The 57,671-nt window shown below is 35.0% G+C and carries 49 protein-coding genes, 2 tRNA genes, 2 rRNA genes and 1 pseudogene (1 of these 54 running past the window's edge); 22 read left to right on the top strand and 32 right to left on the bottom strand.

Going from position 1 to position 57,671, the window contains the following annotated elements; genetic code table 11:
* The 12 genes and pseudogenes from CVULP_RS00265 to CVULP_RS00215 all read right to left on the bottom strand — a co-directional run.
* Positions 1 to 1,949 (bottom strand): 23S ribosomal RNA (locus CVULP_RS00265) (it extends 1,093 nt beyond the left edge of the window).
* 543 nt (positions 1,950 to 2,492) lie between these two features.
* Entirely contained in the window at positions 2,493 to 3,692 is a 1,200-nt protein-coding gene (metK, locus tag CVULP_RS00260; protein WP_099462252.1) for a methionine adenosyltransferase, read from the bottom strand.
* 166 nt (positions 3,693 to 3,858) lie between these two features.
* Entirely contained in the window at positions 3,859 to 4,494 is a 636-nt protein-coding gene (locus CVULP_RS00255) for a LysE/ArgO family amino acid transporter (protein ID WP_099462250.1), read from the bottom strand.
* A 697-nt stretch (positions 4,495 to 5,191) separates the two neighbouring features.
* Positions 5,192 to 5,268 (bottom strand) — tRNA-Ile (locus tag CVULP_RS00250).
* 7 nt (positions 5,269 to 5,275) lie between these two features.
* Positions 5,276 to 5,351: transfer RNA gene (locus CVULP_RS00245), tRNA-Ala, on the bottom strand.
* Between the two features lie 112 nt (positions 5,352 to 5,463).
* Positions 5,464 to 6,976: ribosomal RNA gene (locus CVULP_RS00240) — 16S ribosomal RNA — on the bottom strand.
* Positions 6,977 to 7,349: 373 nt separating this feature from the next.
* Positions 7,350 to 7,937, bottom strand: coding sequence for a methyl-accepting chemotaxis protein (locus tag CVULP_RS08790; RefSeq protein WP_252196060.1), 588 nt, complete (start codon positions 7,935 to 7,937; stop codon positions 7,350 to 7,352).
* Between the two features lie 510 nt (positions 7,938 to 8,447).
* Positions 8,448 to 8,990: pseudogene (locus tag CVULP_RS08785) on the bottom strand (MCP four helix bundle domain-containing protein); the annotation flags it as partial.
* A 94-nt stretch (positions 8,991 to 9,084) separates the two neighbouring features.
* Positions 9,085 to 9,825 carry a pilus assembly FimT family protein gene (locus CVULP_RS00230; RefSeq protein WP_099507407.1) on the bottom strand — a complete coding sequence of 247 codons (741 nt, stop codon included), beginning with the start codon at positions 9,823 to 9,825 and terminating at the stop codon, positions 9,085 to 9,087.
* Complete coding sequence (locus CVULP_RS00225; RefSeq protein WP_180753049.1) at positions 9,809 to 11,026, bottom strand: glycosyltransferase family protein; 1,218 nt, start codon at positions 11,024 to 11,026, stop codon at positions 9,809 to 9,811. The genes CVULP_RS00230 and CVULP_RS00225 overlap by 17 nt, the downstream gene beginning before the upstream one ends.
* 39 nt (positions 11,027 to 11,065) lie before the next feature.
* Positions 11,066 to 11,629, bottom strand: a complete 564-nt coding sequence (locus CVULP_RS00220) for a hypothetical protein (RefSeq protein ID WP_099507409.1) — start codon at positions 11,627 to 11,629, stop codon at positions 11,066 to 11,068.
* A gap of 134 nt (positions 11,630 to 11,763) precedes the next feature.
* Positions 11,764 to 12,495 (bottom strand): hypothetical protein, encoded by a 732-nt coding sequence (locus CVULP_RS00215; protein WP_099507859.1) that lies wholly within the window; start codon positions 12,493 to 12,495, stop codon positions 11,764 to 11,766.
* Positions 12,496 to 12,622: 127 nt separating this feature from the next.
* On the opposite strand from CVULP_RS00215, the gene CVULP_RS00210 reads away from it, so the two are divergent.
* The 3 genes from CVULP_RS00210 to CVULP_RS00200 are packed head-to-tail and all read left to right on the top strand — an operon-like array spanning position 12,623 to position 14,874.
* Positions 12,623 to 13,468 (top strand): TerC family protein, encoded by an 846-nt coding sequence (locus CVULP_RS00210; RefSeq protein WP_099507861.1) that lies wholly within the window; start codon positions 12,623 to 12,625, stop codon positions 13,466 to 13,468.
* Positions 13,468 to 13,677: an alkylphosphonate utilization protein gene (locus CVULP_RS00205; RefSeq protein WP_099460873.1), complete on the top strand. Its 210-nt coding sequence runs from the start codon at positions 13,468 to 13,470 to the stop codon at positions 13,675 to 13,677. Before CVULP_RS00210 ends, CVULP_RS00205 begins: the two co-directional genes overlap by 1 nt.
* A gap of 9 nt (positions 13,678 to 13,686) precedes the next feature.
* A complete protein-coding gene (locus tag CVULP_RS00200) occupies positions 13,687 to 14,874 on the top strand; it encodes a metallophosphoesterase family protein (RefSeq protein ID WP_099507864.1) in 1,188 nt (395 codons plus the stop codon).
* A 9-nt stretch (positions 14,875 to 14,883) separates the two neighbouring features.
* Here the strand turns inward: CVULP_RS00200 and dnaE are convergent, their stop codons facing one another.
* On the bottom strand, positions 14,884 to 18,477 hold the full coding sequence (gene dnaE / locus CVULP_RS00195) for a DNA polymerase III subunit alpha (protein ID WP_099460871.1): 3,594 nt from the start codon (positions 18,475 to 18,477) through the stop codon (positions 14,884 to 14,886).
* Positions 18,478 to 18,601: 124 nt separating this feature from the next.
* Between dnaE and CVULP_RS00190 the strand changes: the two genes are divergently transcribed.
* A complete protein-coding gene (locus CVULP_RS00190) occupies positions 18,602 to 18,835 on the top strand; it encodes a SelT/SelW/SelH family (seleno)protein (protein WP_257874417.1) in 234 nt (77 codons plus the stop codon).
* 37 nt (positions 18,836 to 18,872) lie between these two features.
* On the opposite strand, the gene CVULP_RS00185 is transcribed toward CVULP_RS00190, so the two are convergent.
* From CVULP_RS00185 to moaC, 5 genes are all read right to left on the bottom strand, one after another.
* Positions 18,873 to 19,442, bottom strand: coding sequence for a DJ-1 family glyoxalase III (locus tag CVULP_RS00185; RefSeq protein ID WP_099507866.1), 570 nt, complete (start codon positions 19,440 to 19,442; stop codon positions 18,873 to 18,875).
* Positions 19,443 to 19,491: 49 nt separating this feature from the next.
* Positions 19,492 to 21,225, bottom strand: coding sequence for a methyl-accepting chemotaxis protein (locus CVULP_RS00180; protein WP_265415671.1), 1,734 nt, complete (start codon positions 21,223 to 21,225; stop codon positions 19,492 to 19,494).
* Positions 21,226 to 21,286: 61 nt separating this feature from the next.
* On the bottom strand, positions 21,287 to 22,417 hold the full coding sequence (locus CVULP_RS00175; RefSeq protein WP_099507157.1) for a hypothetical protein: 1,131 nt from the start codon (positions 22,415 to 22,417) through the stop codon (positions 21,287 to 21,289).
* Between the two features lie 8 nt (positions 22,418 to 22,425).
* A complete protein-coding gene (locus CVULP_RS00170; RefSeq protein WP_099507158.1) occupies positions 22,426 to 22,689 on the bottom strand; it encodes an HP0495 family protein in 264 nt (87 codons plus the stop codon).
* Positions 22,667 to 23,140, bottom strand: coding sequence for a cyclic pyranopterin monophosphate synthase MoaC (moaC, locus tag CVULP_RS00165; RefSeq protein ID WP_099461634.1), 474 nt, complete (start codon positions 23,138 to 23,140; stop codon positions 22,667 to 22,669). Before moaC ends, CVULP_RS00170 begins: the two co-directional genes overlap by 23 nt.
* Positions 23,141 to 23,226: 86 nt before the next feature.
* Between moaC and CVULP_RS00160 the strand changes: the two genes are divergently transcribed.
* Complete coding sequence (locus CVULP_RS00160; protein WP_141085321.1) at positions 23,227 to 23,370, top strand: highly acidic protein; 144 nt, start codon at positions 23,227 to 23,229, stop codon at positions 23,368 to 23,370.
* A complete protein-coding gene (locus CVULP_RS00155; protein WP_099507159.1) occupies positions 23,370 to 24,659 on the top strand; it encodes an MFS transporter in 1,290 nt (429 codons plus the stop codon). Before CVULP_RS00160 ends, CVULP_RS00155 begins: the two co-directional genes overlap by 1 nt.
* Here the strand turns inward: CVULP_RS00155 and cheQ are convergent.
* The 4 genes from cheQ to rpmI form a co-directional block, all read right to left on the bottom strand.
* Positions 24,656 to 25,135 carry a cheVAW transcriptional regulator CheQ gene (gene cheQ / locus CVULP_RS00150; protein WP_099507160.1) on the bottom strand — a complete coding sequence of 160 codons (480 nt, stop codon included), beginning with the start codon at positions 25,133 to 25,135 and terminating at the stop codon, positions 24,656 to 24,658. The genes CVULP_RS00155 and cheQ overlap by 4 nt on opposite strands.
* 15 nt (positions 25,136 to 25,150) lie before the next feature.
* Positions 25,151 to 26,005, bottom strand: a complete 855-nt coding sequence (locus tag CVULP_RS00145; RefSeq protein ID WP_099507161.1) for an HDOD domain-containing protein — start codon at positions 26,003 to 26,005, stop codon at positions 25,151 to 25,153.
* A 97-nt stretch (positions 26,006 to 26,102) separates the two neighbouring features.
* Positions 26,103 to 26,456: a 50S ribosomal protein L20 gene (gene rplT / locus CVULP_RS00140; protein WP_004276008.1), complete on the bottom strand. Its 354-nt coding sequence runs from the start codon at positions 26,454 to 26,456 to the stop codon at positions 26,103 to 26,105.
* Between the two features lie 83 nt (positions 26,457 to 26,539).
* A complete protein-coding gene (rpmI, locus tag CVULP_RS00135; protein WP_099507162.1) occupies positions 26,540 to 26,731 on the bottom strand; it encodes a 50S ribosomal protein L35 in 192 nt (63 codons plus the stop codon).
* A 142-nt stretch (positions 26,732 to 26,873) separates the two neighbouring features.
* On the opposite strand from rpmI, the gene CVULP_RS00130 reads away from it, so the two are divergent.
* The 4 genes from CVULP_RS00130 to CVULP_RS00115 all read left to right on the top strand — a co-directional run bounded on the left by CVULP_RS00130 (position 26,874) and on the right by CVULP_RS00115 (position 30,718).
* The gene (locus CVULP_RS00130) at positions 26,874 to 28,019 is read left to right on the top strand and encodes a hypothetical protein (protein WP_099507163.1); all 1,146 of its coding nucleotides are present in this window, start codon (positions 26,874 to 26,876) and stop codon (positions 28,017 to 28,019) included.
* Positions 28,020 to 28,094: 75 nt separating this feature from the next.
* Complete coding sequence (locus CVULP_RS00125) at positions 28,095 to 28,481, top strand: bacteriohemerythrin (RefSeq protein WP_180753025.1); 387 nt, start codon at positions 28,095 to 28,097, stop codon at positions 28,479 to 28,481.
* A 74-nt stretch (positions 28,482 to 28,555) separates the two neighbouring features.
* A complete protein-coding gene (locus CVULP_RS00120) occupies positions 28,556 to 29,737 on the top strand; it encodes a NifS family cysteine desulfurase (protein WP_099461628.1) in 1,182 nt (393 codons plus the stop codon).
* A gap of 9 nt (positions 29,738 to 29,746) precedes the next feature.
* A complete protein-coding gene (locus CVULP_RS00115; RefSeq protein ID WP_099461627.1) occupies positions 29,747 to 30,718 on the top strand; it encodes an iron-sulfur cluster assembly scaffold protein in 972 nt (323 codons plus the stop codon).
* 17 nt (positions 30,719 to 30,735) lie between these two features.
* Here CVULP_RS00115 and CVULP_RS00110 read toward each other — a convergent pair whose 3' ends face one another.
* The 3 genes from CVULP_RS00110 to galU all read right to left on the bottom strand — a co-directional run bounded on the left by CVULP_RS00110 (position 30,736) and on the right by galU (position 33,288).
* Positions 30,736 to 31,173 (bottom strand): Dps family protein, encoded by a 438-nt coding sequence (locus CVULP_RS00110; protein ID WP_099507164.1) that lies wholly within the window; start codon positions 31,171 to 31,173, stop codon positions 30,736 to 30,738.
* Between the two features lie 76 nt (positions 31,174 to 31,249).
* Complete coding sequence (locus tag CVULP_RS00105) at positions 31,250 to 32,470, bottom strand: glucose-6-phosphate isomerase (RefSeq protein ID WP_099507165.1); 1,221 nt, start codon at positions 32,468 to 32,470, stop codon at positions 31,250 to 31,252.
* On the bottom strand, positions 32,464 to 33,288 hold the full coding sequence (gene galU / locus CVULP_RS00100; protein ID WP_099461624.1) for a UTP--glucose-1-phosphate uridylyltransferase GalU: 825 nt from the start codon (positions 33,286 to 33,288) through the stop codon (positions 32,464 to 32,466). Before galU ends, CVULP_RS00105 begins: the two co-directional genes overlap by 7 nt.
* A gap of 144 nt (positions 33,289 to 33,432) precedes the next feature.
* Here galU and CVULP_RS00095 point away from each other — a divergent pair, with 144 nt between their 5' ends.
* The 12 genes from CVULP_RS00095 (at position 33,433) to CVULP_RS00040 (ending at position 47,499) form a co-directional block, all read left to right on the top strand.
* Positions 33,433 to 35,250 (top strand): SLOG cluster 4 domain-containing protein, encoded by a 1,818-nt coding sequence (locus CVULP_RS00095; protein ID WP_099507166.1) that lies wholly within the window; start codon positions 33,433 to 33,435, stop codon positions 35,248 to 35,250.
* Between the two features lies 1 nt (position 35,251).
* Positions 35,252 to 36,883 carry a polysaccharide deacetylase family protein gene (locus CVULP_RS00090; RefSeq protein WP_099507167.1) on the top strand — a complete coding sequence of 544 codons (1,632 nt, stop codon included), beginning with the start codon at positions 35,252 to 35,254 and terminating at the stop codon, positions 36,881 to 36,883.
* Positions 36,870 to 39,065, top strand: a complete 2,196-nt coding sequence (locus CVULP_RS00085) for a glycosyltransferase family A protein (protein WP_099507168.1) — start codon at positions 36,870 to 36,872, stop codon at positions 39,063 to 39,065. The genes CVULP_RS00090 and CVULP_RS00085 overlap by 14 nt, the downstream gene beginning before the upstream one ends.
* Before the next feature lie 91 nt (positions 39,066 to 39,156).
* Positions 39,157 to 39,576: a MerR family transcriptional regulator gene (locus CVULP_RS00080; protein ID WP_099507169.1), complete on the top strand. Its 420-nt coding sequence runs from the start codon at positions 39,157 to 39,159 to the stop codon at positions 39,574 to 39,576.
* 237 nt (positions 39,577 to 39,813) lie between these two features.
* A complete protein-coding gene (locus CVULP_RS00075; RefSeq protein WP_099507170.1) occupies positions 39,814 to 40,080 on the top strand; it encodes a DNA adenine methylase in 267 nt (88 codons plus the stop codon).
* A 105-nt stretch (positions 40,081 to 40,185) separates the two neighbouring features.
* Positions 40,186 to 41,577 (top strand): hypothetical protein, encoded by a 1,392-nt coding sequence (locus CVULP_RS00070; RefSeq protein ID WP_099507171.1) that lies wholly within the window; start codon positions 40,186 to 40,188, stop codon positions 41,575 to 41,577.
* The gene (locus CVULP_RS00065; RefSeq protein WP_099507172.1) at positions 41,574 to 42,494 is read left to right on the top strand and encodes a Dam family site-specific DNA-(adenine-N6)-methyltransferase; all 921 of its coding nucleotides are present in this window, start codon (positions 41,574 to 41,576) and stop codon (positions 42,492 to 42,494) included. Before CVULP_RS00070 ends, CVULP_RS00065 begins: the two co-directional genes overlap by 4 nt.
* On the top strand, positions 42,475 to 43,533 hold the full coding sequence (locus CVULP_RS00060) for a DNA adenine methylase (RefSeq protein WP_099507173.1): 1,059 nt from the start codon (positions 42,475 to 42,477) through the stop codon (positions 43,531 to 43,533). The genes CVULP_RS00065 and CVULP_RS00060 overlap by 20 nt, the downstream gene beginning before the upstream one ends.
* Before the next feature lie 165 nt (positions 43,534 to 43,698).
* The gene (locus CVULP_RS00055) at positions 43,699 to 44,283 is read left to right on the top strand and encodes a sugar O-acetyltransferase (RefSeq protein ID WP_099507174.1); all 585 of its coding nucleotides are present in this window, start codon (positions 43,699 to 43,701) and stop codon (positions 44,281 to 44,283) included.
* 121 nt (positions 44,284 to 44,404) lie between these two features.
* Positions 44,405 to 44,746 carry a TIGR04076 family protein gene (locus CVULP_RS00050; RefSeq protein WP_099507175.1) on the top strand — a complete coding sequence of 114 codons (342 nt, stop codon included), beginning with the start codon at positions 44,405 to 44,407 and terminating at the stop codon, positions 44,744 to 44,746.
* A gap of 169 nt (positions 44,747 to 44,915) precedes the next feature.
* A complete protein-coding gene (locus CVULP_RS00045) occupies positions 44,916 to 45,161 on the top strand; it encodes a hypothetical protein (RefSeq protein WP_099507176.1) in 246 nt (81 codons plus the stop codon).
* A gap of 526 nt (positions 45,162 to 45,687) precedes the next feature.
* Positions 45,688 to 47,499 carry a PhoX family protein gene (locus CVULP_RS00040; RefSeq protein WP_099507178.1) on the top strand — a complete coding sequence of 604 codons (1,812 nt, stop codon included), beginning with the start codon at positions 45,688 to 45,690 and terminating at the stop codon, positions 47,497 to 47,499.
* 30 nt (positions 47,500 to 47,529) lie between these two features.
* Here the strand turns inward: CVULP_RS00040 and CVULP_RS00035 are convergent, their stop codons facing one another.
* The 7 genes from CVULP_RS00035 to dnaA all read right to left on the bottom strand — a co-directional run bounded on the left by CVULP_RS00035 (position 47,530) and on the right by dnaA (position 57,671).
* Positions 47,530 to 48,300 carry an FkbM family methyltransferase gene (locus CVULP_RS00035; protein ID WP_213355865.1) on the bottom strand — a complete coding sequence of 257 codons (771 nt, stop codon included), beginning with the start codon at positions 48,298 to 48,300 and terminating at the stop codon, positions 47,530 to 47,532.
* Between the two features lie 10 nt (positions 48,301 to 48,310).
* Positions 48,311 to 49,333: a GTPase ObgE gene (obgE, locus tag CVULP_RS00030; RefSeq protein WP_099507291.1), complete on the bottom strand. Its 1,023-nt coding sequence runs from the start codon at positions 49,331 to 49,333 to the stop codon at positions 48,311 to 48,313.
* Positions 49,324 to 49,716, bottom strand: a complete 393-nt coding sequence (gene queF, locus CVULP_RS00025; RefSeq protein ID WP_099507290.1) for a preQ(1) synthase — start codon at positions 49,714 to 49,716, stop codon at positions 49,324 to 49,326. Before queF ends, obgE begins: the two co-directional genes overlap by 10 nt.
* Positions 49,717 to 49,806: 90 nt before the next feature.
* Positions 49,807 to 52,680 (bottom strand): autotransporter domain-containing protein, encoded by a 2,874-nt coding sequence (locus tag CVULP_RS00020; protein WP_265415670.1) that lies wholly within the window; start codon positions 52,678 to 52,680, stop codon positions 49,807 to 49,809.
* 144 nt (positions 52,681 to 52,824) lie between these two features.
* Positions 52,825 to 55,137: a DNA topoisomerase (ATP-hydrolyzing) subunit B gene (gene gyrB / locus CVULP_RS00015; protein WP_099507715.1), complete on the bottom strand. Its 2,313-nt coding sequence runs from the start codon at positions 55,135 to 55,137 to the stop codon at positions 52,825 to 52,827.
* Positions 55,138 to 55,146: 9 nt separating this feature from the next.
* On the bottom strand, positions 55,147 to 56,214 hold the full coding sequence (dnaN, locus tag CVULP_RS00010) for a DNA polymerase III subunit beta (RefSeq protein WP_099461494.1): 1,068 nt from the start codon (positions 56,212 to 56,214) through the stop codon (positions 55,147 to 55,149).
* A 137-nt stretch (positions 56,215 to 56,351) separates the two neighbouring features.
* Entirely contained in the window at positions 56,352 to 57,671 is a 1,320-nt protein-coding gene (dnaA, locus tag CVULP_RS00005; RefSeq protein WP_099507714.1) for a chromosomal replication initiator protein DnaA, read from the bottom strand.

Here is a 57,671-nt window from a genome sequence, read left to right as displayed (position 1 = left end):
GCTGTGTTTTTGGTAAACAGTCGGGAGGGACTCTTTGTTGTAACCTTCTTTGCTTTCGGAGTAAATCCTAATACAAAGGGAGGCACACCTTATACCGAAGATACGGTGCTATTTTGCAGAGTTCCTTAAAGAGAGTTCTTCCACGCGCCTTAGAATACTCATCCCACCCACCTGTGTCGGTTTACGGTACGGGCAACATTAGCTAAACTTAGAAACTTTTCTTGGCTCGACGGCATCAGGGGTTCTTCTCGCTGTCCGAAGACTTTGAAAAGCCTTTCAGTTCTCGGTGTATTCTTACACGGATTTGCCTGTGTAAGCACCTACGACCTTAGACTAGCACTTCCATCCGCTAGCCCCCTTAGCCCTAAGCGTCCTTCCATCGCACACTAATGTTGGTATAGGAATATTAACCTATTTGCCATCGCTTACCCCTTTCGGACTCAGCTTAGGACCCGACTAACCCTACGATGACGAGCATCGCGTAGGAAACCTTGGGTTTACGGCGTTAATGATTCTCACATTAATTATCGCTACTCATGCCTGCATGCTCACTTCTATTCGCTCCAGCACTCCTTGTCGGTATACCTTCGACGCAAATAGAACGCTCTCCTACCACTTGCACACAACTTAAATGACTTAACTTTTAATCTAAGAATATTTTGACTAAATTCACTAAGTTTATTTCTATTCTTACTCTATATAAATCAGTAAAAATATAACTTAGTTTCTATATTCTAAACTTAAATAATCTAAGTTGTGTGCAAGTCTAAAGCTTCGGTACTTACTTTAGCCCCGTTATATTTTCCGCGCAAAATCACTAGACCAGTGAGCTATTACGCTTTCTTTAAAGGATGGCTGCTTCTAAGCCAACCTCCTGGTTGTTTAAGTAACTTCACATCGTTTTCCACTTAAGTAAGATTTGGGGACCTTAGCTGTTAGTCTGGGTTGTTTCCCTCTTGACGACGGATTTTATCACTCGCCGCCTGACTGCTGTGATTACATATAAGGTATTCGGAGTTTGATAGGGTTTGGTACATTGGTGTATGCCCTAGCCCATTCAGTGCTCTACCCCCTTATATTACGACACAACGCTATACCTAAATATATTTCGGAGAGAACCAGCTATCACGAAGTTTGATTGGCCTTTCACCCCTATCCACAAGTCATCCCATAGCTTTTCAACGCTAGCGGGTTCGGTCCTCCACTAGTTCTTACACTAGCTTCAACCTGCTCATGGATAGATCACTTCGTTTCGGGTCTGCAGCATCTGACTTAGCGCCCTATTCAGACTCGCTTTCGCTACGGCTTCGCGTTAGCTTAACCTTGCCAGACACCACAACTCGCAGGCTCATTATGCAAAAGGCAGTCCATCACCCTGGATTGCTCCATAGGGCTCTGAATGATTGTAAGCAAATGGTTTCAGGTTCTATTTCACTCGGCTCACCGCCGTTCTTTTCACCTTTCCCTCACGGTACTTGTTCGCTATCGATCTGGTAGGAGTATTTAGGGTTGGATAGTGGTCTACCCAGCTTCAGACAGGATTTCTCGTGTCCCGCCCTACTCAGGATACTGCTAGCTAAGGTTAGGTTTTTGCATACGGGACTATCACCCTCTATGGCTACACTTTCCAGAGTGTTCTGCTAACCTTTCCTCTTGCACATTGCAGTCCTACAACCCCCAGTGCAAGCACTGGGTTTGCCCTCTTACGCTTTCGCTCGCCGCTACTGACGCAATCTCTTTTGATTTCTTTTCCTGAGGGTACTAAGATGTTTCAATTCCCCTCGTTCGCTCCATTATGGTAATGTATATCTCTATACATTGGGTTGCCCCATTCGGAAATCTAGGCATCAAAGCTTCTTGACAGCTCCACCTAGCTTATCGCAGTCTAGTACGTCCTTCATCGCCTCTACCAGTCAAGGCATCCACCATTCGCTCTTAGTAGCTTACCTTTTTTCAACCTTCTTTAGCGTCAAGGCAAAGCCTTGACTAAGAAGCAAACTAAAGGCCTACCCCGCCAAGCCTAATGTAAAATTAAGCTAAGTAGATAAGGCTAACTTCCTTCTTATTAAACTAAATCAGGTTTTAAACATAATCAACTGATTGTGTTAATTCTAAAACGCATCACTTCCTTGTTAAAGTTTAATGATAAAAGAGCTATATAAATTTTTGATGATTTATATAAAGACGGAAAGTGTTTAATCTTTAGTTTCATATTGAAAAATAAAGTCAATGATGTGAAGCTAAAGTCGTGTATTAAACTTTGAATTTCTTCTATCCTTTAACAAGTTCAGTAAAATTGTTTTTATTAAAACTTGCTTGTGACTCTTAACAATGATAAGTTAAAGAACACCTTTCTAAAAGGAGTTAAAATATTTATTTAGACTTTTTTTTAGAAAGTGAAAGTTGAAATTATACATAAAGAAACTTAAGGGAAGATGAAATGTGGGGAAGTTTTATGAAAAAATATTAAGCCCCCAAAGGGGCTTAATATTCTAAAATAAATTTTTAAATTTGTCTAAAGCATCTAATTTTTCCCAAGGATAGTCTTTCTGCCCTACCTGTCCTCTTGCGGCAACATCAGCGTATAAAAATGTGCTTTCGCTTGGCTTATCAAGAGCAAATTTATCTCTAATCCAATTAGGAGTTAGTGCAAAATTTTCCATTACAAATTCGCTTAATTTATTATCATCAACACTACCCAAATTTGTCCCCATGCAATCCACACTTACAGAAGTTGGCTTCGCCACACCTATAGCGTAACTTAATTGCACTATACATTTTTTTGCAAGTTTTGCAGCAACAATGTTTTTAGCTAACCATCTAGCCGCATAAAGTCCGCTTCTATCAACTTTAGTGTAGTCTTTACTAGACTGCGCTCCCCCACCTATAGGCGAGTAGCCGCCAAAACTATCTACGATAAGTTTGCGTCCTGTTAAGCCACTATCGTGTAAGGAGCTGTGATTGACATATTTACCCGTTGGATTAATTAAAATTCTCGTTGTTTCAGGACAAAAAAGCTCTTTAGGTAACTTTGTTTCCAAAATAAGCTTCATCACTAAAGCTCTCAATTCCTCTATTTTCATACTTTCCACACAAGGAGCAGAAACTACTATGGTATGAATTTTTTGCGGAGCACAATTTTCAAAATTTGCTTTCGTGCCATAATCAATAGTAACCTGCGTTTTTATATCTACTCCAAGCTCGTGCGGATTAGCCTTAGCATAAGCATAAACTTTATCGCAAAGCATTCTAGCATAACTAATCGCCGCTGGCATATACTCCTCTGCTTCACAACTTGCAAAGCCAAACATTATGCCCTGATCTCCGGCACCTGTTTCGCCGTCCTCTTGATCGACCCCTTGATTAATGTCTGGGCTTTGCTCGTTTAAAAATACCATAACATCGACTTCATCAGGGTGCAAACATTGCTCTTTGCTAAAATGTCCAGCCCCATCATAGCCTATTTTTTTCAAAACATCTTTGACCAAATTATCGTAATCAGTCTTACTAAGCTTGTGATTTGACTTAACTTCGCCTCCTATCACAACCTTATTTCCTGCGACAAAAACCTCACTCGCCACTCTTGAATTTTTGTCATTTTTCAAGAGTATATCCACTATTGTATCAGCGATTATATCAGCACACTTGTCAGGATGACCTGCACTTACGACTTCTGAAGTGAATAGATACATAAAAGTCCTTTCGTAAAAAATGAAAGGGCATTATACAAAATTTAAGTTACAATAACTCAATTCTTACATTTTAAACTTATATATAGTAGGCATCTTAGTCACGGACGAGATATCCATAAAAAGTTCGAGCTTCAAATTTGATATACGCATTAAATTTGCACATTATTTAGGATATGTGAGATAAATTTTCCAAAATATACAAGCTTAAAGAATACGCAACCACACACATTATAAAACATACAAACAAATCAATTATTTTAATAATATTTGGTTTTCGATCTATATAAAAACTCAAAAATTTAGCCCCATAACCCAAAGAAAAAAACCATAAAAACGAAGCGCTTAAAGCTCCTAACGCAAAAAGAATTTTTTCATTAAAAGAAAAATTTAAAGCTGCACTACCTACCAAAAAAACAGTGTCCAAATAAACATGGGGATTAGCAAGGGTAACAAGTAGAGTCAAAATTATCACTTTTTTTAATGAAGGAAGCTTTTCTTTTGCTAATTGTATTTTCATAGGACTTACAAAAATAGCTTTTAAGGATAAAAAAGCATAATATAGAGCAAAACACGCACCGCAAAAGGCTAAAATAAGGGCTAAAATTTTATTTTTCGCAAAAATTTCTCCTACGCCAAAAATACCTACACTCATCAAAATCACATCACACAAAAAACAAATGGAACAAACAATGAAAATATAGTGATTTGATAAAGCTTGTTTTAAAATAAAAGCATTTTGTGCCCCTATAGCTGCAATGAGGGATAAAGAAAGCAAAAAACCCTTAAAAAATACACTTGCCATAGTTCTGTCCTAAAAATTTACACACATTTTTGAGAAAATCTTTTATATCATCATATAAAGTTTTCAATCATAACACATATTTTAAAATGAGAATTAAATTTAAAAGGCTTGTTTAAAATTACTTTATAATGTTAATAAATTTAGCAAAAATCTTGCATAAAATCGCATAAGATGAGATCTTTTTTCATCAGCACATTTGGTAAAATAAGTTTGTTATCTTTATAGTTAATATTGCTTTAGGTTCAGCACCCATTATATTCAATCAATTCATCGCAAAACTCTTCTTTACCGTTTTTGATACCATTAGAAAAGTTATTGTAACACTAAATATTCTAAACTCCCCATTCGCTTGTATGGTTCTAATTCCATTAACTTTACCACTTTTATATGGTGTTTCAACACCAAAATCTCACTCATATCAATCAATATTCTATCCTTATCACTCCTACGCTCAACCCCTACTGCATTTGCGACACAAACTAAACTCAAACCCACGAAAAAATCCTTTTAAAAAAGGCAAATCGACTTATTTTAATCCCTTAAACTCCTCTATTCTAAATTTAGAATAGCATTTAAATATACAAAAAAACAAATCAGCAAAGAAAATAAAGAATAAATGATAAAAGCAACTAAAGATAAAAACACCAAAGAAAAATAAAAAGAACAGATTACCCTCAACATCTTATCCAAATCTTTATGGTGGGCCTAACAAGACTTGAACTTGTGACCTCACCCTTATCAGGGGTGCACTCTAACCAGCTGAGCTATAGGCCCTTTATAATGGTGGAGAATAGCGGGATCGAACCGCTGACCTCCTGCGTGCAAAGCAGGCGCTCTCCCAGCTGAGCTAATTCCCCAAAATTAGCTTATCAATCTTTAAAATCTAAACAAGGACAATTGAATAAGTTAGCTTTGTGAGAAAGCTACTTTTATACTCTATCCTAACGAAAGGATAAAGTTGTACTCTAGAAAGGAGGTGATCCAACCGCAGGTTCTCCTACGGTTACCTTGTTACGACTTCACCCCAGTCGCTGATTCCACTGTGGGGGATAACTAGTTTAGTATTTCCACTTCGAGTGAAATCAACTCCCATGGTGTGACGGGCGGTGAGTACAAGACCCGGGAACGTATTCACCGCAACATGGCTGATTTGCGATTACTAGCGATTCCGGCTTCATGCTCTCGAGTTGCAGAGAACAATCCGAACTGGGACATATTTTATAGATTTGCTCCACCTCGCGGTATTGCGTCTCATTGTATATGCCATTGTAGCACGTGTGTCGCCCTAGGCGTAAGGGCCATGATGACTTGACGTCGTCCCCACCTTCCTCCTCCTTACGAAGGCAGTCTCCTTAGAGTGCTCGACCGAATCGTTAGCAACTAAGGACGAGGGTTGCGCTCGTTGCGGGACTTAACCCAACATCTCACGACACGAGCTGACGACAGCCGTGCAGCACCTGTCTCAACATTCTAGCAAGCTAGCACTTCCGTATCTCTACAGAATTTGTTGGATATCAAGCCTAGGTAAGGTTCTTCGCGTATCTTCGAATTAAACCACATGCTCCACCGCTTGTGCGGGTCCCCGTCTATTCCTTTGAGTTTTAATCTTGCGACCGTACTCCCCAGGCGGTATGCTTAATGCGTTAGCTGCATTACTGAGATGACTAGCACCCCAACAACTAGCATACATCGTTTAGGGCGTGGACTACCAGGGTATCTAATCCTGTTTGCTCCCCACGCTTTCGCGCCTTAGCGTCAGTTGAGTTCCAGCAGATCGCCTTCGCAATGGGTATTCTTGGTGATATCTACGGATTTTACCCCTACACCACCAATTCCATCTGCCTCTCCCTCACTCTAGACTATCAGTTTCCCAAGCAGTTTAATGGTTAAGCCATTAGATTTCACAAGAGACTTGATAATCCGCCTACGCGCCCTTTACGCCCAGTGATTCCGAGTAACGCTTGCACCCTCCGTATTACCGCGGCTGCTGGCACGGAGTTAGCCGGTGCTTATTCCTTTGGTACCGTCAAAATTCTTCCCAAAGAAAAGGAGTTTACGCTCCGAAAAGTGTCATCCTCCACGCGGCGTTGCTGCGTCAGGGTTTCCCCCATTGCGCAATATTCCCTACTGCTGCCTCCCGTAGGAGTCTGGACCGTGTCTCAGTTCCAGTGTGACTGATCATCCTCTCAGACCAGTTAAGCGTCATAGCCTTGGTAAGCCTTTACCTTACCAACTAGCTGATACTATATAGTCTCATCCTACACCGAAAAACTTTCCCTATCTAACTTATGTTAAATAGGAGTATGGGGTATTAGCACTCATTTCTAAGTGTTGTCCCCCAGTGTAGGGCAGATTAACTATACCTTACTCACCCGTGCGCCACTAATCCACTTCTAGCAAGCTAAAAGCTTCATCGTTCGACTTGCATGTATTAGGCACGCCGCCAGCGTTCACTCTGAGCCAGGATCAAACTCTCCATATTAATTTCTTTAATATAGGCAAAGCCTCATTAAGAGAAGTAAGACTAAAGATAAGATTGTCCTAAAACAATCATCTATGCTTAAGGTTTGCCCTTAGTATCTTTAGTTTAATCATATGAAGTTTTAATCTAAAACTTTTAATGTTTATTTCACTTTATTTATAAAGTGTGGCTCAATCGTCACTTATTTAGATTTCAAAGATTGACTATAAGATTTGAATAACAATATTGATGTTAAAGAACAGAACTTTTTAGGTTTTTAATAAGGCTTAAAGCTGAGATTAAAAACAAAAAGAAATGAAATTATAGTAAAGAAAGCTTAAGGGGAGGTTAAAGTTAAAAGATATAGAGACCCTTTTCGAGTCTCTATGTTAATTTATAATTTGAAAATTTGAATTTCTTTTTGGAGATTACCGCTAAGGTCCTTAAGTTCCATCATAGAATTTCTACTTTCTCCAACCACTTTTTGCGTTTGCTCTGAAATGTTTGCAACAAAATTAATTTTTTCTTCAATCTCATTCATCAAATTTACCTGTTCTGCAACTTCTTTATTGACCTCTTGTGCTTTGATAAGACTATCATTTGCTTGATTAAAAATAATCTCTACACTATCTCTAACACCCTCACTTAAAGCTTTACCTTGAGAAATAAGAGGGATAGATTCTTCAATAGCACCCACAGTAGCTAAAGTTTCTTCTTGAATTTTTTTATTTATCATTGCAATTTGCTCTGTTGCTGAGCCTGTTTTTTCTGCAAGTTTGCGGATTTCATCAGCTACGACAGCAAAGCCACGCCCTACTTCACCTGCTCTTGCTGCTTCTATGGCGGCATTAAGAGCGAGTAGATTAGTTTGTTCAGTTATCTCGCTAATTAATTCTGTGCTTGTGCCTATGTTTTTGGCGTGTTCATCAAGCAGGTTGATTTGTTGAGAAATTTTAGAAGAATTGTCTGCGATGAATTCCATTTGTGAAGCGGTATCTTCGGCAGATTTTTTATTATTTTCACAAATTTCTGTTGTATCTTTCGAATTTTGCTCTGTTTCTAAAGCAATTTGAGAGACATTTTGCGTTTTTTGACTAACCTCTTTAATCTTTTGTGCTGATTCTCTTGAGGTTTTGCCTTGAATAATTACGGATTTTTCAGTTTCGACAAAATGCTCTACCGCTAAATCCACTTTCTCATTTAATTTTTTTGAAGTATAAAGCATTTGCTTAACTATATTTCTTAATTGTTCTTGCATTTTTCCCACTGCATAAAGTATGCTTTCATTATAATTTGTATTGATTTTTTGGGTTAAATTTCCATTGGCTACCTCTTTAATGATATGATTAACCTCATCTGGCTCACCTCCAACCGACTTTTTAATATAAGAAACAATAAAATAAGCAATCAATAAAGCAAATACTAAAGCAACACCGACAATGCTTAACATAATAATTCCAAAAGAGCCTGTTGCTTTAAGCGATTCGCTAGTTAATTTTTGACTTGAAGCCTCTTCATAATCGATTAATTTATTAATCTGTGCCAACCACAAAATAAATTTAGCTCTAGCCTCATCGAGCAAAAGCTCTGCGGCGACCGCTTTATTATCCTTTGCAACAACTTGATTAATAATATCTTCGTAAAGCTTTTTTGTGGCAGCATTAGTCTTAGCAATATCTTCATACATAGCCTTTTCATTAGCATCGCCGACTTGATTTAAAATATTTATCAAAACCTTATCTGCCCTATCATAATCCTCCTCAAGCTTTCTAATTTCTGCTAGAGTTCGCTCTAAATCTGCCTTATCATTATCGATTAAAAGCACATCACGCACCAAAATCGACCTATCATGCACACTTCCCCTATAATTTATCGCTTGACGCGAAATTAGGGCATTTCTATCTGTTGTCATTCTCAAAGCATCGTCTAAAAAATCGACCTTAGCCATAGAAAAAAATGCAACCAGCAACATAATAACAATAATGAAAGAAAAACTTAAATAAAGTTTAGCCGAAATGCCTAAATTTTTTAACATTTTTGTCCTCTCTTAATAAAATAATTTTTTTGATAATTTTTATTACTTAATAAAACGAAATTATAATCTATAAAGCTTATTGTTTTATTAAAAATCATATTTTACCACATTTAACCAATTTATTTTTAAAAAAAACAAATTGCGTGTTAAAATCGCTAAATTTAGGGATATAAGCATAACCACTTAGCGTGTCTATAACAATGCAAATTTGCTTTTTATGCTTGGAACTAAGGCGTAAAATACAAGTGGGAGAATTTTTAGCAAGACTTTTGTCAAAGGCATTTTTTGCACTTCTTAAAGGAGAATAAAGTCGTCCAAATTCATCAAAAATAATACGCGTAGTCCCACTACAAGCACCCTTAAATTCAACCTTTTCTATGCCAAATCTTCTTTCTATATTAAACCTCGCACTCGCTTTTTCATCGTCTTTATGAATCACCCCACTTTGTCCTGAATTCATCAATTTCGTAGGATTTACAATATCGACGGCAATTTCTCTATCTAAATTCACATTTGTTTTGCCCAAATTTGCATTACCATCGCCATTTTTATCTAAAAAAATTGTATAAGTTTGCTCGTAATTTGTCGCTGCGGAATTGATAAAATAAAGCTGCCACCTGCTTTTATACCACTCTCTTTTAGCGTGGTTTAGCTCATTTGTCCTAAAAGAGTTTTGCATAAGGGCTAAATTTCTCGTGTATAAAATATCATTTAAAATACTTCTTGCACCCTCGCTTAATTTATCCTGCCTTAAATTTAAACCTATGAAACCTATCATTATCCCTAAAATTACCATCACAAGCACAAGCTCAAGCAAACTAAAGGCTTTTTTCACGCTCAAAACTTTTAATTTGATAAATTTTTTGATGTTTGCCAAAAGAGAATTTGATGATTTGAGACTTAGGGTCTAAATTCTCGCCCTTTTTCAAAGCCTTAAGATAATAAAAATCGCTATTTTTAATGCCATAAAATTCCAATCTTTTTTGAAGTGCGGGTGCAACCCTTAAAGCATTAATACCCTCTTTTTTAAGCTCAAGGCTTAATTCCTTTGCTAAATGATAATTGTAAGCAAAATGCTTTTTTGGCTCATCGATGATATAATATAAAAGTTGATTTGCCACGATGATAAAATAACAAAAAAGCAAAAAAATCCCAGCACATTCGATGAAGATTTTATATTTTAGTCTAAATTTGGGTAGTCTTACTCTGTAACTTTGCATTAGGGTTTTAATAAGCAAAGGAGTGCAAATCACACAAAATGGCAAAAAATCCTCCAAATAAAGCTTCTGCCTTAAAGAAAGCAAAGAGCAAAAAAGAAAAGTCGTAGTCATTAAAAACCACAACAAACTTTTATCCTTTTTGAAGGCAAGGCGGTAAATCACATAAAAAAAATACACAAAAACTAAAGGCGAAAAACACGCCGCAAAAATCCCTAAAGTATCTAAAAAATAGCCTTTAGGTCGTCCTCCTGTGTCAAAACCATAATAAAAAACACTCAAAATAAAAAGTATTAAAGCAAGAGTGGATAAAAAGGCATTTTTCCTATAAATTCCAAAAAAGAAAAAGGTAAGAAAAAGGATAGAAAAGGACTTATCGACAAATAAAACAGATACAAAAAGCGGATAAAAAAGCCATTTTTTCTCATATTCATACGCACAGAGTAAGGCTAAAGAAAGCAAGATAACAAAGGAGGCTTCATTGACAAGCAAGGCACTTGCCACGGTGCCGGGAAGTAAGATGAAAAGCAAAAGGGAAAATATGCTATCGCTCATTTTTTTCGTGCATTTTAAAGCAAGTAAAAAAAGCAAAATGCAACTTAAAAAATGAAAAAATAAAAATACGAAACGCAAACCAAAATCATTTTGCCCAAATAAAAGCGTCCCAAAATGTGTAAAATAATAAAGCAAATTTGAAGTGTTAAAATAGATTTCTGCCTCATCTTCGCTAATGCTTAAAGTCGAAATTCCATAAAGCAAAGCAGCTAAATCGACAAAAAGTATCAAAAAAACAAATTTAAAATCTAAAATTCTTCTCATCATTTTAGATTTTATAAAATTTAAGCTTAATCAAAAGCCTTAAGCGTTTAATTCCGTTTTAATTTTTTCACACTCTTTAAGCTCATTTTGAAGTTTTATTGAGCCAAAGAGCATTAAATTTAAATAAAAAAGTGGAAAAAATGCACCCCTAAGGATAAAAAATCCAAACTTAAAAATCCAAACAATCCAAATGGTATTATCGGCATACATTCTATTCTCTTCCAATTTTTCTCTTACTCCAGCGGCAGTATTTTCAAACTCCAATTTTTTTTGAGTTCTTTCTGCAAATCCAGCAAAAGCCCAAATAAAACAAGCGATAAGATAATGCTCAACTGAAAATGAAATACCTTCCGCAAAAGGAGATAGCAAAACTATACAACCTATCGCTAAAATCACGCTCCAAATGATTTTTTTTAGTGTGATTTGGCTCAATTCTTTTTTAAGCTCCACAATATAGTTTTCCACCATAGTCAAATGACAAGGCTTACAAATAGGCTTATTATCCACTTTAAAAGCACTTGTAATACACTCATTACAAAGCCCTATATTACAATTTTGGCAAGCACCAACAGCGACTTTTTCATTATGATTAAAACAATTCATAGTAATCCTTAAAATAAATTTAAGTGATTTTACAAAAAAAAAAAAAAAACAAATTGCAAATCAAAATATTGTGAAAATAATAAAAATAAAAGAAGTAAAGGCAAAAAATATTTGCCTTTAAAAGTGTGGCAAATTTACAAAGCCTCTTTCTTTTTGATTTCTTTAAATTTAATCCAAGCAATAAGCTCAACAATGTTTGCGACAATTATAAAAATAATGCCCAAAATAGGAATAAAAAGTGTAAAAATCGCAACCGCACGGCATATAAAAGCGTATAAAAAGAATTTCTCATTTGTAACTTCAGCCAAGTCTCTATAATAAAAATAGCTAAACACCAAACCGCCAAGGCATATCAACGCACCAAACACAATAAAAGCTACCATTCCAAAGCTAAATCCACTGCGGCTGTCTAAGCCCATAATAAAACCTCCAGCAACGGAAAATCCCACAATCATTCCTCCCAACAAAACCAACCCCCAAGAAATCCAAAAATTTCTAAGCAAAGGCGCTTTAGACATTCTACCAAGCGATAAAAGTGCTAAAATCATAAATACACTTCCAATAATCCCAAAAATCCAGCCTACAACAGGTATAACACCAAGAAAAATTCCAGCCACATAAATATAAGCTTTTGTTTTGATAGAACTAATACTATCGCCCCCCTGCATAATATTTCCAATACTTATGGAATTTTTTGTGATAAATATAGACTTCGCATTTGTCCCGTCAATCTCAAAATCCACTTCGGCATTGATAACATCACTCATCGTTTTACTGCCTAAATTTCTTACATCTTGAACAGAAAAGCTATAACGATTACCATCATTTGCACCAATAAGACCATCAGCGAGTATTTTACCCTGCATTTTGACTCCTTAAATTTAAAATAAAGTCGTATTCTATTTTTTTTTTTTTTTTGTATTTTTGCTGAATTTAAGCCTTAATTTGTTTTAAAATTATAAAATTATGCCTTTTAATGGATTAAGGATTAGAATGTTTGAATGGATTTTCAGCCCTGATGCTTGGGTAACGCTCATCACCTTAAGTGCGCTTGAGATTGTGCTTGGTGTAGATAATATCATCTTTTTAGCAATTTTAGTAAGCAAACTTCCGCCAGAGCATAGAGATAAGGGGCGAATTTTGGGGCTTGGCTTTGCGATGGTTACGCGAATTTTGCTTTTACTTTCGCTATTTTGGGTGATGAAACTAATAACACCTTTATTTTCTCTTTATGTGGGCGATGTAACGGCTTTAAGCGAAGAGGCTAAAAATGCAGCCCTTTTTAGCTTAAGCTTTTTTGCCTTCTTTAGTGGTGGTATAGCAGGTTTTGAGGGACTTAAATACTGGGGAGAAATTTCTGGTAGGGATTTGGTTTTATTTTTTGGGGGCTTGTTTTTGATTGTCAAGTCCATAAAAGAAATTAAGGAAGAAATTTTAAGTGAGCATAGTGATGATGATAAACCTCATATTAAAATAAGCTCCAAACTCTGGGTTGTTGTGGCTGAAATCGCTGTGATTGACATTGTCTTTTCGCTTGATAGTGTGATTACTGCGGTAGGGATTGCACAAGACATTGAGATTATGATTATAGCGGTGATTATAGCGGTTTTAGTAATGCTTTTTGCTTCTAAGCCCATTGCAGACTTTGTGGAAAAATACCCTAGCATTAAAATTTTAGCCTTAGCTTTTTTGATTATGATAGGCGTGGTTTTAGTAGCTGAAAGTTTAGAACTTCACTTTGGTAAGGCTTACATTTATGTGGCTATGGTCTTTGCTCTTGGGACAGAAATTCTCAATATCATCGCCGCAAAGAAAAAAAATAAAAGAAAGGAGAAATAATGGCAAAGGATTCAAATGGCACAGAGCTTAATGCTGGAGATAGCGTAAGTGTGATTAAGGATTTAAAAGTCAAGGGTGCTAGCACGACTCTAAAGCGTGGCACAACGATTAAAAATATCAAACTGACAAATAAGGACGGCGAAATCGAAGCTAAGGTCGATAAATTTGGCACTTTAGTGTTAAAGACTGAATTTTTAAAGAAAATTTAGGATTTTTTTTTGCGTATTTTACTCATTTTAAGAGGAAATTATCACGCAGGGCAAGAGGAATTTATCCTACAAAATGAGCTAAAAGACTATACTCTTGATATGAATGAGTTAAGATTTTTAAGTGCTAGGAGTAAAAATACGCTTGATGGCTTAAAAAGTCTTAATTATAAAAATGATAATGAACTTAACCGCATTTTGCTTTATTTTTTAAAAATAAGAATGCAAAAAGGCGAATTTTGTGTGATTAATGCTTATAATGAGGCTTTAAAGCCCTTTAAAGATTTAGCACAAATTTACCGCTATAAGCTTTTTGTGATTGATTTTAGCGATGTTTCGCTTGAAATTTGTAAGCAAAAAAATGCCCTTGAAGCACAAAAAACAGGCTTTTTAACCCCGACAAAATTACTTGAAAAAACACACAATTTACTTAAAAAAATTCCCAAAAAATACGCCGTTTTAAAGCCAAATGAGTGGAAAAATTGCCTATATCAAATGCCTAATTTAAGCGCATATAAAAAAATTCATCACATCGGCGATGTGCAGGGCTGTTATAGTGTGCTTAAAAAATATTTAAAAGAATTAAAAGACGATGAATACTACATTTTTTTAGGCGATTATATAGACAGAGGTATTGAAAATGGTAAGGTTTTGAAATTTTTACTTAAAATTTGTGAGAAAGAAAATGTTTGTTTGCTGGAGGGAAATCACGAAAAACATTTGATAAAATGGGCAAATGGAGAACTTGTAAATTATAAAGAATTTAGCGAAAACACCCTAAAAGATTTTCGTAAAGAAAAACTTACTCCAAAGGACGCTAGGAATTTTTACCCACATTTAAAAGAATGTTTGTGGTATCAATACGGCTCAAAAAAAATCTTTTGCTCACACGCTGGCATTACACTTTTGCCTAAAAAAAGTGAAAATTTAAGCTTTGTGCCAAGTAATGATTTTATTTACGGCGTGGGTGATTATGACGATAGCTTAAAAGTGGCGGAAGAATTTTTGCAAAATCACCCCCTTAATTCTTATCAAATTTTTGGACACAGAAATCGCCTCAAACTCCCCATCAAGCTTAACAAAAGAGTATTTTTATGTGAGGGTAAGGTCGATGATGGAGGCTTTTTACGCATTATAAGGCTTGATAAAAAGGGCTTTGAGTGCGTAGAGATCAAAAACGAAATTTACAAGAAAAAATAGTAGGGACTTTCACCCTACATATTTGCTTAAAATTTTCTCACTCACTCTATCGGAGATGATAAAATCCGTATGATAAAGTAGGCAAGAGCCGGCACTCCTTACCCTTAAAACAAGCTTTTTATTTCCTTTTTCATTAGGATTGTGTGCATTTCTTGCGATTTCGTGAATTTCATAAATGAGTTCTTTATTTAAGCGGCTTAAATCAAGCTCGATGATGTTATTTTCAAATTCCATAGGCTCTTTTGTGTAGTCATTTTTCTTTTCAAATTTTTTAGAAGAATATTTTTTAACCGCCTTAAAATCGCCACTTTTAATTTCGTCCAAAGTGCGAACCGCTTTTAATGTGAAATTGAGTCTCGCATCATCATTTCTAAAGCCAAGCACAAAGCCAAAAGCGTCATTTTTACGCTCTTTGATGATGGTTTCTATCTCCTCAATGTGCGACTCAAAAATGGTTATCTCAAAAGAAGAATAAAAGTCCAAAATTTCAAGTATGCCGTAGCGTTTGCCACTCTTACTCATCAAGCTTTTAAAATTTTCCACCTTACCTATGCTTAAAATTTCTCCACCACCCTTAAGATTTTCAAAATCTATGCTTTTTGTGTATTCTATGCTATTAATTTCCTCAAAAAAATTGTCTAAAGGGTGTCCTGAGATATAAATTCCTAAAATTTCTTTTTCATAGCCAAGTTTTTCCATAGCTTCAAATTCGCTATTATCTATCACGATATTAATTTTAGTGTCGGCATTTAATTCCTCCGCACCAAAAAGCGAACTAGCGGAATTCTTTCTCACTTCAGCCATTTTTCTGGCACTTTCTGCCAAAAGGTCCAAATTATTAAATAAACATTTCCTTGTAAAACCAAAATCATCAAAAGAACCCGCCTTAATAAAGCCCTCAAGCGTTCTCCTATTGATCCTAGCTGTGTCAATTTTGCTTAAAAAATCGTGCAAATCCTTAAAATCCCCATTTTTAGCCCTTAATTCTAAAACATTTTCTATGGCAGGTCTGCCCACACTCTTAATCGCTCCTAAACCATAAACGATAGCCTCAGTGCCGTCCTCTTGCTTAATGGCACTAAATTCACTTATAGCCTTATTAATCCTCGGTGGCAAAAGTTTAATATTCATCTTTTTCATCTCTTCGATATACATAGCAACATTTTCAATTTTATTTTGCTCACTTGTCAAAAGAGCTGCCATAAATTCACTAGGATAATAAGTCTTTAAATACGCCGTTTGAAAGGTGATAAGCCCGTAAGCTGCCGAGTGAGATTTATTAAAACCATAGCCCGCAAATTTAACGATAAGTTCCCACAAATCCTCCGCCTTAGCACGGTTATAGCCCTGTTTTTCAGCACCATTTGCAAATTCATCTTTAAGCTTTGCCATTTTTTCAGGGTCTTTCTTACCCATAGCTCTTCGCACCACATCAGCCCCACCTAAAGAAAAGCCGCCGATGATTTGCACGATTTGCATCACTTGCTCTTGATAAACGATAACGCCATAAGTTGGCTCAAGCACTTCTTTAAGCACATCAAAAGGATAAATGATTTTTTTAAGCCCGTGCTTTCTGTCAATGAAGTCATCAAGCATTCCAGATTCCATAGGTCCAGGACGATACAGAGCCAAAACAGCGATTAAGTCCTCAAAATTTTCAGGCTTTAAACGCGCATTGAGACTTTGCATACCATCAGATTCTATTTGAAAAATTCCAAGCGTATTTCCGCTTTGTATGGTCTTATAAACCTTAGAATCATTCACATCAATGCTTTCCCAAACAATGTCTTTATTATAACGCTCCTTAATGAGTTTAATGGCATTGTGGATAAGAGTTAGCGTTTTAAGTCCCAAGAAGTCAAATTTTATCAAATCTACATCTTCTAAATGATCCTTAGAATACTGCGTGATTAAGTGTCTTTCATCATTTTTGCTTTGTCTAAAAAGCGGAGTTTTATTCCATAAGCTTTCATTTGAAATCACAAGCCCAGCCGCATGCATACCTGCATTTCTATTAAGCCCTTCTAAAGCCTTAGCATATTCCCAAAGCTCCTTGCCTTTAGGGTGTTTTTCTATAAATTCTTTGATTTTAGGCTCTTTTTCGTAGGCTTCATCAAGAGTGATTTTAAGTTCTTCTGGCACAAGCTTAATAAATTCATCAACATCTTGCAAACTTATATCCAAAACTCTTGCCACATCGCGTATAACTCCCTTAGCCAAAAGCTTATTAAAAGTGCTAACCTGTGCCACCTTATCGCTACCATATTTATCAATAACATAATCAATCACTTCATCGCGTCTATCTCTACAAAAATCGACATCAATATCGGGCATACTCACGCGTTCAGGATTTAAAAATCTCTCAAAAAGCAAATTATAAGGAAGAGGGTCAATATCGGTAATTTTCAAAGAATACGCCACCAAACTCCCAGCAGCAGAGCCCCTGCCTGGACCAACAGGGATATTTTTATCTTTAGCAACCTTGATAAAATCATGGACGATGAGCATATAACCTGAAAATTTCATATTCTTAATAATTTTAATTTCCGTTTCTAGCCTTGCTTTATATTCTTCGTGCTTCTTTTCATCGACAAATTTTAGTCTTTCTTCAAGCCCCTTTCTGCAAAGATACTCAAAAACTAAATCATCATTTTCGAAGCTAAATTCCGACTTTTCTTGCGGTAAAGTGATGTTAAATTCTTTAGCATACTCCCTTGTAAATTTGAAATTTGGAGGAGTTGGGTTGCCTAGCTTTAGTTCTAAATTACATTTATTTGCTAAATCTTGCGTATTTGAAATAGCTTCAGGGATATCTGCAAAAAGCTCACTCATTTGCTCACTTGTTTTGACATAAAATTCCTTAACACTATGACGCATTCTATCCGGGTCATTGAGTCTTTTTCCCATACCTATACACATAAAAACTTCGTGCGCCTCGGCTCTTTCTTTAAAGGTATAATGCGTGTCATTTGTAGCGATGATTTTGATATCAAGCTCCTTAGAAAGCCTTATAATATCATCATCAATAGCCCTTTGATCTCCTATGCCGTGCCGCATAATCTCAAAATAAAAATCCTCCCCAAATACTTCTTTATACCAAAGAGCTGCTTCTTTCGCTGCCTCGTAGCCCTTTGCACCAAAACGGATATTTCTTTCATTATAAATATTTAAATGCCAATTCACTTCACCTTGCAAACAAGCTGAAGAGCAGATAAGTCCCTCACTATGCTTTTCTAAAAGTTTTTTATTAATACGCGGATAATAATAAAGTCCCTGAATATAGCTTTGTGAGCTAAGATACATTAAATTCTTATAACCTATCTCATTTTTTGCATAAAGACATAAGTGAAAGCGTTGGCGTGAGCTTTTATCGCCTAAATCCTCCATATTATGCAAATACGCCTCAAGCCCGATGATAGGCTTAATCCCGTGTGCTTTCATCGTTTGATAAAAATCAATCGCTCCAAACATATTTCCGTGGTCGGTCATCGCCACACTTGTTGCACCCTGCTCTTTTAAAGTAAGGGCAAGTTCTTTAAGCTTATTAGCGCCGTCTAACATTGAATATTCTGTATGTAAGTGAAGATGTGTAAATTGACTCATTATTAATCCTCGCTAGATTTTTTAAAAAGATTATAAAAAATCCTTGCTGAATTTAAAGAATTTTAAAGAGCATTTTTATCTTTTTTTCGTTAAAATCCTCAAACTTTAAATATAAAGGACTAAAATGCAAGTAAAAATTTATTACTGCCAAATTTGAAACTACAAACCACAAGCTGCAAGGGTTGCAGAAGAATTACAAAAAGATTTCAGCGATATCAATGTCGCATTTGAAGTCGGTGGTAGGGGAGACTTTATCGTTGAGCTTAATGGAAAAGTTATTTTTTCAAAAAAGGCTCTAAAAGATGGAGAGCGTTTTCCAGAAGTAGGGGAGATTAGTAAGCTCGTTAAGGAAAATTAAGGGCGGTTTGTATAAGCCGTCCTTTATCAATTCAACATTAAGCCCTACTTAAAGGCACGAGCATACCCTCATATAAAGCCTTATAAATTTCCTCTCCGCAAAGTGCTTTTGCAAGTTCTAAGCCAAATAAAATCGCCGTTGCAGGACCTGCCGCTGTGATGACATTATCTCTCACAAGCACCGCTTTTTCAAGCCTTTGTCCCTTAAGTCCAACCTCACAACCCGGATAACAAGCAAATTCCGCACTCAAAACCCCCGCTTCATTTAACACAATGGGTGAAGCACAAATGGCGGCTACGATCCTTTTATCATTATAAAGTTTTTTGATGATACTTAAAATCGTGCCATTATTTTTAAGATTATTCATACCATCAAAACCACCGGGCAGTGCTATGGCGTCAAGGTTTTTTGTATCGACACTTTCTAAAGAGCAATCTGCTTGTATGCAAATTCCATTAGCACCCTTAACCCAAAGCTCACTATCTAAAGAAGCGATGATGAGTTCTAAATTTCCACCCATAGCACTAGCCCTTTTTAAAACATCTGCTATCCCTATAAATTCTGCTTCCTCAAAGCCTACCGCAAGTGGAACTAAAACTTTTTTCATCTTTACTCCTTTTTATGATTTAAATTAATTTTACAAATTTAAAGCAAACCTAAAACTTCTTCTTCTTCACATCTTCAAGGATATTTGTAGCGATGTCGCTTACTGTGTTAGAGATGATGGCACTTTCATTAGCGATTTCAGCGTTATCTTTAGTGCTTTGGTCTATTTTAGCCACACTTTCATTAATCTGTGTGATACCAGCAGTTTGTTCCTTAATGCTTTCTGCCATATCATTGATAGATTGAACAAGTAAGTTAGTATTTGCTTCTATCTCACTTAAAGACTTTTGAGTTCTTTCAGCTAGTTTTCTCACTTCATCAGCCACGACGGCAAAGCCTCTTCCGTGTTCTCCTGCACGTGCTGCTTCTATGGCAGCATTAAGGGCTAGAAGATTGATTTGATCAGCTATATCACCTATAATGCCTGTAACATTTTTAATCTCTTCACTTTGAGTAATCACATCACTGGTTTTTTGAGAGACATTTTGCATAGAGGAGGTAATCTCTTCTAAAGCAGCAGCAGTTTCTTCTAAAGAAGCAGCTTGAGAATTTGAGCTTGAAGTTAAATTTTGCACAGCGTTTTGAAGTTTGGAGCTTTCATTGGCTAAAGAATTTGCAAAATCAGAACTTTGTTTAAGCATTTTGATGATTTCTTCGCCTAGGGCATTAGTGGTTACTTCTACACTACCTGTGGCATTTTCTATTTTGTTTCTAAAATCTAAGCTTTTAAATTCTTCAAAGATAGAGTGGATTTTATTCATATCTTTACCCACTTTAGTTTGTAAGACATCAAGGAGATTATTAAGCACACTTTTAAGTTCTATGAGTTGTGGGTTTCTAGGATTAGCTGTGATTCTTGCTGTTAAATCTCCGTTTTCAACTATGCCTACTGTGGTAACACTTTCTTTAACAGCTTGTTTATCTTGGTCTAAGCCTTCTTTGGTGGCTTGAATGTTTTGGTTAATGGCGGCTGCCATTTGAGCCAACTCATCATTACCTGCAATTTTTGATAATTTAATTTCATTTGTTTTGTAATTGATAAAATCAAAAAAGTGAAATAAATCCCGAGAGATTGTCCCAATGGACACATTAAGCCTTTTATAAAATAAAAAGGCAAAAGGACAGATTAAAATCAACAACACAATGCTAATAACAAGAGCTTGGAAAAAGCTTGAGCTAAAATATTCCCTCACTCCTTTTGTATCCTTTTCTACATTTTCAGCTAAAGTATCGACATAAACGCCTGTTGAAATCCAAATATCATCAGTGTGCGGTATCAAGGCTGCGTAGGCATTTTTTTGCGCGACTGTGGAATTTGAACCGCCCTTAGTAAAGTCATAAAACACAAAACCGCCGCCATTTTTAGCCTGCTTATAAAGCTCAACTACATAATGCACCCCTTTAGCGTCTTTAAAATCCTTTAAATCAGTGCCTATTAAATCTTTTCTCACAGGGTGAGCGACATTAACCGTCTTTTTATAGACGAAAAAATAACCACTCTGGTCGTTTTCAAATCTAAATTTCTCAATCACCTTTGCAATAATGGCAATTTGCTCTTTTTCATCTTTCACGCCCTCAAGCAAACCTCCTAAACCCTCCGCCATTGATAGAGTAAGAAGCTTGATTTTTTCATTGATTTGTTCCTCGACTATGTCCTCTGTAACTTGCTCGACATATTTTAAGCCATTTGCATTATTGATATAAAAATTAAGCAAAATAGCCAAAATAGCAATAAATACGATAGAACCTAGAAAAAGCATTTTAGTGCGTATAGTTAAATTCATCATTTTCCTTTCTTGTAAAATTTGACTTCATTATATCATTTTTTTTGTTATTTACTTTATATTAATTTTTTTTATGGATAAATTTTTTCGCCCTCTCCCATAGTCTAAAACCCAAATTTTTAGCTTTGATTGTGTTTAAATTTTTGTATTTTTCGCTTGTTCTTTTTTCTAATTTTAAAAAATTCGCATTTAAATCGCTCATTTTTCTTTGTGCAAATTCATTAAAGTCATTGATTTTAGGATTTTTCTTAAGCTCTACTAAAAAAAGATTGATTTGCTCTCTATTTTCATTTGCAAAGCGTTTAAGTTTAGCAAAAATGCTATCAAATTCCTCTTCGATTAAACGCTCAATTAGTTCTTTTGAGGGGTTTTTCTGCTTTTTTGCCTCTGTTTTTAGCAAGGATACAAAATCGTCCTCAATGCCAATTAATTCTTTGCTTTTAAGTCGAATTTCCTCCTCAAATTCGATGAAAGTAAGAGAATTTTTAAATTTTTCTATCCCTAAACTAATGCCATCACTCACACCTCTAACAGCTCCTAAAACCAAGTCTTTAGCAAAAATAATGCTTTCATTTGCAAGTTCAAACACCACATTTAAAACAAGGCTTGAAATTTGCAAAATTCTTGCTTTTTCGAAATGCGATTCGCAAATGGCGTTATAGACCAAATTTTTAGCAATTTCCTCACTTGTAAGCTCTATATCCTCACCCTTTTCAAGCGTCGTTAAAAAGGCACTTTCGGCTGTTTCTTTCAAAATGCCAAGCATCTCAATGTCAAATAAAATCGCCCCATCAAGCCCCTTAGCAAACTCGTTTTTAAAATTTGACTCTTGCAATAATTTTTCAAATTCTAAAAAATGATGGCTAATTTGATTTTTCAAAGAAATTTTATAATTTTCTATTTGCCCCTCAAGCCTCTCCGCCTCCGCTATAAGTGCATAAAGCGAATTTTGTGCATCCTTAGTGCTAGCTCTAATCATAGCCTTAATTACCTTTGTTACATTTTCTTCATCAAACAAGCCAAGTTTTTTCAAAATATCTAAAAAGCCCAGCAAAAGTTCATTTAGAGTATTTGCCTTTTGATTTTCTTGCTTATAAACCAAATTGAAACTCAAATCCTCCAAAATTTCTTTCACATTTTCAGGGCTTAAATTTGATAAAGAATTTTCAAAAATCATTAAAGTATTTTTCATTTTCCCTCCTATAAAACAAATTTAGATTTTTCTTTAAGTTTTGCAAAGATAGAAAGCCTATCTTCCTTACTATCCACATAAACGCTTAATAAATAGCTTTGATACTTGCCATTTTTGCTTAAATTTGAAGCCTTATATTTAAATTCCCTCTGCTTTAAAATGCTCTCAAAAAGCTCTCCCGCCCTTACTTCACGCTCAAGTATGACCTTAAAATCCCAAAAAGTAGGGTAATTAATCATAGGCTCTTGCTCAAAATCGCACAAATTTACCACTTTTACCGCCCTCCTTACTTAAAAGCATAATTTCATCAAGGCACATCGTTTTATCGATAGCCTTCACCATATCATAAATCGTTAAAAGTCCCACACTCACAGCCATTAAAGCTTCCATTTCTACGCCTGTTTTACCCTCGCATTTTACACTCACAATAAGCCTAAAAGCACTTTCTTCCTCAAGCTCAACAATATCAGTTTCGACCTTAGAAAGCATTAAAGGGTGGCACATAGGGATTAAATCACTTGTTTTCTTCGCTCCCATAATCGCCGCTACAATAGCCGTTTGAAGCACGGGACCCTTTTTAGCACTATTTGTTCTAACCGCCTCAAAAGCCTCTTTGCTCATCGTAATTTTTCCACTAGCTTTTGCAATTCTTAGCGTGTCATTTTTCTCACTCACATCAACCATTTTAGGGCGATTTTTATCATCTAAATGAGTTAATTTCATCATTTTCCTTTAAAAAATTTGAAAATTATAACAAAAATGACGAAATTTAAGCTAAAATAAGCTTTTTTCAATACAAAGGAGCAAAAATGGCTTGGGAAGACGAAGAGGAAAACTTCGAAGAATTTGACGATGAAGAAGAATTTGAAAATCCGCAATATTCATATAATTACGATGAAGATGATTATGAATTTGACGATGAAAATGACGATGAATTTTATGAAATAGACTAATGAAAACTTTAAAAAGAAAACACTTTAAAACCCTCGCACTCTCCTCTTTGGGTGGGACTTTAGAATTTTATGATTTCATCATTTTTGTCTTTTTTGCTGCTTATATTTCTAAGAATTTTTTTCCTGAAAATTTAAGTGAGTTTTGGAAATTATTTAATACTTACGGCATTTTTGCGGCTGGATACTTAGCGCGTCCTTTGGGTGGGATTGTTATGGCGCATTTTGGCGATAAATTTGGACGCAAAAATATGTTTATGTTAAGTATTTTGCTTATGGTTATACCTACCTTTGCTCTTGCTTTTATCCCGGGTTTTGAAACTCTAGGTTATACTTGTATCGTGCTTTTAGTGCTTGTGAGAATTCTACAAGGTATAGCCATAGGTGGGGAATTACCCGGTGCTTGGGTCTTTACCTACGAACACGCTCCACATCATCGAAGACACACATATTTGGGTGTTTTAACCGCTTCTGTTGTAGGTGGAATTTTGCTTGGTAGTTTGGTGTTTTTGATAATGAATAAAATTTACACTCAAGAAGAGCTTTTTGAGTGGGCTTGGAGAGTGCCATTTTTCTTAGGAGGAATTTTTGGCATCATTTCTGTATATCTTAGAAAATTTTTAAGCGAAACACCTGTCTTTGAAGAAATGAAAAAAGAACAAAGTTTAGAAAAATTTCCACTCAAAGAAGTCTTTAAACGAGCAAAGCTTAGTGTAATTTGTTCTATGCTTATCACTTGGGTTTTAACAGGGTGCATTGTCGTTTTAATCCTTCTTTTACCAAGTTATATGAGTGTTATGCTTACAATCGACAAAATCGAACAAAGCTATTTGCAAATGTTAGGCATTGTTTCAATCTGTGCTGGTTGCGTTTTTAGCGGAATTTTAGGCGATAAGATAGGCGTTATAAGGACTTGCATTTTATTTGCCTTAGGGCTTATTGCGTGTAATTTTTTGTATTTTAACGCTCTTTATATGCCAAATTCTAGCCTTGAAAGTGTAAAAATGTGGTATTTGCTCGCTTGCTTTTCTGCGGGAGTGATGAATCTCTGTCCTATGATAATGAGCGAAATTTTTGACCCTAAAATCAAATTCTCAGGGCTTTCTCTAGGTTATAATCTCGCTTATGCTCTAGCTGGAGGATTTACGCCACAACTTGCGTTTTTTCTCCACACTTTTGCCTTACAAAATTTGGATAATGCCTTGCGTTTTTCTCTTGGCTTTTATATTTTATTTTTAGGCTTAGTGGCTCTTTTCACAGCTTTTATGTATAAAAAACTTGCCAAATTTTAATAATAACCCACGCATAAACTCGGCGTGATTTTAATCCGCTTTTCTAAAGGCGTGGGGCTGAAAAAATGGCATTTTTCTATATAAATATGCTGATGATAATCAAGCTTTAAAAAATCATAAAATTTCTTTAAATTCACAAATTTCACTCCACAAATTTCTTTAAGTTCTAAAAGCTTATAAATAGCGGAATGATTTTTTTCCACCAAATGAGATGGAGAAAGGGTTGTAAAAGAACAAAAAGCACTCGCTAACACAAAGCCGCTTAAATCCGTGCATTGTTTGAGGGCATTTTGATGCTTTTCTAAAATGCAATTTTTATGCAAAAAAATAATTCTTGTGCCTTGATACCGACCTATCTCGGCTTTTTTCCAAAATTTATAGGCATTTTTAGAAATATTTGCAAGATGAGAAAACTCGACATTTAAAACATAATGATCTAAAAATTCATTCGGCGGTAAAATAAGGCTTTTCATCATAAACTAGCCAAGCGGCTAGTCCTTATTGATATTTTTGCGTGCTTTTTCGGGAAGCTTTGCGATGAAATTGTCCATATCAAAAGATACGCCACTATTTTTTGCCTCTTGCATTAGGGCTAAAGCTGTTTCAACATTAAAAGGCGAAGAGCCGTGATAAGGTGCGAAAAGATGATCGGTAATAGACAAAACATAGGCGGATTTTTTCACATTATCAGAAGCGGCGTGAGGAGAATTGATAAAGCAAACGCTTTCGATTAAACTCTCATCAAAATTCCATCTATGAAGCAAAAAGCCTAAAAATGAGAGGCTATCCACACCTAAAAATTCGTTTTCAATCAAAGAAATGTTAGAAAAATTAGCCGCTTTAAGCCTTTCTAAAAATTCTTTATCTTTCTTATTTTGTATAAGAAAATGAGAAAATACAACCATACCAAGCCTTAAAAGCATCACGCAAGGCACGAGAGTGTAGGAAAGTTTTTTATCCTCATCGTTAAGCCAATTCGTAATGAAATTAACCTCTTCATTGCAAGAATTTAAAAAATCTTCAGTGTTTAAACCATAAGGACTAAGATCAATTTTAAAATTATCCTTAATAGAATTTGCTAAAACTACATTTTTAATATTCCCTATACCAAGTAAGGTTATCACTTGCATAATGGTCGTTATCTCACTTTTAAAGCCATAAAAAGGCGAATTGACAAGTTGCAAAAGCTTTGCCATTAAAAGTGGGTCGCCAGAAATAATCTCCGCAACTTTTTCCGTCTCAATCTCAGCACCCGCCTCATCAATGTAAGTTCTAAGCTTATTAACCGTGTCTGGTAGGGGAGGTAAGCTTTCTACGCTTTGAAGCAAAAGCTCGTTCATATCCATTTTTTGTCCTTATTAGGAAAATTTTAAAAAATGATTATAACCTAATTTTGTTAATTAAAGTTGTAAGAATTTATCCAAGTTAGACTTGGATAAAAGATTATAGAGCTTTTTTAACGGCGTCTGCTATCTTAGCAAAAGCTGCTGCGTCATTCATAGCCAAATCGGCTAAAATTTTTCTATCAAGCTCAATGCCTGCTTTTTTAAGACCATTGATAAATTTAGAATAACTTAAATCATTTAGCCTACAAGCTGCATTGATACGCACAATCCAAAGGCGACGAAAATCTCTTTTTTTACGGCGTCTATCACGATAAGCATAAACTAAGCTTCTTTCTAATTGCTCCTTAGCCTTTCTAAAATGCTTACGGCGTCCGCTATAAAAACCACGCGCTAATTTTAAAACTTTTTTATGTCTGCGGCGTCTTACCACGCCTGTTTTTACTCTTGCCATTTTTATTTCCTTTCATAAAGTGGCGTCCAAATTTGGAACTTGCCCTTAAATAAGGGGAGCTTGAATGACTCTAGGTCAAAAACTTAAATTCCTAGCATTTTCTCCACAGCTTTTACATTTGTGCTATGCACATATTTAGCCGTTCTTAAATCACGCATTTTCTTCGCAGGTTTTTTGGTCAAAATGTGATTACGAAAAGCCGAGCCTCTTTTGATCTTATTTTTACCTACTTTGAAGCGTTTAACTGCGCTTTTAACGCTTTTCATCTTTGGCATACGCTTTCCTTTGATTTAATTTTTTTCATAATGAAAGGGCGAATTATACTAAAGCTTTGCTTTTTTTGGGCTTAAGCTTTGAAATTTAACTTGGCACATTTTTTGCTTAATTCCTACAAGCAATAATTTGAAAAGAGTAACAATGATAATTAATTCGACAAATCATTACCAAAATTTCGTCCCATCTCATCTAAATTTAGCAAATTTAGAACAAAAAGAAACGGAGGCGAAAACAGAGCAAAAGCAAGAATTAGAGCAAAACTTTCATACAAATTATAAACAAACTTATAGCAGCGAATTTGGCTTTAGAATCGATGAAAAAGGTTTTTTTGAAAAAGATTTAAATCAAATCGCTAATATCCCACAAAATTATGCTATACATATTAATAGTGTGCGTTTAATTACTAAAGAAATGATTAAGGCAAATCAAATCAGCCATCATAATCAAATCGACCTCCCCAAACTTTTAAACGAGCATCATAACGCTTTAAAAGCTTTAAATGAGGAATTTAAAAGCGAAGATAACACAAGCTTAAATCGCTCCCAAATTTCTTCTTTAAAAGCTGGATTTTCCACTATGAGTGGGGAATTTAATGATACAATTATCCGCGTATATCCTCATCAAGAAGCACTTATTAGAGCTCAAAAAGAAATAAGCTCACTAAATACTCTCTTTTTGGATAATAAAATCACAAGTTTTCAATTTGACAAAACCCTAAACAATACCTCATCAAATAAAATTCTAAAGCCTTATCTTAGTAAAAATGGCGAGGTTTCAAAAGCTGGACTTTTGATGAATTTTACTTATCACAATATCAAAGAAACAAACGAAAAAGAAGCAAATTTCTTTATGAAACCTGCGAATTTAGATCTCAACTCTCATCAAAATTTATATAAAATTTTAAAAGGTGAGTTAAAAACAGAAGATTTTATCAAGGATAATAACGAAGAAAAAATGAGTTTTGATTTATATTTATATGTAAATGGAGTGGATAAAAAAACCACTTCACAAGATAAACTTTCTGTATTTTTTCAGCAATACATCAATTATCAAAAAGAGATGAATTTAAGAGAATTTGCAAATTCAAGTTCCATTTTTAAGCTTTATAGCGATGGAGTGAGAGAGGATTTTGAAGCAATGACAAAAGACTTTAAAAGCCAAAATGAAAATTTAGAAAACATCAATTTGCAAAGAGCTAAAGAAGCGGAGAATTTTTTAGAGCACCGACAAAAAATAGCGAATTTTAATAAAATTGCCAGCTCCTACCTAGATGTAATGAATTTTTAAGCAAAGTAAAAATATAATCCGCATTTTTCAACTTTCTAATTAGGGAAAAATGTGTATAACCCAGAACTCTTAACTATGCACAATGCACTTTTAGACGCACAGCACAAGGAGCTTTACGAACTCGCCAAGCAAATTACGCATTTAAATTCATCGTTTGTGCATTCCAAAGAATTAAAACCTTTTTTGAGACAACTACTTTTATTTATGAATCGACATTTTAGCGATGAAGAAGAATTTATGCTACAAATCAACTATCCAAATTTAAGCGAACACAAAAAACTTCATCGCAAAATTATCTTAGAAATTGAAGAAATCATCATCACAGAAGCCAAAATCTTAAATGCTATGTCCAAAAAAATAGAAAGTGTCGTAATGGACCTAGTCTTTAAACATACAATCAAAGAAGATTCCAAAATTGCCAAATTTTATGAAGAAAATTTCCTCAACAAAGACAAAATTTAAACAAGATTTTATAAATTTTTGCTATTATCCACTTTAAAAAGACTTAATATGTCCTAAATAAGGAGTTATTTTCAATGAAAGTTTATTTAGATAATAACGCAACAACAATGCTCGATCATAATGCCTTAGAGCTGATGTTGCCTTATCTTAAAGAAAATTATGGGAATCCAAATAGTTTGCACCAATGGGGTAGCTCCACACACCCAGCACTTCGCGATGCTATGGATAAGCTTTATGAAGGACTTGGAGCAAGTGATTTAGATGACATTATCATCACTTCCTGTGCAACTGAAAGCATTAACTGGGTGTTAAAAAGTGCTTATTTTGACTATATCTTAGACAAAGAACGCGATGAGATTATCATTTCAAGCGTAGAACATCCTGCTGTTTCTGGGGCGGCACATTTTCTAAAAAGCCTTGGAGTTAAAGTCATTGAATTACCCGTTAATAGCGAAGGAGTCTCTAACGTAGAGCATTTAAAAGAGGTAATAAGTGATAAAACAGCACTTGTAAGCGTAATGTGGGCAAATAACGAAACGGGTATGATTTTTCCCATCAAAGAAATGGCAGAACTTAGCCACGAATTTGGCGCTCTCTTTCATACAGACGCCACACAAGCAGTAGGAAAAATCAAGGTTGATTTAAGACAAAGTGGAGTTGATTTTGCCTCCTTTTCAGCACATAAATTCCACGGACCAAAAGGCGTTGGCGGACTTTTCATTAAAAAGGGCTTAAAACTAACTCCACTTTTACACGGAGGTGAGCATATGGGAGGGCGTCGTAGCGGAACGCTCAATGTCCCCTACATCGTGGCTATGGCAGAAGCTTTACGCATAGCAAATTCTATGTTAATTTTCGAAGACTCTCACATACGCCGCTTAAGAGATAGGCTTGAAGACGCTGTTTTAAGCATAGAAGATACCAGTGTCGTGGGAGATAGGAAAAACCGCGTCCCAAATACTATTTTAGCAAGTATTAAGGGCGTAGAAGGCGAAGCTATGCTGTGGGATTTAAATAAAAATGGCATCGCCGCTAGCACAGGATCAGCCTGTGCGAGTGAAGATTTAGAAAGTAATCCTATTATGGAAGCCATAGGTGCGGAAAATGACCTCGCTCACACAGCTTTAAGACTTTCTTTATCGCGTTTTAACACAGAAGAAGAAATTGACTACGCAGCGACTCAAATCAAAGCCGCCGCTAAACGCCTAAGGGCGATTTCAAGCACTTATGCTTACAATCCAAACAATTATAAATAAGGAAAAACAATGGCTAAAAATAATCTAATCGGTGGTTCAATCTGGGACGAATACTCCCAAAAAGTGCAAGATAGAATGAATCAGCCTAAATTTATGGGTGAATTTAATGAAGAAGACGCAAAAAATAGAAATGCGAAATTGATTGTGGCAGATTTTGGTGCAGAAAGCTGTGGCGATGCTGTGAGACTTTTTTGGCTTGTCGATGAAAAAACCGACACTATTATCGATGCGAGATTTAAAAGCTTTGGCTGTGGAACAGCAATTGCAAGTAGTGATACTATGGCAGAACTTTGCATAGGTAAAAAAGTCGATGAAGCTGTCAAAATCACAAATTTAGATGTCGAGTTTGCAATGCGTGATGAGCCAAATACCCCTGCCGTGCCACCACAAAAAATGCACTGCTCGGTTATGGCTTATGATGTGATTAAGCAAGCGGCAGCAACTTACAAAGGCGTGTCTCCTGAGGACTTTGAGGAGCAAATCATAGTTTGCGAATGTGCTAGGATAAGTCTTGGGACTATTAAAGAAGTTATTAAGCTTAATGACCTTCATAGTGTCGAAGAAATCACGCAATACACCAAAGCAGGAGCTTTTTGTAAATCCTGTATAAAGCCCGGTGGACACGAGGCTAGGGAATATTATTTAGTCGATATTTTGGCACAAACTAGGGCTGAAATGGATAAGGAGCGTTTAAAAAATTCTACAAAAAGTGATGTATCTTTTGATGAAATGACTATGGTGGGGCAACTTAAAGCCGTTGAAGCGGTATTAGATGCTGAAATTCGCCCTATGCTTCAAGGAGATGGAGGCGATATGGAAATCATCGATATTCAAAAGGCTGAAGGTGCGGCGATTGACATTTATATTCGTTATTTAGGGGCTTGTAGTGGCTGTTCTAGCGGGAGTGGAGCAACGCTTTATGCGATAGAAAGCATTTTGCAAGAAGAACTTAGTCCAAATATACGCGTAATGCCTGTGTAAGCGGAGTTAAACTCCGCTTATTTTGTTAAACTTGCCTCAAGCATCCAAAGGCTTTTTTCATACTTAGCGATATTTTCTTGTGCGAAAGCTGCCGTAGTGGTATCTCCTGCTTTCTCTGCTAATTCATTTAATTTTTGAAATTCATTCAAAAGATATTCATAGTCTTTTTTTACAAGTTCTAAAACTTCAAGTGGAGTAAAACTATCTTTTTCTGCTTTTGGAGCTTTAGCATTTTCTAACAAAACCTTAGGACAAACAATAGCCTTTTCTCCAAGTTGTAAAGCTCTCTCTGCACAATCATCAAAAAGTTCAGCCAATTCTTCATAAGCTTTTTCAGTATATTCGTGGATAGAAAAAAACTGAAGTCCCTTAACATTCCAATGATAATTGTGAAATTTAATCCACAAACTATGTGCATCTGCTTGTAATTGTAATAATTGTTTTGCAACTGACATTTTGTCTCCTTTTTAAAGATTTTAAAAATTATAACATTTAATTCTTAAATAATAATTATTATTAATTAAAAAAAAATTATTTCCTTAATAAATTCTTTAAAATCAACTTCCCTACCTCAACTCCAGGCTGGTCATAGGTATTAATCCCTAGCATAAGCCCACACGCCGAAGTAAAAAGCTCATAATAATACATCAAATATCCACAATGCCACGCATCAAGCCTTTCAAGCTCTATCACATCGACACTCAAATTTTCCGCACACAAAGCGTGCATAGTCGCATCGCATTGTGCGTTTAAAAGCTCGTGTAAATTCACACCATTACTCAAAGAATCCAAAAATTTAAAATGAATATCAGGGATAAATGGAGCCTTTTGACTATCCTTAATTTTTAAAAAAGTTATGGTTTTATTTTTTGGTCCGTCCATTATGAGTTGTAAAAAGCTATGCTGGTCTCTAGCACCGATTAAGGCTATGGGCGTTAAACCTAGTCTTTTATAGCCTTGCTTTTTACCAAGACTTTCAGCAATGAGCTGGATATACCACTCATTAAAACCCTTAAAAGCATCGCTATAAGAAAAAAGCACATTAATATTTGCATTTTTATGCGTGCAGTAATGATAAGCCTTTTGCAAAATCACATCATTTTTATGCGAGAAAAAATCCTCAAAACAAGCCTCCGCCCCATCTAGCAAAGCCTTCACATTATACCCGCAAAAGCAAAGTGGCACTATACCCGCAGCAGATAAAACGCTAAAACGTCCCCCCACATTTTGCGGGATAAAAAAGCATTTTATCCCCAAATTTTCACCCTCTTTATGCAAATTCGAATTTTCATCAGTGATAAAAACAAAATACTTATGAAGTTCATTTAAATTTAAATTAAAATGTGCAATGATGAGTTTAAAAAGGCTTATTACCTCGACCGTGCTTCCCGTTTTACTTGTGATGATGAAAAGGCTTTCTTCAAGCTTGATTTGTTTTAAAATTTTACTTACAGAATGCGAAGAAGTATTATCAAGGATCAAAAGCTCTCTATCATTATCTTTTTCATCAAAGAGCAGGTCTTTAAGGGCTTTCACACCACAGCTTGACCCACCCATACCAACTAAAATGATTTTTTTCACACAGGTTTTTTGAGAGATGAATTCCACGCTTTCTTCTATCAAAGTCGCACCCATTTTATGTAGATGATAATAGCCCACATCGCCATTTTCTTGCTCATCATTAATGCGTCTAGCGTAAGCATCTATTTTTTCTAAACTTGTTTTTTCAAAAAAAAGTGTATTTTTTAGCATAAACTTTTCTTATAAAAATAATTTGTCGCCTCGACATAGCCCTCAACACTACCGCAGTCAAAGCGTTTGCCCTCGAATTTGTAGGCTAAAACCATACCATTAGTTGCTTGGGTTAAAAGCGCATCTGTAAGCTGAATTTCGCCGTTTTTCCCAGCTTTAGTATTTTCTAAAATACCAAAAATATCAGGCGTTAAGATATAACGCCCTATGATAGCCAAATTACTCGGTGCTTCTTCAACACTCGGTTTTTCCACCATAGAATGCACCATTATGAGATTATCCTCCACAGCGTTTCCCGCTATCACGCCATAATTACTCACCTGCTCTTTTTCCACTTCCATCACGGCGATAATAGTGCAGCGGTATTTCTCATAAATTTTTACCATTTGAGCCATGACATTTTGTCCGTTTTCATTGACACACAAATCATCAGCCAAAATCACCCCAAAAGCTTCATCGCTCGCCAAAGGTCGCCCCTTTAACACAGCATCGCCCAAACCTTTCATCTCATTTTGCCTTGTGAAAGTAAAGGTGCAACGGCTAATCAAAGAGCGAATTTCGCTTAATAAATACTCTTTTTTCGTGCCAGAAATTTGATGTTCAAGCTCGTAAGAAATGTCAAAATAATCCTCCAAAGCTCTCTTCCCACGCCCTGTAACAAAGCCCATATTATCCATACCTGCTTCTAAAGCCTCATCGACTCCATAGTGAATTAAAGGCTTGGTTAAGATAGGAAGCATCTCCTTAGGTAAAGCCTTAGTCGCTGGTAAAAAGCGTGTGCCATAGCCCGCAGCGGGAAAAATGCAAGTTTGAAGCATAAAATATCCTTAAATTTTTGCAAGGATTATATTTAAATTTTATAAATGAGATTTAATTTTAAAATTTACCAACATTTTTGCTTGACTTCAAAAAAAAAAAAAACGATACACTGCGATTTTTATTTCAAATTCTGCGGAGTTTATATGCGTAAGATTATTGCTACTATTGGATATGCAAGCTTAGAGCGTTTAGAAGAAAAAGACAAACAAATTATACAAGATTTAGCACTAGACTTAGGTAAAAAGCTTATACAAGAGGGTTATGTCATCGTAAATGGTGGGCTAGGTGGCGTAATGGAGGCTGTTTCTTTAGGAGCTAGAAGGGCGGACAACTATACAGATGGAAAGATATTAGGACTCATTCCAAACTATGATAAAAGCATTGCAAACCCCTACATTGATAGGGTATTGCCGCTTGGGCTTGATGTAGCAAGAAATGTGTGTGTGGCAAGTGTTTGTGATGCTATGGTAGTGATTGGCGGGGAGAGTGGGAGTCTTAGCGAGATGGCTCTTGCGTGGCAGCTTGGTAAATTAATTATCGCACTTTCAAATTATGGCTATGGTGGTGAGTTTAAAAATAGAACACTAGATTCTAGACGAAAAGATAAAATCTATTTTGCAAATAATGCAAATGAGGTTATAGAGATTTTGAGAGAGAAACTGCCTCTTTATCAAAAAGCTTTTTTGGGTATCAAAAAGGATATGACAAAACAAGAAGCAAGAGATATTATTAAAACGCATTGTGATATTGAAGTAGAATTAGAGTTTTTAGGTCAGGGAAGTGAGGGCTTTGTTTTCACAGATAAGAAAAAAGTCTATAAACTTTTCAAGCATTCACCTTATATTTCAAGGCTTTATTTTCAGCTAGAGCCACTCTCTAAACAACTTAAAGATACGCGTTTTAGCCTGCCTTTTGAGATATATTATAACAATGATATATTGATTATATCTTATGAATATTTTGAAACAAAACCTTTTAAACCTATGCCTTATACTGCATATATAGAGTTACTTTCAGATTTTTATTACGCAGGTATTGTATGTTGTGATATACAACCTAAAAATTTATTGATTGATGTGCAAAATGATAGGCTTGTGATTTGTGATATTGGCTGGGATTTTGTCTCTTATAGTGATACATTTTTTAAGAGTATGTGTAGAAGGGCATTTGCGATTTATAAGCTACAAAATCATTTATGCGAGATTGATAATATCAAGGAATTTCTTAGCCCACTTAATACACAAGAAGATTTTAGTGCGTTAGAAAAGTTTTTGCAATGTGAGAATCTCTTAAGCGAATATCAAAGATTTTTCTCAAAAATTGGGGCTTTTAGGATACATAAAACTTTAATAAGAGATTTTTATAGAGAAAATCCACAATATAAAAGCATTTTTGATTATGGTGCTGGAAGTGGAGAAATCGCTTATAGCTTAAACAAAATAGGTAAAAGTGTTGTAGGTTATGAAATTAGCAAAGATATTATTAAAGATAAATATCACAGGACTTTTGAAAAAATTCTTATTGGAAAAGAGTTAGAAAAATTTATACAAACAAAAGAACAATTTGATTCTATCTTATGCTCTTTAGTACTATGTCATCATCTAGCAAATACGCAAGAAGAAGCATTAAAAATTATTGATTCTATTATGAATAATCTTGTATGTTTAAGTAAAAAACATATTTTCATTGTGATTTGTAATCCACTTTTTTATAACGCAAAATCTAATATACAAGAGCGTAAAAGTAGCGACTTTTATGATACGCAACACACCATTACAAAAACAATGTTTTCCACAAAAAGAGATAGGCTTGACTTTCATCGCCCTTTAGGATTTTATGAGAATCTTTTTAAGCGTTTTAATCTTAAGATAGAAAATATTTTTCAAAGTGGGGACACAAGCACAAGTCCCTATAGAATCTACAATTCTGATTTTATGTTTTTTAGTCTTATAAAGGAATGATATGGATAAATCTAAAGAAAAAATTGGCATTATCGGCTATGGCTATGTTGGCAGAGCATTTTATGAATTTTTTAAAAATCATTTTGAAGTATTTGTGTATGATAATAATCCTAGCTTAAAAGATGATTTTCCTTATTTGCAAGATTCTATGGATTTTATTGAAAGCGTTTCATTAGTGCTTGTTTGTGTGCCTACAAATGCCTTGCCTAATGGGTGTGTAGATATGAGTGCGGTGCATGAAGCGCTAGGAGAAATTAGACAAGAAAAGCTTGTATTGATTAAATCAAGCATACCGCCATTAAGCACTAAAACTTTATCACAAAAATACCCTCATCTTAAACTTGTATGCAGTCCTGAATATATTGGAGAAAGTAGCTACTATCTGCCATTACCTTATGATTTTGATAAAGAAGTTGTTAAAACACCTTATTTTATTTTTGGTGGCAGGGATAATGATTGCTCTGCGGTTATACAATTTTTCAAAAAAGTAGCCGGACCAGCAAAAGAATATATAAAAACAACAAGCATTAATGCTGAAGTATGCAAGTATATGGAAAACTCATTTTTTGCTACTAAAATTATTTTTTGCAATGAATTTGAAAAGATTTGTAAAACCTTTGGAGCAAATTATGATAGTGTAAGAGAGTTATGGCTAAAAGACCCACGCATTACAAAAACTCACACTTTAATAATGAATGAAGATAAGAATGACTGCTTTGGTGGTAAATGTCTGCCAAAGGATTTAGATGGGATTATTACGCAAAGTTTTAAGTATGGCTATGAAACAAACTTCCTAAAATCTGTTAGAGATTCTAATAAAAATTTAAGAAATAATGCTTTGAAGCCCCATATTTTATGCTTTCATCGCATTGCATATAAAGAAGCGATAAATCCCATTTATTTTGAAAGAAAAATGGCAATAGGGCATTTAAGATTAGAGCAGTATATAGAATCTTACCTTGAAAGGGGATATAAATTTGGCAGTATTATGCAATGCTTAAAAGAGCCTAAGAAGTATTTTTGCCTAAGTTTTGATGATGGCTTTAAAGAACATTTAGAAGTTGCTAAAATATTGCAAAGCAAATATAACCCAAAAAAAGAATCTTTGATTTTTTCCATTAATGTCAATCACGCTTTAAGAAATACGCTTTGTGGAATGGATTTATTATATCACTTAATTGAGAAAGGGGAAATAAAGGAAATTTTTGAATATTTTAAACTTGATTTAACACCAAGCACTCTTAATAATATAGAGGTATTAAAACAACACTATATCAAGCAAGATTCTAAAAACCTTTGCAAATTTTATGAAACATTTAAAGCAGATTTATCGCATATTTTCTTAGATTCTAAAGAGCTTAAAGAACTTGCAAATTATGGCTTAATCGCTTCTCACGCACTATTTCATCGCGACCTTACTCAACATAAAGCACAAAGTAAAAAAGAGATTCTAGAATCTAAACACATTTTAGAGCAACTACTTGATACAAAAATAGATATTTTGTGTTATCCAGAGGGTAAAAATGATAAAGAATTGCGAGATTTTGTAAAGGAAGCTGGCTTTACATTTGCACTTTCAATAGGGCATACACATTCACAATATGGTATAGGAAGACGCGTTGCGAAACTTTGAAATTGGTGTGATTATTGCATTAAGTAGCAATAGGATAGAAGGCTTATTTGATAGGGCGTTGCAAAGTGTTTATAAGCAACAATTACCCCTTAAAATAAAGCCTAAAATTAGAGTTATTATATCTTGTGATGATTTTAATGAGGCACAAAAAGAAAAGGTTAAAAATAAAGTTAAGAGCATAAGAGATGAATTATGTTTTAGTGATAATTTTCCAACACAAATTATAGATAATAATCGCACAAAAAAGCATTCTGGCACAGGAGCGTGGAATAGTGCCGCTTTTCATTTACTTAGTATTTGCAAGAATAAAAAGAAATGCTATTTTGCCTTTTTGGATGATGATGACTGCTGGGATATAACATATTTGCAAGAATGCCTTAAAGTTTTATACAAAAATAAAAATGTCGGCTTAATTGCTAGTGGAATCTACTATCGCACTCGTAATGAAACAAAAAATCTTCAAGCGAATAAAAATACCTTGCAAAAAGAAAATGTTTTCTTGCAAAATCCCTATATACAAGGAAGTAATCTTTTTGTCTCTTTGAGAGCATTTTTTGCTATAGGCGGATTTGATGAAAGTATGCCTAGCACGACAGATAGAGATTTAATTATGCGTTATTTAGAATACATAGAAGTTTGTAAAAAGATTCAAACAAAATTTATAAATAAGCCATTAGTATCTCACTTCGCAGATGATGATAGGGAGAGAATTACGACAAATAAGGAAGCAAAACACAAAGGATTAGAGTTGTTTTACCGCAAGTATTTAGATGATTTTTCTTTGATATTGCAAGAGAAATCATTGAATAGAGCAAAAAATATTTTTAATTTCAAATTTCACTCTTTTAAAACATTAGATTCTTATAAAATTTTAGAACAACAAGATAATAAACACAAAACTTTAACACAACAAGATTCTACAAAACCTTTAAATCTTATTTTAGCCTTTGCCTGTTTTGATACAAAAAATATAAAAGAGCTTTTAGAATCTTTCATAAAAATCACACTTTCCAAGCAATCAAATTTAAGTATTAAAATCTGTGTGCTTACAAGCACTAAGCTAGAAACAAAAATGCAAGAAATATTAAGTCAATACCCTTTTAACTTTCATTTAAGCATTGTGGATAAAAAGGATAGCATTGCTATTTCACGCACGAAATTACAACATTTTGTATATAAAATAGGGATAAAACATTATGAGAATGATTTTGTAACTTGGATTGTTGATGATGACTTGAGATTTTGTGGATTTGATGGAAAAAACACATATAAAATAGATTATTTTTCACATATTTTTGCATATAAATATAGTGGCATTGACTGCTTGTTTGGTGGAGTCGTAGGAGAGCCACCGCTGCCTTTTTTAAGCACACTAAGAACACAGCTTTTAGATTTATTCTACGCCGTGAAAAATCAAAATACACCCGCACGAAAGATAACACAAGAAAAAGATTATTGTGCAAAAGAATATTATTATGATTTAAGTAGTAAGGATTTTACATTTTTAGAATACCCTTTCTTTAGTGATATGCCTCCAAAAGATATAATAGCAAAACTTCAAAAAGGCTGCATAGCCACTAGAAAACTTGCAATGCCTAAAACTAAGATAGGAATCTTGCAAAAAGATTCTATTCATAGGGGTGGCAATAGCATTATTTATAATCCTTTGTTGCTAAAATTACCAAATTTCACACCAAATAAGAAGCGTTATAATCGCCGTAGTGATTTTAACTGGGCGATTATACACAAAGAGTTGCATTGCTATACCCTAAGGGCTTTGAATCTACCATTACTTCATATTCGTAATAGCATAGCATTAAATATAGAGTGCAAAAAGATTCAAAGTGATTTTGTGGGATTAGTGTTTTATCGTATTTTTCAGCATTTATGCGTATCTTATAAGCAAAAAAATCCATTAAGCTATGATGAAATGCAAAGATTATTCAAACAAGAATTGCAGAATCTTAAAACAAAAATTTATGCAAATATGTATCGCATAGAAACGCTAGATAAGCTAATTTGCAACAAGCTACATAAAAGAGAATGCCAACAACCATATAAGAAATTAAGCAAAAAGATTCAACAAAGTCTGCAAGAATTTAAAAAATTTTGTAAGCAGAATCAAAGCTTATATTATGATAATTATATAAAATGTTGCGATTTTGTAGAAAAATATCTATAATAAATTAAGACATAAACTAAGTAAGCTAAGAGATGCAAATTTGACTTTTTTATAGAAATAACTTACAAAATAATACCACAAGGACAAACAAATGGCATATACAATCATAGAAGTTGAGAGGGCGACAAATATCCCTTCAAGAAAGATTAGATTCTGGCTTGATAAGGGGCTATTTCCCTTTGTGGAACGCGATGAAAATGGGGTGCGTTACTTTGCAAAAAGCGATATGGAGTGGGTGAAGTGGATAGACTGGCTTAGGCAGTGTGGAATGAGCTTGAAAGAAATTAGAGAGTATGCGGAGGCGTTAAGCGGGGGCATTAAAACTGCACCAAAACGCAGGGCATTATTGCAAAAAAGCTATGCAAATTTACAAGCACATATCGCTTCACTGCAAGAGATTTCACAAAGACTAGAGACAAAACTTAGAATGTATGATGAGATGATAGAAAAGGGTGTAGATACCTTTAACCCACAAAGCAGAGATTATAAAGAGTGTGAAAAGCGGTGTTAATTGACCTTTTATTGACTTATTCCTATATTAATCCTTTTTGTATTACTCCTTCTTACATTAACCTTTTTTTGCATTGACTTATTCCAAACTGCCCAAAGCTGATAAAATAAGAATCAAACCTAAAGATAGATTCTAAATCCACTGCCTTAAGTTATGCTGATAATCCACGCTTACGCAAATATTGTATAATTCTGCCTTTTAATGCTTACAAATTAATACTCGCAAAGAAAGGCCAAAATGTTTTCTCTCTCATCTCGCCGCTACACAGGAGCTAAAACAAAGCTTTTAGATTCTATTGATACAAGCATTTTAAAAAGCTTTGATTATAGAGATAAGAAAAATCTTAGCTTTTTTGATGTGTTTAGTGGCACGGGGGTTGTGAGTGAGTATTTTGCTAAAAAGAAAGAGTTTAATAAAATTATCATTAATGATTTTTTGCATTCAAATTTCATCATTTATCAAGGCTTTTTTACACAAGATTCTTTTGATTTAGAAAAATTTTAAGCTAGAAAATATTTACCTTAATTATTTCTATGACATTCCGCAAAGGAGTGGCTACATAATGCAAGAACTCTGTGGTATAATCCCTGCAAAACACAAAGGCAAACAATGAATCTCTATATTCTCACAGAAGAGCGACCAAAACAAGAGGTTTTACACACTATAATCACAAGATTTTTACAGGATAAAAAGTTTTGTGCTTTTGTGGATACTCTTAAGATTTTACCCATTGTTAAAGAAAATTGCTTTACTTTTAGCTATGAGATTCTAGGCGTGTCGTGCAAGGCGATTGAAAAAATCTATGTCAAAATTGTGAGTGGGACGGGTAGTTTTGTAGATTATCTTATATTTTTTCAAGAGAATGAGCCTACTCCTAAAGATATTCCACTTTATGCGATTGAAGAGACAAAGACAAACGATAGTGAAAGCCGAAATACAGGCGTATATCAACGCATTACTAAATTTGTCTATCTTAACAATTTTTATCCACAGACAACAAAAATTATGCTTTACAATCTTAAAACCGAACTCAAAAGTCCCACACAAACTTCAATTTTTGGCACAAGGATTTTACGCACCTTGGGTGTGGAGATTATGGGAAAGGATTTTAGAGAAAATAATGAGATTTTAAAACCTTTTGAAAATATTGAAGAATTGGTAGCCTATAAAAATTCAATGAGAAAACCACCAAAAAATAATACTCCACTCAACATCCACAAAGTTAAAGATATAATCTTTATAAGTGCAAGACTTTTTAAAGCAAATACCCTATCTCACGACCCAAATATTGGGGCGGTAAGTGGTATTTGTGCAGCGTTACGAAAGCTGGGGTTTAAAGAGAATCTTACTATCACACATCACGGCTTAGAACAAAAACATCTTGGTAAAAATAATAAATTTATACAAATAGCAAATGTGCTACATATTGACTTAGATGGACTTACAATTCCAAAAGCAAAATTACCACAAACATATTGGCATTATGAAACACAAGGCGAGAAACTTGCGACAATTTTTATCCATCTTGTTGTGGAGCATTTTAGCAGTGCTTATGGAATTTTTGAAAATCACGCAGGATGTGAAAAAAGCTATTTTTTAACAGCAGATGGTAATTACATAGCGTTACAAAAATATGAGGATAAGCAATCTTATAAGCAAGGCAATAAAAAGGCAAGGCTTTTTATTCCTGATTTGATTTTACTTGACCCTAAAAACCTTGAAATTATCAATATTGAGGGTAAAAAATATATAAACAAGCAACAAGGAATCAAAGAATTAAACAATTATGATTGCATAGAGACAGAATATATCTCAAAATATTATAAAAATTATAAAATTATCCGCACTCTTGTGCTTTATGGCTCTTTATGTGAGGAAATTATAGATATTGAAGTAGGTTTTTTACTTAACGAAAAAGGTAAGATGATTTTAGGGATTAAAGCACCAAAAATTTTTACACAAAGCTTAGAAAATTTACTCGCATTTTGGAAACCAAAATGACAAAAATAATACACTCAAAACCAAGCTATATCAAATCACCGCTTAATTACATTGGCGGAAAATACAAAATCTTACCCCAAATTCTACCCTTATTTCCTAAAAGAATTGATACTTTTATAGATGTGTTTTGTGGAGGTTGTAATGTAGCAATCAATGTCAATGCTAAGCGAATTTTGGCAAATGATAATTTAAGTTATCTTATCGCTCTTTTAGAATTTTTGCAACAAAATCCTTTAGAGAAAACACTGCAAGAAATAGAGCAAATCATACATTTTTATGATTTAAGCAAAGAAAATGCAGAGGGTTATAAACTTTTAAGACAGGATTATAATGCATATAAACATCCTTTAAAATTACTTGCACTTCTTGCTTTTAGTTTTAATCATCAAATACGCTTTAATAACGCACATCATTTTAATACCCCTTTTGGCAGAAATCGCTCAAGTTTTAACCCACAAATGAAAATCAATCTCATTGATTTTATACAATCCCTACAACAAATCAGTATCACATTTTCTAGCCTTGATTTTAGTGAAATTTTTAGCACTTTAGATTCTATGCAAGATAAAGAATTGTTTGTGTATTGCGACCCACCCTATCTTATCACGCAGGGCACTTATAATGATGGTAAAAGGGGTTTTAGTGGCTGGAATGAAAGCCTAGAAAAACGGCTTTTAAACTCTCTTAGCAAACTAGATTCTAAAGGCATTCTCTTTGGGCTTTCAAATGTCCTTACCCACAAAGGACAAGAAAATAAGCTTTTAAAACAATGGTTAGAGACGCATAATTTTTATATCTACACTATACAAGCACACTATACAAATGCAAATTATCAAGCAAAATATAGGGATAAACAACACACGCAAGAGGTATTCATTACAAATTACAAGGCGGATAATGCGTTTTATTGGCAATAAAGAAAAATTAGCCCCCATCATTTATGACTTTTTACAAAAACTTGGGCTTGTTAAGGCAGAAAACCAAAGCTTTTTTGATGTTTTTAGCGGCAGTGTGAGTGTTGGGAAATTCTTTAGGTATAAAGGCTTTAAAGTGTATGGTAGTGATATGCTGTATTTTTCTTATTGTTTGCAAAAAGCATATTTGGAGTATGGGATTCCAACTTTTGAAAAGCTTTTGCCACTTATAGAAAAACAATCCTTGCAAAGTCGCACTTTTTTTAACACTCCTTATGAAAAGGTGCTAAATTTTTTAAATTCTTTGCGTGGTGTGCAAGGCTTTATTGGCACACATTATGCACCCAGCCCGACAAATGCAAGAATGTATTTCACACAAGAAAACGCACAAAAAATAGATGCGATGCGTTTGCAAATAGAGCAATGGAAAAGTGAAAATCATATCAACGAGAGTGAGTATTTTATCCTCCTTGCCACGCTTTTAGAATCTGTGTCTTTATTTGCAAATGTGGCAGGTGTGTATGCAGCATTTTGTAAGAGTTGGGATAAAAGAGCTTTAAAGCCTTTTATGTTAAAGGCTATTGAGTTTTCGCAGGGCATAAGCGGGGAGTGCTTTTGCGGGGATAGCGTGAAGATTTTGCAAAGTTTTAAAAAGTCTATTGATATACTTTATCTTGACCCACCTTATAATCAAAGACAATACGCCCCAAATTATCATTTACTAGAAACCCTTGCAAGATATGATAATCCTAGCATTAAAGGCGTGGCTGGAATGCGTGAGTGGGGGGAGCAAAAAAGCCTATTTTGTAATGCAAAAACTGCTTTAATACAGCTAGAAAATATTGCAAAATTACCTTGCTATAAAAACTTAGTGTTAAGTTACAATAGCGATGGCATTATGCCAAAGGATTCTATTTTTAAGCTTTTAGAATCCTTTGGTAAAGTAAGTTTTTATGAAATTCCTTATAGGCGATTTAAAAGTAATGTTAAAGTGCAGAAAAATGGTGTATTTGAATACTTATGGGTGCTTGAAAAATTTTAATTGCAATTTGTGAAGAAATTTTTACAATTAAACAAAACACATATTAAAGGAATGCAAATCCTACCTCTCTTGACAAACACTAGGTGTCAGGCTTTATACTTTTATTGTAGAATCTTAATCGCAAGATTGCCACTAGATTTTATAAAAACCTACAAGGATACAACTATGCAAGATATAAACAACAAAGGCAAAGACATTTTCACACGGGATATAAATGGAGAGCTAATAAGTCCAGATGATAAGGATTTTTCACAGATTTTAGCCGTTATAGAAAACACGCAAAAGCTAGTCCATAAGCTAAACACACAAGCACTAGATAAAGATTCTGCAAGGGCTGTTTTTAGCGAAATTGTAGGCTATGAAGTGGATTCTAGCACTTGGATATTCCCACCCTTTTATACAGATTTTGGACGCAATATCAAGGTAGGCAAAAACTTCTTTATGAATAGCTCTTGCACTTTTATGGATAGGGGTGGGATTACAATCGGTGATGATGTGTTTATCGCCCCAAAGGTATGTCTCACCACAATCAATCACGACTTTAACCCCTATAATCGCAAGGCGACTTTTTGTAAGCCCATTGTGATAAAAGATAGGGTATGGATAGGGATAAATGCCACGATTTGCCCGGGAGTTACTATTGGAGAAAATTCAATCATTGCCGCAGGAAGCGTGGTAACTAAAGATGTCCCGCCAAATGTCATTGTCGGCGGAAATCCAGCTAAGATTCTAAAAAAGCTAGAATTATAGATTCTATACCTTTATGGGCGGGTGCAGGGCTTGGGGTGCAAAATAGATAGATTTTAGAATCTAAATGAGATGAAATTAAGCATAAACTGATAGGTATGCTTAAAAATTTAAAGGAAAAGCAATGTATAAAGTGAAAATTGAAGTGATAAAAACGCATTTTGATGAAGAGTTGGCTAAAGAATATGGCGTGGAAGGCGCGTGTCCTATACACAAAGTTGGAGAGAGCTTTATCTCGCTTGGCTTTGATAAACCGCAAGGATTTTGTGATGAGGCGTGGAAGGCGATTTATCAATATGTATTTGCACTCGCACATAGCGATAAGGACAGCGTATTTTATTTTAAAGATTGGATTAAAAAGCCCGGTGTGGCGATAAACTCGTGCAATGATGGAATCCGTCCTGTGATTTTTAAACTCACAAGGCTAGATTCTAAAGCACAGACAGATGACTTTTACAAGGAGTGAAAAGTCAAAATAGCTAGAATCTAGGATTTAACAAGTAGCCTAGACCATAAGATTTGAGAGCATATAAAGCATACCGCTATCTAAATTTGTAAGCTTTGATATAATTTTACCCTTGTATGCGAATTGTTTTTATAATACAAAATATACCAAAATGTGTGGAGAAGGACTTATGATAATTCTAATCGGTGGGGAAAGCCATACAGGCAAAACACTTCTAGCACAAAGACTGCTTGAAATGTATCACTATCCTTATATGAGTTTAGACCATTTAAAAATGGGCTTTATAAAAGGGGTGGAAAATCCGCCTTTTAGTGTTGAAGAAGATTCTAAAATCACTGCATTTTTATGGAATATCGTGCAAGGCATTATGAGACTTGCAATGAGCAAAACCTCATACTCGAGGGCGTGTATTTAACGCCAAAATAAGGAAAATGCCATAGAAAAACGCAAAGAATCTTATGTAGCTAGTAAAGAGCAGCTTATAAAAGAACATAGTGCGTTAAAAGCACAATGCAAACAATATAAACTCCCCTTTATTGAGATACAAGAAGACTATGAAAATGAAATGCAAGGGGCTATAAGCGTGATATGCCTTACGATTCAGCGTGTGGCTGGGAAAGATATTGCAAGATAATAGGGCAAATCCCCACTACTAAAAACGATAAGATTTTATTGCTTCATCTCAATATGTCGCTATGGGAAGTTAAAGGTGTGAACAAATGGCTATGAGAGGGCTCAATTTAGTTGCAAAGAGTTATTTGGCGAAAAAAGCACTTTACTTTCCACTTAACCCCTCATCAAAGATACAAAAATCACAGCTTGTTATGAGTGATTTGCAAACGCGTGAAATGTTAATTTTACATACATTTTACGCAGTCTTCTTAAGTTTTTTACAGACTTATTTTACAATTTAATACCACAAATTTACAAAAAGGATTTTTATGAGAAGACGCGATTTTTTAAAGGCAAGCTCACTTGCACTTTCTTATGTAGGCTTTTTTACAGCAGCACCAATTAACGCTTTTGGCACTTCTTTAAAGGGACAAAATTTACTAGGATTTAGGGCGATTAATGCTAGCACAAAAGATGAGGTTATCGTCCCAAGTGGCTATGAAGTTAAGCCTCTCATCAGTTTTGGCGATCCGCTTTTTAAAGACGCCACGCCTTTTGATGAAAGCAAAACCATCAACGCAAATTCTATTGCAAATATCGCAAAAACTTTCGGTGATAATACAGATGGAATGTCGCTTTTCCCACTTGATGATGAAAGAGCCATTTTGTGCGTTAATAATGAATACATTAACCCAGAGCTTCTTTTTAATGATAACGGCAAAACTATGGACGCTCAAAAGGTTGCTTATGAGCAAAATGCTATGGGTGTAAGCATTTTTGAGATTAAACAGGGTCAAAACGGCTTTGAAGTCGTGTTAGACTCCCCATACAACCGCAGAATCACAGCCCACACTCCTATGCAAATCAGTGGCGTGGCAAAAGGACATAAAAGTATGCAAACAAAGGCAGATACAAAGGGCGAACTTGCACTTGGCACAATTAATAATTGTGCTAATGGGCAAACTCCTTGGGGGACTTATCTCACCTGTGAAGAAAATTTTGATGACTTTTTTGGAAGTAGCAATGCAAACTACAAATTTACAGAAAGCGAAAAACGCTACGGACTAGGCACAAAAAGCACTTATGGCTGGGAGCTTGATTCTAGATTTGACCTTGCTAAAAATCCAAATGAACCAAATCGCTTTGGCTGGGTTGTGGAAATCGACCCTTACGATGCAAATTCTACGCCAATTAAACGCACTGCACTTGGACGCTTTAAGCACGAAAATGTAGAAATAGTCATTAGTAAAGAAGGCTATGTCATCGCTTATATGGGAGATGATGAGGCAAATGAGTTTTTATACAAATTCGTTTCAAAAAATAAATTTGATAAAAATAATCCACAAAATAACAAAAATCTTTTAGAAGAAGGAACGCTTTATGTCGCAAAATTTGAGGGGGAAAATTTAAGTGGAAAGGGAGAGTGGATAGAGCTAAGTTATGGTAAAAATGGGCTTGACGCAAAAAATGGCTTTCAGTCTCAAGCTGATGTTTTAATCAATGCCCGTCTTGCAGGAAGCGTAGTAGGTGCGACTCCTATGGACCGCCCGGAGTGGATTGCCGCTGATGAAAAAGGTGAATTTGTCTATGCTACGCTTACAAATAACAAAAAACGCGAAATTCCAAACGCCGCAAATCCACGCACTAAAAACATTTATGGGCAAATTATAAGGTGGAGTTATAGTAAAAATAATCATTTAAACACACAATTTAACTGGGATATATTCTTACTTGCCGGTAATCCTGCTAAATATCCAAATGACTTACGCAAAGGAACGAGCAATATTACTAAGGATAATATGTTTAACTCCCCTGACGGCTTGAAATTTGATAAATTTGGTCGCCTTTGGATACAAACGGACGGAGATTATTCTAATAAGGGTGATTATGAGGGAATGGGAAATAATCAAATGCTTTGTGCCAACCCTAACACAGGCGAGATTAAACGCTTTTTAACCGCTCCTATCGCGGCAGAAGTTACGGGGATAGCTTTTTCAAGTGATTATAAGACGATGTTTGTCGGTATCCAGCACCCGGGCGAAAAACTTGCACCAAGCCACTATCCAAATGGAGGAAATTCCACACCTAGAAGCACTATCGTGCAAATTCGCAAAAAAGACGGCGGCATTATAGGTAGCTAAATTTGAAAGGCTTTTTAGCCTTTCGCCACCTTAAACCCAGTCTAAATAGATATTTTTAATCTGCTTTTTTGCGATTTTTTCTTTTAAAGCGCCTATTTTTTCCTCAGGATTGTCAAAAAATCTCTCGTGCGTTTCTACCATAATGTATTCTATATTTTCATACAAATTTTTTTCAATCAAAGCGTCTAAAACATCAAATTCAGCCCCTTCAATGTCAAGCTTTACAAAGGCTATTTTGCCGTGTTTTTGAATAAGCTCTGCGATAAATTCACAAAAATCTATCATCTGCACCTCATAAGCGCTTTTTTGCTCTGCTTTTGGCATAGAAATAATGCTATTACCAGAGCTTACAAGATCTTCGTTCATATTATAAAAAATCGTTTTTTCATTTTTATGTGAGATAGCTTGCTCTTTTAAAATCAATCTTTCATTATCCTTATAAAGATTTTTCAAAAAAGCCGCTAAATAAATATTTGGTTCAAAAGCATAGCAAATTCCACCACTTGCTAAAACCACATCGCTAAAAACACCCGCATGCGCTCCGCCGTCTATGAAAACGACCTCTTCGCCTTTGCTTGAACGCAGGTAAAAATCATAAAAAATATGATGATATTTAAGACGAATTTCAGCCCTTTTTAAAAGGAGTTGGAAGTGCTTAACCCCCCCCCCCCCCACGACAGCATTTTGCAAAAGCTCAAATTGATAGTCTAAATACTTCTTAGTTTTTAAATACTTAGCAATTCTTAATTTACCAAGGTAAATTTCTCTTAAGCCATTTTCGTGCTTTATTTTGCGAAACATTTTTGCTCCTTTAGTTCTTATTTTTCACTTGTTCTAAAAGTTTGAATTTAAGCTCTTTAAGTCCCGTTTTATCAAGGCTTGAAACCCTTAAGATAAACATAGGCTTTTCATTTTGTAAAAAGTCTTCTAAATCCTTAATGTTTTCTTTAAGCTCCTTAGCAAAACCCTCCCCCAAATTCTCGCTATCAATCTTAGAAATCATCACTCCAAAAGAACGACTACTTAGCTCCTTAGAAAAGCTAAGAAGCTCTTTTTTTAAGATGATAAATTGCTCTTTTAAGCTCATTTGCCTCATCGTATCCAAAACAAAAAGCAAAAAATTCGTTCGCTCTATATGCTTTAAAAACAAAAGCCCCAAGCCCTTCCCCCCACTAGCACCCTCAATAATGCCCGGGATATCCGCCATTACAAAAGAATGATACTCATCAACCTCCACAAGCCCAAGTTTAGGGGTCAGTGTAGTGAATTCATAATTGGCAATTTCAGGCTTTGCGTTTGAAACTACGCTTATAAGAGTGGATTTACCAGCATTTGGAAAGCCTACCAAGCCCACATCTGCGATGAGTTTTAGCTCAAATCTTACTTCACAAAATTCCCCCTTAACGCCCGGCTGTGCGTAATCTGGGCGTTGATTAGTTGAGTTTTTAAAATGCGTGTTGCCAAGCCCTCCCTTACCGCCTTTTAAAAAAACTTCCCTTTGCCCCTCTTTCACTAAATCAAGCAAAATTTCACCCGTTTTTGCGTCGATGATTTGCGTTCCTTGCGGGACGATGAGTTCTAAATTTGCACCTTTTTTGCCATTTTTATTACGCCCACTTCCAGCGGCTCCATTTTCGGCACGAAGTTCTTTTTTTCCTTTAAAATTCATCAAAGTATGGGTATTATTATCACAGATGATAATCACATCACCCCCTCTGCCGCCGTCTCCTCCATCAGGTCCGCCCAAAGGCACATGCTTTTCACGGCGAAAGCTCACCGCTCCTTTGCCACCATTTCCTGAAGCAAGGCTTAATTTAACACTATCTATAAACATTGAGGCGCAACCATATCGCTACGGCACTCTATGAGAGTATGGACATTTCCGCGTGGGTTAAAGTCCCCAACGACCTTTATCCATTTAGGTTTTAACTTAGCTTTTAAAGTACTATAAATTTCATTAATGCTTACTTCGTGGCTAACATGACGATTCATAAAAGAATTGATATAAATTTTTATCGCTTTTAGCTCAACGACAAGCTTATCAGGCATATACTCCACATAAATCGTAGCAAAATCAGGATACCCACTCCTAGGACAAAGACAACAAAACTCTGGCAAAGTGATTTTAATCACATAATCATTTTGTGCCGTGTTTTCCCAAAGCTCCAAATCTTTATCGACATTAAATTCTTTAATTTCTTTCTCACCATAACGCATATTTATCCTTTGTAAATCAAAAATTATACAACAAAGAATTAAATGGTAACCAAAAGCGTGAGCCCATAGGCTCACATAGTAGTTAAACTCTCACCACCACCAAGCATATCTAAACATAAGGGCGTGAGATCTTATAGTATTAGCTGAAGAGAAAATTCCACTATATCCTAAAGAAATATCAGAATCCTTAGTCAAGTCATACGAAACTCCCCCTTGCACCACTCCATAAAGCCTAGCGATGTCAAGTTCAGCATTTAAGACATTGCTATCAAGGTGTAAGGTTCCTTTTGCGTCCTTATAGACATTAAAGATTGTTCCTAGTGCCACAGCTGTTTTAAAACGATTAATCCAAGGCGTTTCATATTTGATTGTCGCAACTGCATCGATGAAATTAAAACTTTGTGCTAGATAATGCTCTCTTGTGCCTCCTAAGTGATTAAGAGTAAAAGGCTTATTATGCATACCTAGATAGTTAAAGCCTATTTGAGGAGTGATTTTCGCATCATTGTGAAGATAATGGCTTAACCCTACTCTAGCATTTGCCCCATATCCAAATACCTTTGCAGTAGAACTAGCAGAGCCTATATAACCACGATAAGTTTTTTCTACATCTCTTTCTATATAGTCAAGCTTAGTAGTAAGATTCATAAAATAAGTTGTTAAATCATCTTCATAAAAGCTATGATTATAAGTTAAACCTGCATAGTAAGAATTCCCGTCCATTTCTATTCTTTGACCTGCGACCTTTTGGTCAGCATTTTCAAAGCCTGCATATACTCCAAAGACTCCATAATCATTTGGTAATTCTCTTTGCGTAGCGATAAGCATACCAGAGGAATTTGATTTTAATTTCCCCGTATGACTTCCTAAGTCTGCACTAAAGTTTTGATAGTAAGGAATCACAAAGGTATGATTTTTTGTATTCTCATCTCTGTGATTGGTGTGGAGTTGTTCTAGTTGGCTTAAGCTTTTACCATTAGCATTAACTTCACTTTCTTTACCTGAAACAAAGACTTGAGTGGTGGCTTCTCTTAGTATCCTTGAGAGATTGACATTTCTTACTCTTTGAGAATAAATGATCGATTGTGCTAGGGTTCTACCACTTAGCTCATCTCTGTTGATATTAGCTCTATACTGACCAGCTCCTCCGAAATTTTCAAAGCTATAAATGCCTGAAACTGAGTGGAGTTTATTCACATCTATGCCTTGACCATTATTGACCTTATCTCCTACGGCATTGCCGTCTTTATCTGCGATGAGGGAATAAGAATTATAAGTTTTATCCACATCTAAGCCCTTTGTGTTGATAAAGGAATCTCCTATGCTTATGTTTGCAAAATCTCCATCTACTAGTAGGGCATTTGCTTTTCTTTCTTCAGCTGTGGCGTAATCTTCTTTATTAAAATACCAAGCATTAATGTGAAGTTTGCCTCCACCCTTATTTTCTATATGGACACCACTTGCTGTTTTACCTATCTCTCCTATGGTGTGATAACCATCTGCTGCGTTTTCATCTCTTCTAAAGTCATTGATAACGGTTAAAGTTCCACCATCATTGATGATACCACTTTGAATTTTGCCTTGATTACGGATAGTGGCTGTGCCTTTGTTTTCTATGCCGTTTGCGATACTAGCTCCTGGTCTATTGTAAATGGTAATGGCATTTTTTGCTTTGTTTTGTATTTTACCATCTATGGTGCCTGAGCTGTCTATATCGCCATTGAGTGTTCCTTTTACGATGATGTCTCCTTCAACTTTTCCAGCAGTTTTTGAACCAATAGTGCCAAGGCGAATGTTTCCAGTTACATTAGCATTTTCTTGAATTTCAATACTACCTGTAATAGTCCCACTATAATTTCCAATATTACCATTAACCGTTCCATTGACCTTAATGTTTCCATTGACCTTACCATCGTAAGTTAATTTCGTATTTCCAATCCCCCCATTTAAAGTAGCACCTTGTTTTATTTCAATGTCTCCATTTATCGTTCCATCATTGACAATAGCCAAATATAAATTAGTATTAAATTTTTGCCCCCCCGTCAAAATAGCATTATTTTCTACAACAATACTCCCATTAATAGTCCCTCCATTACCTAAGGCTGCTGCACTCTCACTAGTTGAAGTAATATTACCTGTTACCTTAATGCCAGGTGTTGTTGTTCCACTACTCCCACCACTACCATTACTACCTATGATTCCATCATTCCAAACCCCTCTTCCATTAGTGATGGTTCCTTGTATGTCGATGTGATTGATTGTTGCATTTTTATTAACTAGTATGGCTCTTCTGTGTTGAGAGCTTATGCTACCATTAGATCCTAAAGTAATAGTGCCAACATTGGCATTATTATTTATATTAATCCCTTGTCCATTGTTACCACTAGCACTTAAATTTCCATTGATGCTAATCTCACTAACATTGGCATTACTATTTATATTAATCCCATGTCCATTGTTACCACTAGCACTTAAATTTCCATTGATGCTAATCTCACTAACATTGGCATTACTATTTATATTAATCCCATGATGTTGTGTGCTTAGACTTCCACCACTACCTATTGTGATAGTGCCAACGGTGCGACCATTACTTACATTGACCCCACCTCCAGTGCCAGTGCCACTTGCACTAAGATTATGATTGATAGTTAGATTTCCATTAGTGCCTGAATTTGAAGTATAAAAAATCCAGTTTTTATTTTGAACCGTTGCGTCGCTACTAGTTGTTATATTTTGACTATTTTCAGGTGAGCTACCAGGTTTATTATACACCCAGTTTGCTTGCAAGGGGCTATATAAAGCAGTGATAACGCTTAAGGCTAAGAAAGAGGGGATTAAACGACTTTTAAAACTATGAGAGTTTAAGTAACTTGGTAGATTGTGAATTCCTTGCTGATTGCAGGAGAGCATTGTGTGTCCCCCCCCCCCCCCCGCAAGAGAGTTGATAAGATGTTTTTGCATTATAGACCTTTCGTAATTAAGATAAAAATGATCGCAATTATAAAGAAAAATTAACAAAAAGTAAAGAGAAATTCAAAAAATCGTTTTTTTTTTTTTTGTGAAATGTGGATAAATGGGGGTTGAAATGTGAAGTTGTCAATAACTTCACACATCTAAATGCTTAACATCTTTTGCATGGGCTTGGATATAATCACGCCTTGGCTCAACCTCATCGCCCATAAAAAGATTAAAGGTATCGTTTGCGCGCTGGGCGTCTTCAATGGTAATTTTCAAAAGTCTTCTAATGCTAGGGTCCATAGTCGTTTCCCAAAGCTGCTCAGGGTTCATCTCGCCTAAGCCTTTGTAGCGTTGTATGTATGCACCCTTTTTGGCATTTTTCTCTACCTCATCAAGAATTTCTAAAATATCTCTTTCGAAATTTAATTCTCTCTCTTTAATCTTCGCAAAAATATAACTCGCCTCCGTGTAAAGTGGGTGAGAAAATAAATCATCATTAATGACAAGTTCCTCAAGTCCGCTTTCAGTTTGCACATAAATTCTAAGCTCGTTTTCGCTAAGGTAGGAATTTAAAATATTATGCCCTTGTTTTTCTAAAAAGGCTTTAATAATTTTAAAAAGCTCTTCATTAGAATTTTTAATGAAATCGGGATTTTCTATCAAATATCTTATGACTGAAATGACATTAAAACGCTTTTCTAGGTCTTTTAAAACAGAGCGGTAAGCAGCGACTATCTTTAAAAAGTCTTTTAAGTCGTTAAGTCCTATGCCCTCATAATTTGAATTTTCTATACCCACTTCAATCAAAAATTCGTTTAAAGCTCTTTCATCTTTAAGGTAAATTTCTCGCTTTTGTCCCTTTTTATAGCGGTAAAGTGGGGGTTGAGCTAGATAAATGTGTCCATTTGCTACAAGTTCGTTCATAAAGCGGAAGAAAAAGGTTAAAAGTAAGGTTTGTATGTGAGAGCCATCGACATCGGCGTCTGTCATAATAATGATTTTATGATAACGCAATTTTGAAAGGTCAAAGTCCTCGCCTATCCCGCAACCAAAAGCGGTAATCATATTTTGAATTTGCTCACTTTTTAAAATCTTATCAAGTCTTGCTTTTTCGACATTAAGTATCTTTCCTCTTAAAGGTAAAATCGCCTGAAAAGCTCTCTCGCGTCCCTGTTTAGCAGAGCCTCCCGCACTATCGCCCTCGACTAAGTAAATTTCACTCTCGCTTGGGTCCTTGCTTTGACAATCGGCAAGTTTTCCGGGTAGTGTGCCTATGCTTAAGCTTTCTTTTTTACGCGTGAGTTCTCTTGCTTTTTTCGCGGCTTCTCTGCCTCTAGCTGCCATTAAGGCTTTGTTCATAATCGCCTTAGCCTCGATAGGATTTTCCTCAAAATACTTTGTGAGATAATCAAAAGTAGCTTTATTCACAATAGGACGCACATAGGAGGAGCCGAGCTTACCTTTCGTTTGCCCCTCAAATTGCGGTTCAGGCACTTTTACGCTAACTATGGCGATAAGTCCCTCGCGGACATCTTCGCCTGTGATTTTATTATCCTTTTCTCTTGCACTCGCATTTGCCTCGACATAATTGGTAATCACGCGTGTAAGTCCCATTCTAAAACCTGCTTCGTGGGTTCCGCCGTCTGGGGTTTTGATATTATTCACAAAAGAAAGTAAATTTTCGTTGTAAGTATCGTTATAAAGCAAGGCAACTTCGACATTGACATTATCTTCATCTATGCTAAAAAATATAGGCTTAGTGAGGGCTTGTTTTTTATTTAAATCACTGACAAACTGCGAAATTCCTCCATCAAAGTGAAAGCTTTCACTTTTACCGATACGATTATCCTTAAAATTTATGGTGATTTTAGGATTAAGATAGGCTAATTCTCTAAAACGCTTTGCTAAAATCTCATAATCAAATTCTGTGATTTCAAAAATTTCTTCATCAGGGAAAAATTCTATACTCGTGCCTGTTTTTTTACTCTCGCCTATGATACCAAACTCACTGGCAATTTGCCCTTTAGCGAATTCTTGGCGGTAAATTTTCCCCTCTCTTTGCACGGTAGCGACAAGCTTTTTAGATAAGGCATTAACAACTGAAACACCCACGCCGTGAAGTCCGCCTGAAACCTTATAAGTATCTTGGTCGAATTTCCCCCCTGCGTGAAGAACGGTTAAAACAACGGTAAGAGTGGGGATATTTTCTGTTGGGTGCATACCTACTGGGATACCACGACCATTATCACTGACTATACAGCTACCCTCTGTGGTGATTTCTATATCAATGGTATCACAATGCCCAGCCATAGCTTCATCGATAGAATTATCCACCACTTCATAAATCATATGATGAAGTCCGCCGATGTTTGTATCTCCTATATACATACCCGGGCGTTTTCTAACCGCTTCTAAACCTTTTAAAACCTTAATATTACTTTCGCCGTAGTTTTTTTGCATATTTTTCCTTTAAATTATCATAGGCATAATGACAACTTCAAGTTCGTTTGAACTCACCACAAAGGCTAAATTCGGTTCGTTAATTTTAATTTTAAATTCATTTTCTTCTATGGAATTTAAGAAATCAAGCAAATATTTAATTTTAATGGTAAGAGAAAAATCATCTTTAACTTCAAGCTCTTTTTCAAGCTCGGTTTTTGCTTCCATATTATCAAGGCTAATGCCCTCAAAAATGATTTTGTTTTTAGTGAAATGAAGTTTCATACTTTCAGTTACAACGCTGATTTTTTTAAGTGCGTCGATGAAATCTTCTGTTTGAAGTGTGAATTCTTGTTTGAATTGTTGAGGGATAACTTTTTCATAATCTGGGAATTTATCATTAATGAGTTTAGTGAAAAATTCAAAATTCTCATTTTTAGCGATAAGTATATTTTCATCATAATAAATTTCGATTTTTTCGTAAAAAAGCTTTTGCATTTCCATAATGGCTTTTTTGGGGATACTAATATGAAATTCATTGTTATTTGTTTTATTTAATGTGTAAATAGCAAGGCGTTTAGAGTCTGAGCTTACAAAATTAATTTTATTTTCTTTAATGTCTAAGTAAGCACCATTTAAAGAATATTTTGGGTTGTTTGTGTCAATACTTGGGAGAACTTTTTTTAAAGAACGACTTAAATCACTAGAATCAATGTCAAATTTGTTTTTGTTTTCTATACTTGGAAAAGCTGGAAAATCTTCGTGATTAAACATAGGAAGTTTGTATTTTGTATTTTTTTGCCTTATAAAAAGAAAATTGTCAATGGTTTCAAGTATGATTTCTTCATTATTTAGATTTTTAATCACATCAGCGATACTTTTAGCATTTGCTGTGGCAAAGCCCGGATTTTCAATGCGAATTTTTTTGATTTTATAATTAATGCCGATTTCATAATCACTTGCTTTTATGATAAGTTTGTCTTCATTTGCTTCAAATAACAAATGAGAAGTTATTGTGCTTAAGTCTTTTTTATCGACATAAGCATTACATAAAAGAATAGCAGCTTCTAAGGTGTTTTTGTTAATGTTGATTTTCATCGTTTTCCTTTCAGTATTATCTTAAATTTTCATCATTATAATAAGTCTATTGAAAATGTGAAAAGTTCTTTTGAAAATGTATTTTATCATAGTTTTATTACATTTTAAATTTTTATAGTTTTTCACATTTTTTCACATTAACTTTGGCTTTTGATTAAAATTTTGTTTTTTAATTCCTCGATTTTATTTTTTAGATTGTGATCTTCTTCAATTATTTCATTAATTTTTTTTATATTATGTGAAATGGCTGTGTGATCTTTCATTTCAAAATATACAGCAAGTTGCGGCATAGAGAGGCTTGTAAGCTCTCTTGCTAAAAAGATAATAATGCGTCTTGCTAGAACGATGTTTTGTGTTCTTTTTGTTGATTTTATATCGCTTGTTTTGAGATTAAATTCCTTGCTAACTATGCTTAAAATGTCTTCTATGGTGATGTTTTCTTTTTTTTCTTTAATGTGATCTTTCATCATTTCTTTGGCGAATTCGAGGCTTATTTCTTGATTGATAAGTCTAGAATAGGCGTTTAAATTTGTAATCATACCTTCAATTTCTCTTATATTATCCCCCATAGCGGTGGCAAGGTAGCTGATGATTTCATTACTTAAATTGACTTCATTAAATTCACATTTTTTACGGATAATGGCGATTTTTGTTTCAAGCTGAGGCGGAGTAATATCTGCGATAATACCATTTGCAAAGCGTGATTTTAGCCTATCTGTGATGCCTTTTAGCATATTTGGAGGATTATCTGAAGTCATTATGATTTGACCTGATTGGTCGCGAATTTCATTAAAAATAAAAAAGAATTTTTCTTGAATTTTATCCGTTTTGCCTAAAAACTGCACATCATCGATGAGTAAAACATCACAATTTTGGTATTTTTCTTGGAATTTATCCATTGTTTTGTTGATGATATGAGAATTAAAATCGTTAATGAAATTTTCACTCGTAGCATAAATGACCTTTTTTCCCATTTCTAAGCATACATTTCCCACAGCTTGAAGTAAGTGTGTTTTACCAAGTCCTGTGGGACCATAGATGAAGATGGGATTGTAAAGTTTGCCAAGCTTATCTTTTTGACTTACGGCTTTGCAAGTGGCGTAGGCGTATTGATTTGACCCGCCTACGACAAAGCTATCAAAGGTAAAAGAGGGGTTTAAAATGGTGCTTTGCATTTTAATGTGAGCGATGTCTATTTTTGCGGAATTTTTACTTTTATGTGTTTGGCTTTGGATAAAAATTTTTGCCTTATTGCCACTTTGAACTTCGTAGATGTAGGCGATTTTTTCGGCATATTTGCTTTGGATAAATTTAGCTAAAAATTCATTTGGAGCATTGAAAATTAAACTATCTGCCTTACTTTGTTTTTCATTAAATTTTAAATGAGTGATGTAGTTTTGATACTCTTCCTCTCTTAAGTCTTTTTTGAGAGCATTTAAAATTTCACTTGCGTCCAT

The sequence above is a fragment of the Campylobacter vulpis genome, assembly GCF_014217995.1.
Lineage (GTDB): Bacteria > Campylobacterota > Campylobacteria > Campylobacterales > Campylobacteraceae > Campylobacter_D > Campylobacter_D vulpis.
The sequence above is the reverse complement of the archived record's forward strand: the minus strand, read 5'-3'. Positions and strand labels throughout refer to the sequence as shown.

Bases quoted from the DNA above. Each gene is read 5' to 3' on its own strand.
- queF (WP_099507290.1), bottom strand. From the start codon at position 49,716: ATGCGTTATGGTGAGAAAGAAATTAAAGAATTTAATGTCGATAAAGAT.
- CVULP_RS00125 (WP_180753025.1), top strand. From the start codon at position 28,095: ATGCACAATGCACTTTTAGACGCACAGCACAAGGAGCTTTACGAACTC.
- CVULP_RS00145 (WP_099507161.1), bottom strand. From the start codon at position 26,005: ATGGATATGAACGAGCTTTTGCTTCAAAGCGTAGAAAGCTTACCTCCC.
- CVULP_RS00040 (WP_099507178.1), top strand. From the start codon at position 45,688: ATGAGAAGACGCGATTTTTTAAAGGCAAGCTCACTTGCACTTTCTTAT.
- cheQ (WP_099507160.1), bottom strand. From the start codon at position 25,135: ATGATGAAAAGCCTTATTTTACCGCCGAATGAATTTTTAGATCATTAT.
- CVULP_RS00155 (WP_099507159.1), top strand. From the start codon at position 23,370: ATGAAAACTTTAAAAAGAAAACACTTTAAAACCCTCGCACTCTCCTCT.
- CVULP_RS00075 (WP_099507170.1), top strand. From the start codon at position 39,814: ATGTTTTCTCTCTCATCTCGCCGCTACACAGGAGCTAAAACAAAGCTT.
- CVULP_RS00120 (WP_099461628.1), top strand. From the start codon at position 28,556: ATGAAAGTTTATTTAGATAATAACGCAACAACAATGCTCGATCATAAT.
- CVULP_RS00045 (WP_099507176.1), top strand. From the start codon at position 44,916: ATGATAATTCTAATCGGTGGGGAAAGCCATACAGGCAAAACACTTCTA.
- CVULP_RS00065 (WP_099507172.1), top strand. From the start codon at position 41,574: ATGACAAAAATAATACACTCAAAACCAAGCTATATCAAATCACCGCTT.
- CVULP_RS00255 (WP_099462250.1), bottom strand. From the start codon at position 4,494: ATGGCAAGTGTATTTTTTAAGGGTTTTTTGCTTTCTTTATCCCTCATT.
- CVULP_RS00055 (WP_099507174.1), top strand. From the start codon at position 43,699: ATGCAAGATATAAACAACAAAGGCAAAGACATTTTCACACGGGATATA.
- CVULP_RS00035 (WP_213355865.1), bottom strand. From the start codon at position 48,300: ATGTTTCGCAAAATAAAGCACGAAAATGGCTTAAGAGAAATTTACCTT.
- CVULP_RS00090 (WP_099507167.1), top strand. From the start codon at position 35,252: ATGGATAAATCTAAAGAAAAAATTGGCATTATCGGCTATGGCTATGTT.
- CVULP_RS00205 (WP_099460873.1), top strand. From the start codon at position 13,468: ATGGCAAAGGATTCAAATGGCACAGAGCTTAATGCTGGAGATAGCGTA.
- dnaE (WP_099460871.1), bottom strand. From the start codon at position 18,477: ATGAGTCAATTTACACATCTTCACTTACATACAGAATATTCAATGTTA.
- CVULP_RS00175 (WP_099507157.1), bottom strand. From the start codon at position 22,417: ATGAAAAATACTTTAATGATTTTTGAAAATTCTTTATCAAATTTAAGC.
- moaC (WP_099461634.1), bottom strand. From the start codon at position 23,140: ATGAAATTAACTCATTTAGATGATAAAAATCGCCCTAAAATGGTTGAT.
- dnaA (WP_099507714.1), bottom strand. From the start codon at position 57,671: ATGGACGCAAGTGAAATTTTAAATGCTCTCAAAAAAGACTTAAGAGAG.
- galU (WP_099461624.1), bottom strand. From the start codon at position 33,288: ATGCTTCAAACTTGCATTTTTCCCGCTGCGGGCTATGGCACACGCTTT.
- rpmI (WP_099507162.1), bottom strand. From the start codon at position 26,731: ATGCCAAAGATGAAAAGCGTTAAAAGCGCAGTTAAACGCTTCAAAGTA.
- dnaN (WP_099461494.1), bottom strand. From the start codon at position 56,214: ATGAAAATCAACATTAACAAAAACACCTTAGAAGCTGCTATTCTTTTA.
- CVULP_RS00185 (WP_099507866.1), bottom strand. From the start codon at position 19,442: ATGAAAAAAGTTTTAGTTCCACTTGCGGTAGGCTTTGAGGAAGCAGAA.
- metK (WP_099462252.1), bottom strand. From the start codon at position 3,692: ATGTATCTATTCACTTCAGAAGTCGTAAGTGCAGGTCATCCTGACAAG.
- CVULP_RS00070 (WP_099507171.1), top strand. From the start codon at position 40,186: ATGAATCTCTATATTCTCACAGAAGAGCGACCAAAACAAGAGGTTTTA.
- CVULP_RS00060 (WP_099507173.1), top strand. From the start codon at position 42,475: ATGCGTTTTATTGGCAATAAAGAAAAATTAGCCCCCATCATTTATGAC.
- CVULP_RS00180 (WP_265415671.1), bottom strand. From the start codon at position 21,225: ATGAATTTAACTATACGCACTAAAATGCTTTTTCTAGGTTCTATCGTA.
- CVULP_RS00115 (WP_099461627.1), top strand. From the start codon at position 29,747: ATGGCTAAAAATAATCTAATCGGTGGTTCAATCTGGGACGAATACTCC.
- CVULP_RS00210 (WP_099507861.1), top strand. From the start codon at position 12,623: ATGTTTGAATGGATTTTCAGCCCTGATGCTTGGGTAACGCTCATCACC.
- CVULP_RS00130 (WP_099507163.1), top strand. From the start codon at position 26,874: ATGATAATTAATTCGACAAATCATTACCAAAATTTCGTCCCATCTCAT.
- gyrB (WP_099507715.1), bottom strand. From the start codon at position 55,137: ATGCAAAAAAACTACGGCGAAAGTAATATTAAGGTTTTAAAAGGTTTA.
- CVULP_RS08790 (WP_252196060.1), bottom strand. From the start codon at position 7,937: ATGGAATTCATCGCAGACAATTCTTCTAAAATTTCTCAACAAATCAAC.
- CVULP_RS00160 (WP_141085321.1), top strand. From the start codon at position 23,227: ATGGCTTGGGAAGACGAAGAGGAAAACTTCGAAGAATTTGACGATGAA.
- CVULP_RS00020 (WP_265415670.1), bottom strand. From the start codon at position 52,680: ATGCAAAAACATCTTATCAACTCTCTTGCGGGGGGGGGGGGGGGACAC.
- CVULP_RS00080 (WP_099507169.1), top strand. From the start codon at position 39,157: ATGGCATATACAATCATAGAAGTTGAGAGGGCGACAAATATCCCTTCA.
- CVULP_RS00050 (WP_099507175.1), top strand. From the start codon at position 44,405: ATGTATAAAGTGAAAATTGAAGTGATAAAAACGCATTTTGATGAAGAG.
- CVULP_RS00220 (WP_099507409.1), bottom strand. From the start codon at position 11,629: ATGAATTGTTTTAATCATAATGAAAAAGTCGCTGTTGGTGCTTGCCAA.
- CVULP_RS00105 (WP_099507165.1), bottom strand. From the start codon at position 32,470: ATGCTAAAAAATACACTTTTTTTTGAAAAAACAAGTTTAGAAAAAATA.
- rplT (WP_004276008.1), bottom strand. From the start codon at position 26,456: ATGGCAAGAGTAAAAACAGGCGTGGTAAGACGCCGCAGACATAAAAAA.
- CVULP_RS00215 (WP_099507859.1), bottom strand. From the start codon at position 12,495: ATGCAGGGTAAAATACTCGCTGATGGTCTTATTGGTGCAAATGATGGT.
- CVULP_RS00225 (WP_180753049.1), bottom strand. From the start codon at position 11,026: ATGAGAAGAATTTTAGATTTTAAATTTGTTTTTTTGATACTTTTTGTC.
- CVULP_RS00110 (WP_099507164.1), bottom strand. From the start codon at position 31,173: ATGTCAGTTGCAAAACAATTATTACAATTACAAGCAGATGCACATAGT.
- obgE (WP_099507291.1), bottom strand. From the start codon at position 49,333: ATGTTTATAGATAGTGTTAAATTAAGCCTTGCTTCAGGAAATGGTGGC.
- CVULP_RS00095 (WP_099507166.1), top strand. From the start codon at position 33,433: ATGCGTAAGATTATTGCTACTATTGGATATGCAAGCTTAGAGCGTTTA.